The sequence below is a fragment of the Bryocella elongata genome, assembly GCF_900108185.1.
GTDB lineage: Bacteria > Acidobacteriota > Terriglobia > Terriglobales > Acidobacteriaceae > Granulicella > Granulicella elongata.
Genome location: NZ_FNVA01000003.1, coordinates 173015 through 230685, shown reverse-complemented (window position 1 = coordinate 230685; position 57671 = coordinate 173015). Strand labels below are relative to the sequence as shown.

The 57671-nt window shown below is 63.7% G+C and carries 40 protein-coding genes (2 of these 40 running past the window's edge); 15 read left to right on the top strand and 25 right to left on the bottom strand.

The window, feature by feature from the left end; translation table 11 throughout:
* The 4 genes from C4S68_RS10130 to C4S68_RS10115 form a co-directional block, all read left to right on the top strand.
* Positions 1-219: the final stretch of a lipopolysaccharide biosynthesis protein gene (locus C4S68_RS10130; RefSeq protein WP_103932950.1), read on the top strand. It extends 1317 nt beyond the left edge of the window; 219 of the gene's 1536 nt are visible here — the last part of the coding sequence; its start codon lies beyond the left edge, outside the window; it ends in the stop codon at positions 217-219.
* A 46-nt stretch (positions 220-265) separates the two neighbouring features.
* Positions 266-1795 (top strand): O-antigen ligase family protein, encoded by a 1530-nt coding sequence (locus C4S68_RS10125; RefSeq protein ID WP_103932949.1) that lies wholly within the window; start codon positions 266-268, stop codon positions 1793-1795.
* A 183-nt stretch (positions 1796-1978) separates the two neighbouring features.
* On the top strand, positions 1979-2329 hold the full coding sequence (locus C4S68_RS10120) for an L-rhamnose mutarotase (protein ID WP_103932948.1): 351 nt from the start codon (positions 1979-1981) through the stop codon (positions 2327-2329).
* A gap of 100 nt (positions 2330-2429) precedes the next feature.
* Complete coding sequence (locus tag C4S68_RS10115) at positions 2430-3491, top strand: LacI family DNA-binding transcriptional regulator (protein WP_103932947.1); 1062 nt, start codon at positions 2430-2432, stop codon at positions 3489-3491.
* 140 nt (positions 3492-3631) lie between these two features.
* Here the strand turns inward: C4S68_RS10115 and fucP are convergent, their stop codons facing one another.
* On the bottom strand, positions 3632-4996 hold the full coding sequence (gene fucP / locus C4S68_RS10110) for an L-fucose:H+ symporter permease (RefSeq protein WP_235011496.1): 1365 nt from the start codon (positions 4994-4996) through the stop codon (positions 3632-3634).
* Positions 4997-5132: 136 nt separating this feature from the next.
* Complete coding sequence (locus tag C4S68_RS10105; protein ID WP_235011495.1) at positions 5133-6137, bottom strand: zinc-binding alcohol dehydrogenase family protein; 1005 nt, start codon at positions 6135-6137, stop codon at positions 5133-5135.
* Between the two features lie 216 nt (positions 6138-6353).
* On the opposite strand from C4S68_RS10105, the gene C4S68_RS10100 reads away from it, so the two are divergent.
* Both C4S68_RS10100 and C4S68_RS10095 read left to right on the top strand, forming a co-directional pair.
* Entirely contained in the window at positions 6354-7670 is a 1317-nt protein-coding gene (locus C4S68_RS10100) for an aminotransferase family protein (protein ID WP_103932946.1), read from the top strand.
* Between the two features lie 60 nt (positions 7671-7730).
* The gene (locus C4S68_RS10095) at positions 7731-9002 is read left to right on the top strand and encodes an MFS transporter (protein ID WP_103932945.1); all 1272 of its coding nucleotides are present in this window, start codon (positions 7731-7733) and stop codon (positions 9000-9002) included.
* An 18-nt stretch (positions 9003-9020) separates the two neighbouring features.
* Here the strand turns inward: C4S68_RS10095 and C4S68_RS10090 are convergent, their stop codons facing one another.
* The 4 genes from C4S68_RS10090 to C4S68_RS10075 all read right to left on the bottom strand — a co-directional run bounded on the left by C4S68_RS10090 (position 9021) and on the right by C4S68_RS10075 (position 14014).
* Complete coding sequence (locus tag C4S68_RS10090; RefSeq protein ID WP_103932944.1) at positions 9021-11369, bottom strand: (Fe-S)-binding protein; 2349 nt, start codon at positions 11367-11369, stop codon at positions 9021-9023.
* Between the two features lie 33 nt (positions 11370-11402).
* A complete protein-coding gene (locus C4S68_RS10085; protein WP_103932943.1) occupies positions 11403-12350 on the bottom strand; it encodes an electron transfer flavoprotein subunit alpha/FixB family protein in 948 nt (315 codons plus the stop codon).
* Entirely contained in the window at positions 12347-13126 is a 780-nt protein-coding gene (locus tag C4S68_RS10080; protein ID WP_103932942.1) for an electron transfer flavoprotein subunit beta/FixA family protein, read from the bottom strand. Before C4S68_RS10080 ends, C4S68_RS10085 begins: the two co-directional genes overlap by 4 nt.
* A 117-nt stretch (positions 13127-13243) precedes the next feature.
* Entirely contained in the window at positions 13244-14014 is a 771-nt protein-coding gene (locus C4S68_RS10075; RefSeq protein ID WP_103932941.1) for an enoyl-CoA hydratase, read from the bottom strand.
* Between the two features lie 89 nt (positions 14015-14103).
* Here C4S68_RS10075 and C4S68_RS10070 point away from each other — a divergent pair, with 89 nt between their 5' ends.
* Positions 14104-14550 (top strand): cytochrome c, encoded by a 447-nt coding sequence (locus C4S68_RS10070; protein WP_103932940.1) that lies wholly within the window; start codon positions 14104-14106, stop codon positions 14548-14550.
* Between the two features lie 75 nt (positions 14551-14625).
* On the opposite strand, the gene C4S68_RS10065 is transcribed toward C4S68_RS10070, so the two are convergent.
* The 3 genes from C4S68_RS10065 to C4S68_RS10055 are packed head-to-tail and all read right to left on the bottom strand — an operon-like array spanning position 14626 to position 19501.
* Positions 14626-15903 carry an MFS transporter gene (locus tag C4S68_RS10065; RefSeq protein WP_103932939.1) on the bottom strand — a complete coding sequence of 426 codons (1278 nt, stop codon included), beginning with the start codon at positions 15901-15903 and terminating at the stop codon, positions 14626-14628.
* Positions 15900-17522 (bottom strand): hydantoinase B/oxoprolinase family protein, encoded by a 1623-nt coding sequence (locus tag C4S68_RS10060; protein WP_103932938.1) that lies wholly within the window; start codon positions 17520-17522, stop codon positions 15900-15902. The genes C4S68_RS10065 and C4S68_RS10060 overlap by 4 nt, the downstream gene beginning before the upstream one ends.
* Positions 17519-19501 carry a hydantoinase/oxoprolinase family protein gene (locus C4S68_RS10055; protein ID WP_103932937.1) on the bottom strand — a complete coding sequence of 661 codons (1983 nt, stop codon included), beginning with the start codon at positions 19499-19501 and terminating at the stop codon, positions 17519-17521. Before C4S68_RS10055 ends, C4S68_RS10060 begins: the two co-directional genes overlap by 4 nt.
* Positions 19502-19602: 101 nt before the next feature.
* Between C4S68_RS10055 and C4S68_RS10050 the strand changes: the two genes are divergently transcribed.
* Complete coding sequence (locus C4S68_RS10050) at positions 19603-20526, top strand: D-hexose-6-phosphate mutarotase (RefSeq protein WP_235011494.1); 924 nt, start codon at positions 19603-19605, stop codon at positions 20524-20526.
* A gap of 4 nt (positions 20527-20530) precedes the next feature.
* Here the strand turns inward: C4S68_RS10050 and C4S68_RS10045 are convergent, their stop codons facing one another.
* The 3 genes from C4S68_RS10045 to C4S68_RS10035 form a co-directional block, all read right to left on the bottom strand.
* Complete coding sequence (locus C4S68_RS10045; RefSeq protein ID WP_235011493.1) at positions 20531-20869, bottom strand: cupin domain-containing protein; 339 nt, start codon at positions 20867-20869, stop codon at positions 20531-20533.
* Positions 20870-21010: 141 nt separating this feature from the next.
* Positions 21011-24964, bottom strand: a complete 3954-nt coding sequence (locus tag C4S68_RS10040; RefSeq protein WP_103932935.1) for a LamG domain-containing protein — start codon at positions 24962-24964, stop codon at positions 21011-21013.
* A gap of 262 nt (positions 24965-25226) precedes the next feature.
* A complete protein-coding gene (locus tag C4S68_RS10035; RefSeq protein WP_103932934.1) occupies positions 25227-28910 on the bottom strand; it encodes a choice-of-anchor D domain-containing protein in 3684 nt (1227 codons plus the stop codon).
* 115 nt (positions 28911-29025) lie between these two features.
* On the opposite strand from C4S68_RS10035, the gene C4S68_RS10030 reads away from it, so the two are divergent.
* Positions 29026-29796 (top strand): porin family protein, encoded by a 771-nt coding sequence (locus C4S68_RS10030; RefSeq protein ID WP_103932933.1) that lies wholly within the window; start codon positions 29026-29028, stop codon positions 29794-29796.
* Between the two features lie 24 nt (positions 29797-29820).
* Here C4S68_RS10030 and C4S68_RS10025 read toward each other — a convergent pair whose 3' ends face one another.
* The 4 genes from C4S68_RS10025 to C4S68_RS10010 form a co-directional block, all read right to left on the bottom strand.
* Positions 29821-32001, bottom strand: a complete 2181-nt coding sequence (locus C4S68_RS10025; protein WP_103932932.1) for a VWA domain-containing protein — start codon at positions 31999-32001, stop codon at positions 29821-29823.
* Positions 32001-35069, bottom strand: coding sequence for a TonB-dependent receptor (locus tag C4S68_RS10020; protein ID WP_103932931.1), 3069 nt, complete (start codon positions 35067-35069; stop codon positions 32001-32003). The genes C4S68_RS10025 and C4S68_RS10020 overlap by 1 nt, the downstream gene beginning before the upstream one ends.
* A 65-nt stretch (positions 35070-35134) precedes the next feature.
* Positions 35135-35968 carry a TIGR03435 family protein gene (locus C4S68_RS10015; protein ID WP_160115090.1) on the bottom strand — a complete coding sequence of 278 codons (834 nt, stop codon included), beginning with the start codon at positions 35966-35968 and terminating at the stop codon, positions 35135-35137.
* Positions 35969-36100: 132 nt separating this feature from the next.
* Positions 36101-37303 (bottom strand): TIGR03435 family protein, encoded by a 1203-nt coding sequence (locus C4S68_RS10010; protein WP_160115089.1) that lies wholly within the window; start codon positions 37301-37303, stop codon positions 36101-36103.
* Between the two features lie 350 nt (positions 37304-37653).
* Between C4S68_RS10010 and C4S68_RS10005 the strand changes: the two genes are divergently transcribed.
* The 3 genes from C4S68_RS10005 (at position 37654) to C4S68_RS09995 (ending at position 42250) form a co-directional block, all read left to right on the top strand.
* Positions 37654-38580: an amidohydrolase family protein gene (locus tag C4S68_RS10005; RefSeq protein ID WP_103932928.1), complete on the top strand. Its 927-nt coding sequence runs from the start codon at positions 37654-37656 to the stop codon at positions 38578-38580.
* A gap of 199 nt (positions 38581-38779) precedes the next feature.
* Positions 38780-41176 (top strand): glycoside hydrolase family 2 protein, encoded by a 2397-nt coding sequence (locus C4S68_RS10000; RefSeq protein ID WP_103932927.1) that lies wholly within the window; start codon positions 38780-38782, stop codon positions 41174-41176.
* A 9-nt stretch (positions 41177-41185) separates the two neighbouring features.
* Positions 41186-42250: an alpha/beta fold hydrolase gene (locus tag C4S68_RS09995; RefSeq protein ID WP_103932926.1), complete on the top strand. Its 1065-nt coding sequence runs from the start codon at positions 41186-41188 to the stop codon at positions 42248-42250.
* A gap of 159 nt (positions 42251-42409) precedes the next feature.
* On the opposite strand, the gene C4S68_RS09990 is transcribed toward C4S68_RS09995, so the two are convergent.
* From C4S68_RS09990 to C4S68_RS09950, 9 genes are all read right to left on the bottom strand, one after another.
* Positions 42410-43324: an N-acetylglucosamine kinase gene (locus C4S68_RS09990; protein ID WP_103932925.1), complete on the bottom strand. Its 915-nt coding sequence runs from the start codon at positions 43322-43324 to the stop codon at positions 42410-42412.
* Between the two features lie 9 nt (positions 43325-43333).
* Entirely contained in the window at positions 43334-44113 is a 780-nt protein-coding gene (locus C4S68_RS09985) for a copper homeostasis protein CutC (protein ID WP_103932924.1), read from the bottom strand.
* 71 nt (positions 44114-44184) lie between these two features.
* On the bottom strand, positions 44185-45075 hold the full coding sequence (locus C4S68_RS09980; protein ID WP_200821525.1) for a glyoxalase: 891 nt from the start codon (positions 45073-45075) through the stop codon (positions 44185-44187).
* Between the two features lie 95 nt (positions 45076-45170).
* Positions 45171-45992: an alpha/beta fold hydrolase gene (locus C4S68_RS09975; protein ID WP_103932923.1), complete on the bottom strand. Its 822-nt coding sequence runs from the start codon at positions 45990-45992 to the stop codon at positions 45171-45173.
* Between the two features lie 265 nt (positions 45993-46257).
* Entirely contained in the window at positions 46258-47988 is a 1731-nt protein-coding gene (gene poxB / locus C4S68_RS09970; RefSeq protein WP_103932922.1) for a ubiquinone-dependent pyruvate dehydrogenase, read from the bottom strand.
* Positions 47989-48278: 290 nt separating this feature from the next.
* Entirely contained in the window at positions 48279-50600 is a 2322-nt protein-coding gene (locus tag C4S68_RS09965; RefSeq protein ID WP_103932921.1) for an Orn/Lys/Arg family decarboxylase, read from the bottom strand.
* Positions 50601-50726: 126 nt separating this feature from the next.
* Positions 50727-52481: an arylsulfatase gene (locus C4S68_RS09960; protein ID WP_160115088.1), complete on the bottom strand. Its 1755-nt coding sequence runs from the start codon at positions 52479-52481 to the stop codon at positions 50727-50729.
* A gap of 83 nt (positions 52482-52564) precedes the next feature.
* Positions 52565-53959 carry a sensor histidine kinase gene (locus C4S68_RS09955; protein ID WP_160115087.1) on the bottom strand — a complete coding sequence of 465 codons (1395 nt, stop codon included), beginning with the start codon at positions 53957-53959 and terminating at the stop codon, positions 52565-52567.
* Positions 53960-53988: 29 nt separating this feature from the next.
* Positions 53989-54675, bottom strand: a complete 687-nt coding sequence (locus C4S68_RS09950) for a response regulator transcription factor (protein WP_103932918.1) — start codon at positions 54673-54675, stop codon at positions 53989-53991.
* A gap of 113 nt (positions 54676-54788) precedes the next feature.
* On the opposite strand from C4S68_RS09950, the gene C4S68_RS09945 reads away from it, so the two are divergent.
* The 3 genes in view from C4S68_RS09945 to C4S68_RS09935 are tightly spaced (each overlapping or abutting the next) and all read left to right on the top strand, a layout consistent with a single transcriptional unit that may run on beyond the window.
* On the top strand, positions 54789-56183 hold the full coding sequence (locus tag C4S68_RS09945; protein ID WP_103933282.1) for a TolC family protein: 1395 nt from the start codon (positions 54789-54791) through the stop codon (positions 56181-56183).
* Positions 56180-57532, top strand: a complete 1353-nt coding sequence (locus C4S68_RS09940; RefSeq protein ID WP_103932917.1) for an efflux RND transporter periplasmic adaptor subunit — start codon at positions 56180-56182, stop codon at positions 57530-57532. Before C4S68_RS09945 ends, C4S68_RS09940 begins: the two co-directional genes overlap by 4 nt.
* Positions 57532-57671: the 5' portion of an efflux RND transporter permease subunit gene (locus tag C4S68_RS09935; RefSeq protein WP_103932916.1), read on the top strand. It continues 2986 nt past the right edge of the window; 140 of the gene's 3126 nt are visible here — the first part of the coding sequence; the start codon lies at positions 57532-57534; the stop codon falls past the right edge of the window. The genes C4S68_RS09940 and C4S68_RS09935 overlap by 1 nt, the downstream gene beginning before the upstream one ends.

The window sequence follows — 57671 nt, the reverse complement described above, 5'->3', positions numbered from 1 at the left end:
GCCCTCGCATACTTCATCAGCCATCACGTACCGGGCGCGCCTGGGTTCTTCCTCGCGGTCCTCAGTGGATGCGTCATCTACCCGGTCTTGCTGAGGCTGTTTCGCGCGCTCGAGCCTCACGATCGCGAGCGTCTTGCTCTCATCGGGAACCGGCTGCCACGTGCCATCACCCCTGCCTTTGAGGCCGTCATCGCCTTCATGACACCCGCTTCCGCCTAGTCAAACCCAGAAAAGGATCGCGAATCTCTCGCGCTAAACTCATCGCATGGGCTTCATCGTCACCCAGCTTTTCCTCGGAGCCGCGCTCCTGTCGCCCGCGGCCTTCGGCCTCACCGGCGATGAGCTGCGACTCCCTCTGATCCTTGCGCTGATCGCGCTTGCCGTCGGAGTGTTCTACCTGCCGGGGTCACAGGCCTTCCGCCATCAACAGGCCTACCTCATCATCATCTGGTCGATGATTGCCTGCGTCTCGCTGATCCCCGTCTACATCACGGGTGCCCTGGAAGCGTTTCGCGGCCTCCTGCCGTTCATCGTGGGCAGCATCCTGATCGTCGTCACCTGCCGCAAGCTTAGCTACCTCACGGGAATGGCCTACTTCCTTTGGGCGATCGCCGGCTTCATCGTTCTGCAGGGCATCCTGCAGGAGCACGCCGGAGTCATTGGCCAGTACGTCATGATGGAGAACGTCTCGGAGAATATTGGCGGCGGCACGCTCGTCGCACAGACCTTGCGCATTCGCGGACTCGGGGTCATCCAGGATCCCAACGACTTCGGGCAGCTCCTCGTCTGCACACTCCCCCTGCTCTGGCTCCGTTGGAAGCCCCGCTCGCACATCTTCAACTTCCTGTTTACCCTCCTGCCGGCGGCGTATCTGATCTACGGCATTTACCTCACGCGCTCACGCGGAACACTGGTCGCCCTGCTCGCGGTCGTCATCTTCGCCTTCAAGGATCGCCTGAGCATCTTTGGGTCGGCGATCCTTGGTGTCGGGGCGCTCGCTGGGTTGCTCGCGACGGGCGTCACGGGCGGCCGCGGTATCTCGGAAGACGACGGCTCCCGCGTAGCCCTCTGGGCCCAGAGCATCAGCGCCTTCCGGCGCAGCCCTTTCATCGGAATCGGTCTGTGGCAGACCACCGAGATCACCGACACCCACCAGACCGCACACAACTCCTACATCCTGTCGTTTACCGAGACCGGGGTTCTCGGCTACTTCTTCTTCGTCGCGCTTCTCCTCTCATGCTGGTTTGCGCTGACCAAGATGATGGAAGGCCGCGAGGCGCGAAAGAAGCTGGCGCGCGAGGAAGAGGTGACGACGAAGGCCCCCTGGGCCATGCTGCCCTCCGAGAAGCCGGCTCCGGGAATGCCTGTCCCCACACTCGCGGTTGCCGGGCCTGCGATTCCCGCGTCGCAGCGCTTTCTTCCCGGCTCTCGAAACGCGATGCGCGCGCCCGTGCTGACCTATGAAGAGCGCATGGCGGCGTTCGAAAGCAGTCAGGCAGCCGTCCCGGTGGGCCTCCGCTCCTCCCTCGACGTGCCTTCGTCGCCACAGCAGTTCGAACATGCGGCCTTCTGCATTCGACTCACCATGGTGGGCCTGCTGACTTCGTGCATGTTCCTCTCCCGCACCTACTCGCTCGTGCTTTACATCGTGGTCGGCATGGTGGCCGCTCTCGTGGCCGTGAATCCGGAGCCCGTGAGCATGCCGCTCAAGAAGCTCTTCCGTACGACTCCCGTGTGGGTCGTGGGCTCCATCGCCTTGCTCTACGTAGCGATCCGTGTGCGCGGAGTCCGCTGAGCGGGCCAGCCGCCCGAAGCTCTGCTCATCCGCCCGGAACTGCGCCACAGGGGCGTTGCTAAACGGAACCTTTAGCGGTTACTCTGGACGCTCTCCCGGGCGCTTCCATGCCCGGGACTGGCACTTCCCCGCCCGCGGGATCAGGTCGACCCGCGGACGAGGCTATCCCCGGAATCGGAACGCATGAATCGCTATTGCATGGCGCTTGACCTCAAGGACGACCCCGAACTCATCACCGAGTACCGTCGCTATCACGCGAACGTTTGGCCGGAGATCCGGCAGAGTATCCTCGCGGCCGGGATCCACTCGATGGAGATCTACCTCACGGGCAACCGGCTCTTCATGATCATGGAGACCGAGGACAACTTTAGCTTCGAGCGCAAAGCCGCGATGGATGCAGGAAGCCCCGCCGTGCAGCGCTGGGAGGAGCTGATGTGGCAGTTTCAGCAGGCGCTGCCCGGCAGTGAGCCCGGCGTGAAGTGGCGGCCGATGGATCTCATCTTCCACCTCGAACAGCAGCCGGTCCTCAGCTGAGCCACCTCCCCGCAGAAATATCAGAGGGTGCGAAATCGGCAGGCAAACCGCACTCCGGAACACCGCGCGGCCACGGCAATCGATTGTGTATAGTGGCCGCATGGCAGTGAAGATGAAGGACATCGCGGACGACCTGGGCATCTCCCTGGTCACCGTCTCCAAGGCCCTCCGCAATCATCCTGACATCAGCCTCAAGACCCGTGAACGCGTCGCCGCACGGGTTCAGGAGCTGGGGTACCGGCCGAATCTCGCAGCGCGTTCGCTGGTCACGGGCCGGTCCATGCTGGTCGGCTTCGTCGTGCCGGACCTGATGCACCCCTTCTTCGCGGACGTCGCAAAGGGCCTCTCCGCTGTGCTGCGCGAGAAGGGCTACTTCGTCATCATCTCTTCGTCGGAAGAGGACCCCGAACTGGAGTGCAAAGAGATCGAGCACATGATGGCGCACCGCCTCGACGCGCTCGTCGTGGCCAGCTCACAGAGCTCCGCCGAGGCTCTCGCGCCGATCCAGCAAAGCGGCACCCCACTCATCCTGCTCGATCGCTACTTCGACAACTTCGAGGCCCACTTTGTCGGTTCCGACGACTACAACGCCGGCAAGATCGCCACCGAGCACCTCATCGAGATCGGCTGCAAGCGCATCGCGCACATCCAGGGCCCCGATACCAGCCCCGGCAGCCGCCGGCTCAAGGGGTTTCTCGATACCATGCGCAAGCATGGGCTGGAAGTGCCTCCCGAATACATCATCAAGGCCGGCAGCGGCGACGTCGAAGGCGATGAGCACGGCATCCAGGCCCTGCGCACGCTCCAATCGCTCAAGCGTCCACCCGATGGCATCTTCTGCTTCAACGACGTCATCGCCTCCGGTGTAATCCTCGAGGCTGTAGCCCAGGGTATCGACGTGCCGAAGACGCTTGCCGTCATAGGCTGCGGCAATCTGCACTCGAACCGCCTGATCCGTGTGCCGCTCTCGAGTGTCGACCAGCGCAGCAACGAGATCGGTCGCCGCGCGGCGAAGCTGATCCTCGATATCGTGCAGGCGCCTGAAGGCACAAAGCCCGCCGGGACGAAGCGTGTGGTGCTGCAGGGCGGCCTCGTGGTGCGTGCTTCGACGGACCGTGGAGGGATCTCCAGCAGGCCCGGTAAGAAAATCGGGAAGGGCTAGAGCATTTTCCCTGCAGGTGTAGTCCAGTTCCTCGATCATCAGGGGCGTCTTCCCCAATGAAAACGCCACTGCACGCCGTGGTCGGTTACCCATCAACAGGGGAAATGCTCGAAAGAGCCTCAGAACAAGTCCCGCGCTCCCTACGGATAGAGCGGCGTGTTGGCCACGGTATCGGCTCCCACCGGTGGCGAGAGGCGCGGCGCCATCAACGCGTACACTGCCACCACAACATAGCCAATCCCCGGCAGCACATAGCCCAGCGCCAGGCTGCCGAGCTCCTTGCCAATCCAGCTCAGCAGCGGAGGGAAGACCGCGCCGCCAAGGATCGCCATCACCAGGAAGCTTCCGGCGATCTTCGTGTCTTCGCCGAGCCCCTTGACGCCCAGCGCGAAGATCGTCGGGAACATCACGGACATGAAGAAGCTGGTGGCCAGCAGCGCAATGCTCCCGGTCATCCCCGGATCAAACATACCCACAGCGATCAGCCCACAGTTGATCACCGCGTAAATCGCGATCAGCCGCGAGGGCGCGATCCATCGCATCAATGGCACGGAGACGATGCGGCCGACCATCAGCGCGATCAGCGTCCCCGTGAGGAAGTAGCCCGAGCCCTTATCGCTCAGCGTGGTGTATCGGCGCAGGTAGAAGATCAGGTTGCTCCACGTGCTGATCTGCGCACCCACGTAGAAGAACTGCGCGACCACGGCGAACATCAGCCCTTTGTTGCGGAGCAGCCTTCCATACGCGCCGGCGCTCGCCTTGTCCTGCGTCGTGTCGACGAGCAACTTCTCATCCAGGCTGGCGGGGAACTTCGCCCGAGCGATGAATACCGCCAGCAACAGCACAGCGCAGCCCATGGCCACGTACGTTGGCACCACGCGCATCGTCTCGCCGTGCAGGTAAGCCGTGTAGGTCCCCTGCGCCTTCATCGCCGCAACCTCCGCTGGCGTCTTGTCCACACCGGAGAAGATGAACCACGTGCCGATCAGCACGCCGGCCACGGTGCCGGGAGGGTTGAACGCCTGCGAGAAGTTCAGCCTGCGCTCGCTCGTCGCCGAGTCGCCAAACTGTGCGATGAGAGGATTCGCCGCTGTTTCCAGAAATGCCTGGCCGCATCCCGTAACGAACAACGCGATGAGGAACGGCGTGTAGCGTCCCACCGCCGCAGCCGGCAGGAAGGACAATGTCCCAACCCCGAAGGTGACGAGGCCTACGACGAGCCCCACCTTGTACCCAAAACGCCGCAGCAGTAACGCAGCGGGCGTGGCCATGACGAAGTACGCGGCAAAGATCGCCGTCTGCACCAGCTGCGCTTCCACGTTCGAAAGCTCGAACGATTTGCGGAACTGCTGCACCAGGATGTCCGTGAGGTTGTTCGACATCCCCCAGACGAAGAAGATCGACGTCGTCAGCAGGAACGCGGCCAGATGGCTGGCCGGAAACAGGGAACCCGAGGACGTACTCCGCGCCTTCGCGCCGGAGCCGTGAAAGGTTGGCATGCTCATGAAGGGTGCATCCTTTGGCCTAGCCGTTATACAACGTCTCGCGCAGGCTGCTCCATGAAGATGCCTGTATCGCAGGTCAAAATCTTATTTCACCGTTGAAAGATTTGTCATCAATCTTCGCGAGGCAGACGTCAACCTATGGGAACGCGACCATGATCTTGGTGTACTTGTGCGGATGCGCGCTCCAGTCGGCGAGGTACTCTGCTGCCTGCTCCAGCGGCACCACCGCGCTGATCGCATCCTCCACCGGAAAGTGCCCTGCCTCCAGAAGCCGGATCACCTCGCGGAAGTCCTCCGGCAGTGCATTCCGGCTGCCCAGGATGTCGAGCTCCTTCTGCACGAAGAGCCGCGTCTCGTAGCTCACGGGCTCCTTGGCATAGCCGATGTACACAACGCGCCCGGCAAACGCCACCTCCTCCACCGCAGCGCGGAAGGTCTGCGGCAGTCCGATGGCCTCAATCATCACGTCCGGGCCGTAACCACCGGTGATCTCCGTCAGCCGCTCGTGCAGGTCTTCGTCCTTGCTGTGGATCAGGTGCTTCGCTCCGGCCTTGCGGGCCACCTCCAGCTTCTTGTCGTCCATGTCGATGGCGATGGTCTCCGCCCCACGGAACGCCGAACCCGCAATAGCGCCGAGCCCCACGCCGCCACAGCCAAAGACGGCCACCTTGTCCTGTTCCGTCACGCGACCGCGAGCCACAGCATGCATGCCCACCGTCAGCGGCTCGACCAGTGCCAGCTCGCGTGGCGCAAGGTTTGCCGTATAGATCTTCTCCCGCGGCATGCGCAGGTACTCGCGCATCGCGCCTTCACGCTGCACGCCCAGCGTCTGGTTGCTCTTGCAGGCGTTCGGCCGGCCCTTCAGGCAGCTGGAACACAGCCCGCAACTCGTGTACGGCGACAAGGTCACCTTGGTGCCTGCCGGAAGATCATCGGCGCCTTCCACGACGACCGCTGCAATCTCGTGCCCCGGGACCCGTGGGAAGGTCAGCATCGCATTCGCCCCGCGGAAGCTCGAAAGGTCCGTCCCGCACATACCCACGAGCTCGATCTTCAGCAGCACATCGCCCTGCTCCGGCTCCTGGCCAGGAACCTCCACGACCGCGGCCTCACCCGGCCCCTGCAGTTGAAACGCCCTCAATTCGGCTCCCCTGGAGCGCCTGAGCTTTAGCGCTACCTGTACGCGTAACTGCGACTCACCATATTTCCCCTGCCCCGCCTCTGTCAAAGGTTCCGGGGCGCGCGCGGGATCGCCCGCCTTGTGGCGGCTTCCGCAGGCCCATAGACTTGAGCTGTCGAGCCACAAGAGGCCGTTCCTGCCGCGCCTCACTCCCAATCCACTCCAAAGGCTTCTCCCATGAGCACCGCGACCCTTCCCGAGCCCCTCGCTTCGCAAAACGATCCGTCGCATGCCGCCCACCCCAGTCCCCTGTGGCACGCCTTCGCAGACATGAGCAAGGTGCCGGAGACTCGCGTGGTGCTCGAACGCGGGCAGGGCGTCTGGATCTGGGATACGGAAGGCCGCCGATACCTGGACTCCACCGCGGGCCTCTGGTACTGCGCCCTGGGGTGGGGCCGCGAGGAGCTCGCCGAGGCCGCTGCCGCGCAGATGCGCAAGCTCGCCACATATTCCACCTTCGGCGACATGACCACCAACACCACGCTGGAGCTCGCCGAGCGCGTGGCCTCGCTGAGCCCCATGCCCAACACCGCCGTCTTCCTCACCAGCGGCGGCTCGGAGTCCATCGACACGGCGGCCAAGATCGTGCGCCGCTACTGGAACGTCCTTGGCAGGCCCGAGAAGCGCGTCATCGTGAGCCGGGGCATGGCGTACCACGGCATCGCAGGCTTCGGTACCTCGATCGCCGGCATCCCCGCCAACCGAGAGGGCTACGGCCCGCTGATCGAGGACGTGCACGTCGTCGCGGCCGACAGCACGCAGGAGCTCGAGAAGCTCTTCGCCGAGCGCGGTCACGAGATCGCCGCGTTCTTCGGTGAGCCCGTCCGTGGAGCCGGTGGCGTCTATCCCCCCGTCGCAGGCTACTGGCCCGAAGTCGAGCGCCTATGTCGTCAGTACGACGTGCTGCTGGTCTGCGATGAGGTCATCACCGGCTTCGGCCGTCTCGGCGCCTGGTTTGGCAGCGCGCACTACGGCATCCAGCCGGACATCATCACGGGCGCCAAGGCGGTCACCTCCGGCTATCAGCCGCTGGGTGTTGTCCTCTGCAACGAGCGCGTGCAGGAGCCCTTCTACAGCGGCAAGGCCGGCGTGCTGCGCCACGGCTATACCTACTCCGGCCACGCCACGGCCTGCGCCGTCGGCCTCAGGAACCTCGAGATCATGGAGACCGAGCGCGTCCTCGAGCGCGGAGCGGAAGCGGCAAAGGCCATGGTCGAACTCTTCGAGCCACTTCGCCGCCACTCCATGGTCAAGCAGGTTCGCACCGAAGGCCTGCTCGCCGGAATCGAGATCTGCGAGGACGCCCGCAAGCGCGTCCCCAACGTCGTCGACCAGGTGCTGTGGCAGGCCCGCAAGAACGAGGTGATGACCCGCAACATGCTCGGTCATTCCCTGCAGTTCTCGCCCGCGTTCATCATCACGCAGGAAGAGCTTCGCTTTTACGTCGAGCGTATGCTGACCAGCCTGGACGCAGTCGCCGCCCGCATCGCCTAACAGCTCCAAACCCGGGTTCCCGCACCAACCCACACGGCTGCCGTGCATACTGGTCGATGCATGGCCACAGTCACCAGCCCACGTTACAAGGTCGCGCCCCGCACGGCGCTGGCGTTGCTGCTGCTCGTCTTCGCCGGCTGCCTGAACTATGTCGACCGCGTCTCGCTCTCCATCGCTCACGGCCCTGTGAAGACCATGCTGGGCGTCAGCGAAACGCGCATGGGTGGGCTGATGTCCATCTTCTCCATCGCGTATGGGCTGGCGCAGCTCCCGGTCGGTCCACTCTCTGACCGCTTCGGCACGCGCCGCGTGCTGGGCGCCGGGCTCACGTTATGGTCCTTCGCGCAGCTGCTGGTCGCGCGTGTGCATTCGCTCTTCGGCTTTATGGGCCTGCGCGTCATCCTCGGTGTGGGTGAGGCTCCATACTACCCGGCGTCCATCCAGCTCATCCATTCCGAGTTGGCCGCTTCGCTGCGTGCTCGCGCTCTCGCGCTCGTCAACAGCTCTGCGATGGTCGGCCAGGCGATCGCACCGCCGTTGCTCACGGTCATCATGCTGCATTACGGCTGGCGGCCCATGTTCGCGATCACCGGCGCTGTGGGTCTCGTGCTCTCGCTCATCTGGTTCCTGCTGCTGCGCGATCGCAGCGGCAGCCCGCCGGTCGAGGATGGATACGTGGCTCCGCGCGCCACGCCTCTCTCGCTGGGGCAATGGGCGCGCTTCTTCTCCGACCCCGTCATCTGGCTGATGATGAGTGGCTTTGCCGGCGTCAACTACACAGCCTGGTTCTACATCGCGTGGCTGCCGAGCTACCTCGAGAATGGCCGTGGCATCAGCGTCGCCCACACCGGCTGGCTCGCCGCACTTCCCTACCTCGCGGCCACCGTCGGCATGCACACCGATGGCTGGCTCGCCGATCGCCTCGTGCGCGGCGGTGCTCCTGCGCCGCGGGTGCACGTTACCTTCGCCATGGGCGGCCTCTTTGCCTCAGCCGTCATGACGTTGCTCGTCCCGCACGTCCGCAGCCACGTCGACGCCATCGCACTCATCATGATTGCGATGTTCTTCCTGCAGTTCGCCGGAAACTCAGCCTGGGGATACGCGCAGTCCGTGAGCCCCCAGCCCATCGTCGCGACAGTCTCTTCGATCCAGAATTTCGGCAGCCAGGTCTTCGGCAGCCTCGCTCCGTTGCTTACCGGAGCCATCCTCGACTACACGCACAGCTTCAATGCCGCCTTCGGTCTGTGCGGCTGCATCACGGCGATGGGCGGCCTCTGCTACCTGTACCTGTGGCGCACACGTGTCGTCGCGGTCCACACGCCGAGAGCCTAGCAAGAAGAAGTCCCAGGGCTATTTCCTGGGCGTCCACTTCTTGCGTTCCGGTACCGTCGGCGTTGGAGCTTCTACCGTGGCTTCGGTCTCCACTCGCGTCGAATCGATAGAGGGCGTCGTTGCAGCGATTGGAGTCATCGGCGTAGTTTGCGATGCCGCTGCATTGAGCTTCGGTTGCCACTTGGCGCGTGCAACAGGAGCTGGCGGCGGCTCCTCACGCACGACAGCCGCTTCAATCGGGGCAACCGCAGAAATCTCCCCAGACGTCGGCACAGCGGCCTCTACGCTCTCAGAGGACAGCGCGGCCACGCTCTCATCGCCGCTCGACGAAGCCCGCATTTCGATTGCCGGCCCGACCGCCTCCCACAACAACTCGGCCACATCGCGAACCTGCATTACCTCGCCCGGCGCGCTCGTCAACATGCTCTTGCAGAAGGGGCAACCGACTGCCAGCGTGGCCTCTCCGCCATCGTCCCGAAGCACTTCAGCGGCCTCCCGCAGACGGTTTGCCGCGATGGGCTCATCGCCGGGCTCTTCCTCCTTCCAGAACTGTGCTCCGCCGGCACCGCAGCAGAAGGATTGTTCCCGCGACCGCGGCAACTCCCGCACATCGTCCGAAAGCACATGCAGCACGTTGCGCGGAGCTTCGTAAACCCCGTTATGCCGCCCCAGATAACAAGGATCATGAAACGCCACCGGAGCTCCTGTTGCACGTGGCCTCAGGCGACCCTCCGCCACCAGCGAAGCAAGCAGCTCCGTGTGATGCACCACCTCGTAGTCGCCGCCAAGCTGGCGATACTCCTGGCCCAGGGAGTTCAGGCAATGTGGGCACGTCACCACGATGCGCCGGGTCTTCACCGCATCGAGCGTCCGAACGTTCTCCGTGGCCAATTGCTGGTAGAGGTATTCGTTGCCCGCGCGCCGCGCCGGATCACCGGTGCAGCACTCGCGTTTACCCAGCACGGCAAACTCCACACCAGCCAATGTCAGCAGTTGTACAAACGCCCGCGCTGTCTTCTGCGCCTGCGGATCGTAGCTCGCGGCGCAGCCCACCCAGTACAGCAGCTCCGCTTCGGGCTTCTGCTCAAGCGTTGGCACATCAAGCCCGCGTGCCCAGTCCATGCGCTGCTCGCGAGCGATGCCCCACGGATTGCCTGCGCGCTCCATGCCACGAAACGCGCCTTGCAGCTGTTGAGGGAACTCGCCCGCCATCATCACCTGCTGCCTCCGCACATCGATGATGTCGAACAGCGGCTCATCGCCAACAGGACACGCTTTGATGCAGGCGCCGCAGGTGGTGCACGCCCACGCGGCCTCCGGCGACAACGCGAACCGCAGCAGCGGTCGCGGACTCATGCCGCCCTGCTCGAATCCAACGCCCGCGCGAGCCAGCGTGTTCAACTCCATGCGTTTGTTGATCTCAAGCGCCGCCGGACTCAGAGCCTTGCCTGTCGCCGTTGCGGGGCATGCATCCTGGCAGCGATTGCACTGGATGCACGCATACGCATCGAGAAGCCGCGGCCATGCGAGATCCTCAAGACGCTCCGCCCCGAACCGAAGCTCGCTCTCACTACCGGGTGCGAGGTCCATCGCCGGCAGCACACCGCTGCGCTCCTCACGTGCGACCGCATACTTCAACGGAGCCATCAGCAGATGCAGATGCTTGCTGTACGGAAAATACACCAGGAATGCCAGCACACTCCCCAGCGCCAGCCAGTATCCCGTCACCGCGAGATCCTGCGCACGCGCAGCAGGAATGAAGCGCGCGATCAGCGAAGCAAACGGCTGGCATACGTCACCTCCGTCGATGACAAGCTTCGCTCCCGCACTCAGCGCGCGGCCCCCAACGTGAACAAGGATGAACGCTGACACCATCAGCGAGTCGCGACTCACCGCGCCATCGCGCAGATCCTTGTGCAGCATCGTGCGCGGGTTGAAGCGAAAGTCTCTCCGCGAGGCAAGCGCAAACCGCCGGAACACGAGAGCACAGACACCGATCAGCACGAGCGCGCTGAGCAGGTCGGCGATCAGGTTGTACGCCGCTCCCCACGCACTCGCGGACGAGATGCGCCACGCGCTAAACCCTTCCACAGCGTCGACCGCATTCACCGCGAGATAAACAACGAAGCCGTAGAAGATCAGAGCGTGGAAGAACGAGACCCACGGCCTCCTCTTGAAGGTTCGTTGCTGCGTCAGCGTCAGCCACAGCGCCGCACCGATGCGCTGCGGCATGCCTGTCAACCTCGTATCGGTATCGCGTTGTCCTCGCCGGATGCGCCGATAGAGCCGCAGAAATCCTCGCGTCGCGGCCGCAAGGCACACGACCGCGAAGAGTAGAAACAGCGCGCTCTGAATCGGCGACAACATCGTTGCTCCTCTCGCAGGAACACCCTCGCGGGATCAGCCTATCGCACTCTTCAGCGCTTCGACGATCGCATCGCAGTCGCCCACAATGCCGTAGTCCGCGACGGTGAAGATCGGCGCGTCCGCATCCTTGTTGATCGCCACGATCGTCTGGCTCTTGTTCATGCCGCTCAGGTGCTGCACCGCGCCGGAGATCCCGATCGCGAGGTAGAGCCTGGGCTGCACCGTCACCCCGGTCTGCCCCACCTGCTCCGCATACGGCCGCCAGCCTGCGTCAACAACCGCGCGTGTCGCTCCAACCGCCGCACCCAGCTTATCCGCGAGGCCAACAACGATGCGCTCGAAGCCCTCCGCACTGCCGGTGCCGCGCCCGCCGGCAACGACGATCTCCGCCTCACCCAGCGGCAACCGCCCGGCATTCGCAGGCTGCGCCCCGGTCACAATCAGCCTCCGCTCCGGGAGCTCGAGATCCACATCGAACTGTTCCCCCGGTGCGCCCAGGGCTTCCGCAGGAGCAAAGGCGCCGGGAAGAACCGTAGCGACGACAACCGCTGCGTTGCTCTCCACCGTCTCCGTCACTCTGCTCAAAAAGCTGTAACGCTCTCCGCGAACCACGCCGCCCTCAAACGTCAGGCAAGCCGCGCCTTCGATCAACGGCGCCTCCAGCTTCACCGCGACGCGCGGCGAGTACTCGCGGCCACTGCGGCTTGCTGCAATCAGCACCAGCGCCACCTCGCCCTCGCGCGCGATCTGCGCGACAGCAGCGGCCCACAGCTCCGCGTCGTATGTCGCAAGCTCCGGGCGGTCCGCCACCAGCACCTGCCCCACGAGTGTCGCGGCCTCTGTCGCTATAGCCGCCACGTCGCTTCCCAGCACCAGCGCGGCGACAGGTCCTTCCACCCCGCACGAGCGTGCTGCCGTAACCAGCTCGCGAGCCGACTTACCGATCCTGCCGTTCCCATGCTCGACGACGACCAGGATCATGCGAGCACCTTCGCATCCTCGCGCAACGCGCGCAAAAGCTCGTCGGCAGCGGCCTTCGCATCACTGCCTGGGATCAATCGATGCAGTCGTTCGCGGTGCTGCAGCTCCTGTTTCACCAGCCGAACCTGCGGCGCTACGTCGAAGCCCGCAAGCACTTCCATTCGAAGCTCCTTCTTTCGCGCCTTCATGATGTTGGGCAGTGTGGGATAGCGCGGCTCGTTCAAGCCCTGCTGCGCCGTCACGACAGCGGGCAACGGGAGCCGGAAATCCTGCTGTCCATCGTCGACGTCATGCCTTCCAGCCAGCGTTCTTCCCTCGCATGTCAGGGCTGTCACCCACGTGGCTTGCGCCCAGCCCAGCCGTTCGGCCACCGCCGCGCCCAGCGCCTGGCTGTCGGAGTCGGCCTGCTGCGCCCCGCACAACACCAGGTCAGCCCGCTCTCTCTTCGCAACCTCGGCGATCACCTTGCTCGTCGCAACAACGTCTCGCGCAAGATCGATGGCGCCGCTATCGACCAGCACCGCGCGATCGGCGCCGAGCGCCAGCGCGTTGCGCAGCGCGGCCTCCACACGCGACGGACCCACACCCAGCACGATGACCTCAACCGCCGTGTCACCGCCCGCGCCCGCCTCGCGGAGTCGCAACGCCTCCTCCACGCCATACTCATCCATCGTGTCCAGGACGAGCTTGCTTGCCCCGAGGTCCACGCCGCCTTCGGCAACCTTCAGCCGCTCCTCCGCCCCAGGGACCTGCGCGACAATCGCGAGTATCCGCATCCTTCCGCTCCCCACCCCAACATCACGCAAACGCGTCCGATGGAACTCTACCGCGATGACCGTTCCACGCGCGAATCGCGCTTTGGGCCCTGGCGATTGTCGTACCGGCGGGTTGCGCTACCGATGCTTCCACACCGGAGCACGCTTCTCCACAAAGGCCGTCATGCCCTCGGTCCGGTCTTCCGTCGCGAAGGCCGACTGAAACAGCCTGCGCTCAAACAGGAGACCTTCATGCAGCGGCGTCTCGAAGCTCCGGTTCACCGCCTCCTTCATCATCAGCACAGCCTGCAACGGCATGGCGGCGATGGCCTCTGCGAGCTTCATCGTCTCGGCTTCAAGCTCTCCAGCGGGTACAACGCGCGTCGCAAGCCCCAGTCGCTCTGCCTCGGCCGCGTCCATCATGCGACCGGTCAGGAACAGCTCCATAGCTCGCGATTTGCCAATCAGCCGCGTCAGCCGCTGCGTCGCACCCATGCCGGGGATCACACCCAGCTTAATCTCCGGCTGCCCGAACTTCGCGGTGTCGGCGGCCAGCACGATGTCGCACATCATCGCGACTTCGCAACCGCCGCCCAGCGCATAACCGGCCACTGCGGCGATCACCGGCTTGCGCACGCGGGTCATCGCGTCCCAGCCCCCGATCCAATCCGTGCCGAACATCTCCGCGAAGCTCTGCGGCTGCATCTCGCGAATGTCCGCGCCTGCTGCAAAGGCCTTCGCGGAGCCGGTAAGTACGCTGCATCCAATTGCTTCATCGCGATCCAGCTCCAGCAGCGTCGCCGTCACCTCCAGCATCACCTGCTCGTTCAGCGCATTCAGCGCCTGGGGGCGGTTCAGCGTGATCCACGCCACACGCCCACGGCGTTCAAGGACAATCGTCTCTGCCATCGGAACCTCCTCGCGCCGCCTCGCGCGATCGCACGCACGATGGTAGCAACTGTGGGGCCGGCCGGGGACTCGGCTAAGATGGATGCATCATGAAGCCAGCCTCCGGTTCCCTCCCCGTGCTCGCCGTGCTGCTCGCGGTCGTCTCGTCCCTGCCCGCGGCTGCGTCTGCACCCGCCGCCGCGCCGACAACGGCTGCCAGCGCTCACCTCGTCGCCATGCTCCGCTCCGGAGCCCAAACGGCCCCCGCAGCTCCCGCCAAGGGAAAGACCTCCTACGTCCTGCCCGATGGCCCCGGCAAGGAGCCCGCCGAGCGCATCTGCGGCGCCTGCCACTCGCCCAGCGTCTTCACCAAGCAGCGGCACGACGAAGCCGGGTGGACCACCATCGTCAACCAGATGATCGCCAAGGGCGCAGATGGCAGCGACGACGACTTCGCGAAGATCCTCGCCTACCTGACCTCCAACTTCGGCCCCAACGTTCCGTTGCCCTCGAGCCCGGCGCCTGCTGCAGCTCCACCGCCGCCTGCATCGCGCTAAACGCACGAAGGGCCGTCGGCTCTCCGAATCCCACAACATGACCTCAAGGGCACAGCCTCTGCTGTGCCCTTGACGTCATTGCGCTGCGCCCACCTTGCGCGAAAGCCCTCGTGTCTCGGGAATCCAGATCCACAGCACCGCCGCCAGCGCAAAGACCGATGCGACAACGGTGAACGCGAGCCCAAAGCCCTTGCGTTGTGCCAGGTCGCTCACCGTCAGTGGCGCCAGTGCGCTGGCCACGCGCCCGCTGTTGTAAAGGAACCCCTGCGCTGTCGCGCGGATCCGCGTCTCGTACAACTCCGCCGTCACCGCAGCAAAGCCTGAGAAATAACCTGTCCCGAAGAACGCCAGCACCGGACCAATACACAGCAGCAGCACAACGCTATGCACTCGGCTGTACACCAGCAGTGAAGCGCAGGCCATCATCAGGTAGACCACGTAGCAGCCCTTGCGCCCGAAGCGATCGCACAGATAGCCGAAGCTCACATACCCCACCCACATGCCGATCTGTGCCGTCAGCACCACCATCGCCATTGTGTGCGTCGAAAGCCCCATTCCCCCCGCATTGCGCGGCAGCGAGAGATATCCCGGCACCCACAGGTTGTAACCCCACCAAGCGAACAGGGTGCACGCGTTCATCAGCGCCAGCATGATGGTCACCGTGCGACGTCCGGGTGCAAACACCGCGCTTAGCCCACGGCGCGGTTGCGGCACAATCTCTTCCCGCGAATCACGCCAGGCCTGAGGCTCCTCAACGCCGAAACGCAGCCACACCGTGAGCAGCGCAGGAAGCACGCCCACAAAGAACACCGCACGCCAGCCGAAACGCGGCAGCACAATCGCAACCACCGCTGCCGCCAGGGCATAGCCGATGGCCCACGAGCTTTGCACCAGCCCCAAAGCCTTGCCGCGGTGCTCTGCAGGCCATGTCTCCGCAACCAGCGATGCACCCGAGGCCCACTCTCCACCCATGCCGAACCCCAGCAGCACACGGCAGATCGCCAGCTCCAGCAGTGTATGCGTCAGCCCGCAGGCAGCGGTGAAGACCGCATACACCAGGATGCTCCCCATCAAAGCCCGTGTGCGGCCAAAGCGGTCTGCGATGTAGCCGAACACCACGCCGCCAAACGCCGCGGAGAGCAAAGTCATCGACCCCAGCCAACCGGCCTGGTGCTTCGTCAGCCCAAAGTCATGGATCAGCTGCGCCAGCACCAGCGAGTACAGCATCACGTCAAACGAGTCGAGCATCCACCCCAGCGATGCAGCAAGCAACGCACGCTTGGAAGCGGGCGGCGCAGTCAGTAGCCAGTCAAACGGTCCTGCGTGTGCCGCTTCTACCGCGCCAGCGCTCATTGACTCTCCTGTGTGTTCTCCCCTGCTGACCCAAAACCACCACCGCCCGGCGTCTCGATCCGCAGCCGCTCACCAGCCTTCAGCGCCACGCGCACCTTCGCGGGCATCACCTCGCGCGATCCATCAACGCGCACCAGTGTGTTGCGCCCGCAGCCTCCAGGCTCCCCGCCTTGTGCACCATAGGGGCGCGTAGCACGTCGCTCCGTCAGCAACGTCGCTTCGGTATCGGTCAGCATCTCGTACTCGCGAACGAGGCCTTCTCCACCGGGAAACGCTCCCGCACCGCTCGAATCCTTGCGCAGCGAATACTCCGTGATGCGCACCGGCATGTAGTGCTCCAGCGCTTCAATGGGAGTATTGCGCGTGTTGCTCATGTGCGTATGCACGCCGCTCAAACCGGGCTTGCCGTTGCGCCCGCCCATGCCACCGCCCAGCGTCTCGTAATACGCAAACGCCGAGCCATCGCCCACACCGTGAACCGACCGCTTGCCGCCCAGCGTCACGTTGTTCATCGTGCCTTGACTCGCCGCGGGGATCACGTTGGGCAAAGCCTTCGCCAGCGCACCCAGCACCACGTCCGTAATCCGCTGCGAGGTCTCCACATTGCCCGCCGCCACCGCTGCCGGATGCAGCGCATTCACCACGCTGCCCTGCGGGGCAAGAACACGAATAGACCGCGAGATCCCCGCGTTGTAGAGCACATCATCGGCAATCAGGCAGCGGAAGCAATACACACTCGCCGAGAGCGTCATCGCAAAGTTCGCGTTCACACCGCCCCGCGTCTGCGAGTCCGTGCCCGCAAAGTCAACCTCCGCATCATCGCCTAAGATGCGCACGGTCGCGCGAATCAAGATGCGCTCGCGGCCAAAGCCATCATCCTCCAGCGCGTCTTCGAAGCTGTACTCTCCATCGGGAATCTCCTCGATGGTCCGTCGCAGAATGCGCTCGGAGTAGTCCTGCACCTCGCGCGCATAGCGCTCAACCCGCTCTCGGCCATACGTTGCACACATGGCAAGCAGCCGCTGTTCTGCTACGCGATTGGCCGCAATTTGCGCGCTCAGGTCGCCCTGCCGCTCCAGCGGCGTGCGCACATTCGCCAGCAGGATGGCGAGCACATCCTCGTTCATCGCGCCGCCACGCACGATCTTCACCGGAGGCAGAATCAATCCCTCCTGAAAGATCTCCTGCGCCAGCGGCATCGACCCCGGACTCATGCCGCCCACATCCGAGTGATGCGCACGATTCGCCGCATAGAACGCAGGCGTTTCATCATCACCAACAAACACGCCCGAGACCAGCGTGATGTCCGGCAGGTGCGTTCCACCTCGAAACGGATCGTTGAGCATCACAATATCGCCACGCTCAAGCTTCGTGTGCTCAATCGCCGCGGCCACCGAGAGCGGCATTGCCCCCAGGTGTACCGGCATGTGATCGCCCTGAGCAATCGCTTGCCCCTGCGCGTCATAGATCGCGCACGAGTAGTCCAGCCGCTCCTTGATGTTGGGTGAAAAGCCCGTGCGGCACAACGTGATGCCCATCTCCTCCGCAATCGACTGGAAGAGGTTCTTGAAGATCTCGAACTCGATGGGGTCTTCGATCCTGTAAGTCAACGCGCTCATCGAAGACCTGCTTTCAGCGTCGTCGCAATCAGGTTCTCCGCGCCATCGACGTGGAACGCAAAGCCCGGAGGAATCACAATCGTTGCCTCACCCCCCGCAACGATCGCAGGTCCATCACCCGTGCATCCTGGCTTGAGAGCCTCCTGCGCGTAGATCGGAGTCGTGTGCCACGCTCCTGCGAACCGGGTCCGTGTCAGGCTCAGAGGATCAGGCAGTGCAGCGGAAGAAACCTCGAACCCGGCGAACGAATGCTTACGCGTGATTCCCGCCGCGTTCACGCGAAGGTTCACCACCTCCGTCGGCCGCGTGCGATTCGCATAGCCATACAGCACGTGGTGCTGCTCGTGGAAGGCGCTGATGAAGTTCTCCGTCAGCGGCACGCTGATCTCGTACGCCTGCCCGCGATAGCGCACATCCAGCACACGCTCGATCTCCACTCCGTCCGCGGCAAAGCCCTCCTGCGCAAGATCCGCAAGCGCCTGCGCCACCATCGGCGCGAAGTGCTGTTCCAGCACATTCGCCTCCAACTCCTCCGCAGGCCGCAGCACCGTGCGTGAGTAGTCCTTGCGCACATCCGCCAGCATCATGCCCATCGCCGAAAGCACACCGGCATAACGCGGCACAATCACCGTCTCCATCTCCATCGAAGCCGCGATCTCGCAAGCATGCATGCCGCCCGCGCCGCCAAAGGCCACCAGCGCAAAGCCGCGCGGATCGCGGCCTCGCTCCACACTCACCGCGCGAATCGCCCGCTCCATGTTCGCGTTGGCAATCGCGAGAATGCCCTCCGCCAGCCGCTCCACGGTCAGCCCAAGTTGCGCTGCAAATGCCTCCGCACGCTCCTCCGTCCGCGCCACATCGAGCTTCATGCGCCCGCCCAGAAAGTGCTCCGCCGGCAGCCGGCCCAGCAGCAGGTTCGCATCACTCACCGTCAGCTCTTCGCCCTTTCCGTAACAGACAGGACCGGGATCAGCGCCAGCGCTGCGCGGCCCCACTCGCAGCGAGCCGCCACGATCGACATAGGCGATCGACCCGCCTCCCGCTCCCACCGTGTGGATGTCGATCATCGGCAGCCGTACCGGAAAGTCACCGACGACGCTCTCGCTCGTCATGCCCAGCTTGCCATCCACCAGGCTCACGTCGGTAGAGGTGCCACCCATGTCGAAGAGCACCACGCGCTCAAAGCCCGAGGCCCGCGCGACAGCCTGTGCTCCCACGGCTCCGCCCGCGGGCCCACTCAACACCGTGCGCACCGGCAACGCACGCGCCTGTCGCGCGCTCAGGATGCCGCCGTTCGACTGCATCACATGCAGCCGCGTGCCCTCCAGCCCCCGCTCCAGTGTGGTGAGGTACCGCGCCATGATCGGCGTGACATAGGCATTCAGCGCCGTCGTGCTCCAGCGCTCAAACTCGCGATACTCCGGCAACACCCGATGCGACGCGCACACGCGCAGCCCATGTCGCTCCAGCACCCCCACCACAACATCCTCGTGCGCTCCGTTGGCATAGCAATGCAGCAGGCACACCGCAACACTCTCCACGCATGCTTCCTTGAGATTCAGCGCGATCGCTTCCACCTCAGTCTCATCCAGCGGCGTGAGCACCTGGCCCGTGGCATCCATGCGCTCGGTCACGCCAAACACCAGCTCCGGCTCGACGATGTTCCGCGGAGCTTCCACCTGGAAGTCGTACAGCTTCGCCCGTGTCTGCCGCCCGATGCGCAGCACATCTTCAAAGCCCCGCGTCGTGATCATCGCGACTCGCGCGCCTTTGCGCTCCAGCACCGCATTCGTCGCAACGGTAGAACCGTGAATCACTTCATCCACGCCGCTCGCGCAAGCCAGCTCGCGAATCCCCTGCAGGATCGCGCGCGCTGGGTCGTCGGGCGTCGAGCGCACCTTGTGCACACGCAGCCCCCGCTCCTCCAGCAGCACGAGGTCCGTGAAGGTGCCACCTGTATCAACGCCAATGCGGATCATTTCTCCTCATTCCACAGCAAGAACGCTCGCCGCGCAAACCTGGTGCCTGCGATGGCGTCGCGCGGATACAGTAGGAGCGCAGGGAAATGGGAGAATCGGCCGTGATTCAAGTAGAACCCTCAGCCATCGACACGCTTCGTCAACGCTTCGCATCAGCGCGCTTCCTCACCTTCGACAGCCTCAACGGCCTCACGCGACTCAACGTCTCTACGCCCGCCTGCACCGCGACGATCTTTCTGCAGGGAGCGCATCTTGTCGCGTTCAAGCCCACCGGCGAGCAGGACGTCATCTTCATGAGCCGCAAGTCCGACTACGAGCTCGGCAAAGCCTTTCGCGGCGGCGTGCCCGTGGTCTTCCCATGGTTCGCCACCGACAGCAAGAAGGACCGCGTCGACGGCCACCCCGGCCCCTCGCACGGCTTCGCGCGTGTGCAGGACTGGACCTTGGAGTCAGCCGCCATGCGCGGTGACGCAGCAGAGCTCGTCCTCAAGCTCGGCCCCACTGCCATGAGCCGCCACATGGGCTTCGACAGCTTCGCGCTCACCATGCGCTTCCGCTTCGCGCACACACTCACCGCCGAGTTGACCGTCGAGAACCCCGGCACCAGCCCGCTCGAATTCGAGGAGGCGATGCACACCTACTTCCACGTCACCGACATCCACGAGACCAGCATCCAAGGCCTCGAGGACACGGGCTACATCGACAAGGTGGACAACTTCACGCACAAGCCGGCAGCGCACGCACCCATCACGTTCACAGGCAAGGTCGATCGCGTGTACCTCGACACGGCAGGCCCGTATGTCATCCGCGACGGAGCGGGCAGCCGCGAGATCCACATGAGCAAGCAGGACTCGCGGTCCACCATCACATGGAACAACGGTGGCCCGCTACCCGATCTCGGCGAGTGGGACTGGCACGACTACGTCGCGCTCGAGACCGGCAACGTCGACGTCAATCGCATCACGCTCGCCCCCGGCGAGAAGCACACGATGTCCTTCACCGCCGAGGTCAAGCGCGTGAAATAGCGTCTTACACCTTCGGAGCGTAGTCCTCACGATACGGCGTAAAGATATCCAGCACTTCGGAGTCCTCCGGCGCCGACGCCTGATGCTCCACGCCCCCGGCGACCAGGAAGCAGTCCCCGGCCTTCGCGTCGAATTTGCCGTCGGGCGACTCGAAGACGATATGCCCGCTCACCACGTAGACCATCTGCTCGTGCGGATGGCTGTGCTTCGCGCCCACCCAGCCCTTCTCCATGCGATGCCGCACCAGCATCATGTCCGGGCTGAAGCTCATCACCTGCCGCCGCAGGCCGGGCTCAGGGTGCGTCATGTTCGGGTCGTCGGAGTGAATCACATCAATCGCCACAGTCTTGTCTCCTCGTTCTCAGGGGTCCGTTCCCAGTTGTCAGAGTACAGCGTCCGGCGAGCCGGGCTGTATCCGCCAACAGCCATGCACCGCCGACCATTTTTCTTTTACTCACTACTCACTACTCACTACTCACTGCCTCTAAGGAATCTTCGTCACACTCAACTGTGTCGGATCCAACGCCGTATAAACCACGCTGTTGTTTCGCATCGTCGTCTCCGGCGTCGAGGCTTTCGTCTCGATACTCACGGTCGCACCGATCACATCAGCGTGCGGCGGCAGCTTCAGCGTGACGGTCGCCGTCTTCGGCACCAGGTCCGTCGGAGCCTTCAGCGCAGGAGTCGCCGCGCGAGCCAGCACCTTGCCTGCCTGATCGCGCACCACCACCTCACCTGCCGGAGCATCCACGCCACCCAGACTGTGTAACGTTACCGTCATCACGCTGCCGGTCACCACCACATCGCTGCGATCCAGCCCAAGATCGAAGCGCGACCAGTAGGGCACGCCCGGAGTCTTCAGCTTCATCTCAATCACGGTAGTCGTGTGCGGCGCGAAGGTGAGCGCGACATCGCTGCTCCGATCGAAGCTGACCATCTTCGTATCGGCCCCCGTCAGCGCAGCGCCTTCGCTTGCCTGTGTCCCAACCGTCATCTCCCACTGCCCCGGCTGGACCTCGCCGCCGATCATCCTGGCCGCGAGTGGCGCATCGCTCAGATTGTAGGCGATCACCTTCACGTGATCCGGCGCCCCGATCGGCACCAGGATGCCGACCTTCTCCTCATCGCCCGCATGAGCAAAGCTCCAGCTCACCGCATTGCCCGGGAAGTCATAGTTGCGCATCAGCTCCACACCGCCCAGCCGGCCACGCTGCAGCTCGCCGTTGTTGAAGTACACGCGGTCGATCCACAGGCTGCCCTCGCGATTGATGAACTGCCGGTCGAACGCCGTCTCCAGCTGCGCGAGGTACACCCGCTCCAGGTACTTCGTATCGCCCGTCACCTGCCACGCCAGCTGATTCGTGGTCTCGCTTTGGTTCACCGAGTCGCTGCGCTTCTCGCCGGGCGTACTTCCCAGCAGCGCCTTGCCCCACGTATCGCGCACCTTCAACTCGTCGAGCACGTCCGCATTCACCGTGCGCAACGTCGCCGCAGGATCATCCTTGAATGGCACCAGATACTTCTCGTCGCCGGTCAGCTTGTACGCTCCCCAAAGCACGAACCACGGTGGCATACCGCTCGAAGGCGTGTCCTCGTTGGTGTGGAAGTTCACGTTGAAGTGCATGCGCACCTTGCCGTCGGCATCCGCATGACGATGCGCCAGGAAGCCATCGGCAACCTCGGTGATCATCTTCCGCGTCTCCGGCGTGCCGTTGTAGTTCGCCAGCAGCAACGCGGGATGCATCACAAAGTAGCTGCGGTCCTTGCCCCATCCCCACACGCCGCCGGTCGCCATCTTCGTGCCGCTGTAGTAGCTCGATTGAATCTGCCGCTGCCCCGCGCTGTTGTAGCCGGTCAGCCACTCCAGACGCTTCGCCGTGGCCATCGCCCGCTCGATCTGCTTCGGACTGCCGTAGTCGATCTGCATCGACTGCCCCAGCGTGTTGATGCCGTCCTCATAGCTGTGCAGCTCGTCATACTGCGCCCGCGCAAGGCCGTTCTCCCACATGCCGTTGGCGAACGTCGCATTGAGCAGACGCTCCAAGGACACACGCAGCTTCTCCGGGTCGACGCCCATTGCCGCCAGCCCCGGCCACCAGTTCATGAAGTCCGTGTCATCGCTCAGGCCGCCGCCCATCTCTCCATCGGAGATCTGCCGGTTGTCGATGTACCACTCAATCAGCGACTTCTCTTCGTGCAAGTCCTGCACCTGCAGCCACGCCCACGCAGGCACGCCCGCAGGAACAGGAGGCGGCGCATACGCCGGCCGAATCTGCTCGTGGTTGTTCTCGTTCCAGTACTTGCGTGCGAGATCGTTGGTCGGGTCCACGCGCAGCAGGTCGCTGATGTCCGCGTCATAGCGATTGAAGAGGTTCAGCTTGCGCGAGTTCACGCTCTCTTCCGTCATGTTCGCGTAGTTGTCCCGCACCATCGTCAGCCGGTCGGCGATGTGTTCCGGCAGCGCGTCCTCGTACTTCTTGAAGACCAGCCGCAGATGCGCGCCCTCAATCGAAGCTGCACTGAACTCCGGACTCGACGAAGCGATCGACACCCACAGGCTCTTGCCATTCGGCAGGATGCGGTCGCGCGTGTCCAGCCATAACGTGTAAGCCGTGTCGGGCTTCACGCTGAAGCTGAAGTCCAGCATGTCGCGCATCGGCCACACGGGGTCCTTGATCTGCACGTTCATCGCGATCAGGCCCCCATGCGTTGGCTTCAGATGCAGGGCAGGAAGGTCGATGGCGATGCCGTCGAGACCGGCATGCACGTTCTCCCAGCTATACGTCGCGCCGTGGCCTTCATCGAACTGCAGCGCGCGCAGGTCGGCAGGAATCAGCACCTGCACCACGGGCAGCGCTGCCTTGCTGCTAGCAGCAGCCTTTGTTCCACTGCTGCGCATAGCACTGCGAGCATCACCCGCCAGCGCCGCCGGCAGCGCCTGCGCATAGTTGCGCTCCTCCGCCGGGTAACGCCCGTTGATGTACGTCTCCAGCTCGCTAAGCGAAGGATTGGTCAGGTCCCCATGCGTCGTGATGTTGTAACGCAGCGTCAGCGCCGCCTCCGCAGGCTCCTTGCCCGGGTGCACGTAGTACGCAGCGAACTCCCCGATGGGCCATTCCTGCTTGGCATTCGTAAACCGCACGCGCTCGCCCGTGACCGCCTCCGCAACATCGTTCGTAGTGTGCTCCGTGCCTTCGGGCCGGTCGAAGAGGTGCTTCGCCAGCTGCGGCGTCGGGTCATGCTGGTCAGGATCGGCAATGGCCTTCGGATCGCCATTCCCCGGCGTCAGCAGGTCCAGCTTGCCCCACGCTCCGCCCTCGATCTCCAGGTGATTCCACGGCTCGTTGGGCAGGTAGAACTGCACACTCTTGCCGCTCATCGCGTACGTGTCCCAGTCGGGAAGCTGGAAGTAGTCGTAGCGATTCGGCAGCGTCGACCGGTTGTACACGCCCGGCCACGTCGTCTCGCGGATGCCATCCGCACCCTTCCACTGCCAGCGCTTCAGGTCGTAGACGTCATTGATCTGCACCTTGCGCACGGTGGTCTCGGTGGCGGGGAGCAACTTCGGCTCTGCCCCCTCGCGATCCCAACCGTACCGATGCAACCAGTCATGTTCCAACTCTGCCGCAGTGGGTGCGGGCATCGCCGGAATGCTCGTGGGAGCCTCATCCTTCGCCAGCTCCGCGATGTTCTCATCCGACAGCGCCCGATCGTAGATCCGCAACTCGTCCAGATCGCCGCCGCGGTCGTAGTTGTAACTGGACTCCACACCCTGCGGCGAGATGATGCGCGAGTGCGGCCCGAACTGGTCGAGTGCCGTGTCGAACAGCCCCGTCGGCTTCGCGCTCCCGGCCAGCTTGCCGTTCACATAGAACTTGATCCCCGTCGTCTCGTCCCAAGCCAACGCCAGGTGAATCCACTCATCCGGCCCGGGGAACGGCTTCAGCGGAATGCTCACGCGCGTGCGACCCAGATTTACATCCGTCACAAACGCATCGAAGCCATGCCCGTTGTAGTCGATGCGCAGCCACACCATGTCCCAGCTGGAGTGGTCGCCAAAACCCACGCGGAAGACCGGAAACTCCGTCTCGTCCACTGGCATCCGCGAACGCCACGCAAAGCTCAGCGTGCCCCGTTGGGCGTAGATGTTGCCTGGCGCCCAGTAGCTCAGCAGCTGGTCGTTGCCGCATTGCAGGTAGTTGCCCTTCGCCCCGCCAGGCAGCACCTTCACGTCCTTCACAAAATTCGGATCGGCCTTGCCGTTCGCCGCCACATCGGCCCGAAAGCCATGCTCCGCTGAGAGATAGAACAACAGCCCCGGCTGGGTTGCATCCTGCTTCGCGGACTGAAACTGCTGCGCGCCCGCAGGCAGCACAAGGGAGACGAGTGCGGCGGCCGCAGCCAGCGAGGCTGTAGCGAAGCGAAGAGACCCGGGCATAGAAATCCTTTACAGGGCTGTACGACCGGGAGCGATGTCTGTTTGACAGCGGCAGGCACACCTCGCCCGGAGGCGCGCGAATTATCTACGTCCCGCAGAACGATTGGCAAACCCGGGTTCCGCGCCTCGGCCCCAACCTCCTGAAGCCACACCCGCAAAAAAATAGGCCGGCGCCACGGCGAACTTCTTCGCGGTGGTACCGGCCAACCTTCACTCGTGTCGCTGAAGTGTTCGCGTTTCTTCGGACGCGTTAGCTCCAACCTTACTTGGCGGTCACCGTCAGCGCGTACGTGGCGCTATGCGTCACCGTCCCATCGGTAACGCTCAGGGTGTAGGTGTAGGTTCCCGCCGCAGTCGGCGAGGAGTTGGCGGCGGGCGCTGTGCCGCATCCCGCCGTGCCCATCGCCGCAGCTGCCAGCAGCAACACCACCGGAAGCAGGCGCCCCAGCCTGTATCGACGTCGCGTGAACAGCAGCACCAGCCCTGCAGCCCCGCTCAGCAGCGCGGTCCAGCCTCGCGCACCCACGCCCCCGTAGCCAATCACCGTGTACTGCGACGTCGTCGTGATCGTCACCGGCACCGTCGTCGCAGCCGACAGCGTCAACGTGGTGCTCGAGGGCGTGCACGTGGATCCACTCGCAAGCGACGCACAACTGATCGTCACTGGCGCGCTGAAGCCACCCTCCGGCGTGAGCGTCAGGTTGATCGTCTCGTAGAAGCCCGCAACGATGCTGCCCGAGGTCGGAGCCGCAGCCACCGCAAAGTCCACGCCATTGCCCGTCAGCGCAATGGTGATCACCGGGTACTTCGTGTCGTTCGTGTTTACGGTCAGCGTGCCGGTTCGAGTACCCAATGCCGTCGGCGTAAACGTAAAGTTGATCACGCAACTGCTCAGCCCCGCGATCGCCGAGCCGCACGTCGTCGTATACGCATAGTCACTGCCGCTCAGCACCAGCGAGGTCAGCGAAATCGCCGCATTCGTGTAGTTGGTGATGGTCACCGTCTGTGCTGCGCTGGTCGAGCCCAGGTCGACATTCCCAAAGTTCAGGCTCGTCGCGCTCGCCTCCACATCGGCCACGCCCACACCCGTCAGCGAGGAGGTCAGCGTGGTGTTCGCCGAGCTGGTGGAGACCACCGTCAGCGTCCCTGCACGCGTCCCCAGCGCCGTTGGGGTAAAGACCACGCTGATCGTGCAGCTGGAGTTCGCGGCGATTGAACCGGAGCATGTGGTCGCGCTGACGCTGTAGTCGCCACTCGCAGCCACGGACTTGATCGTCAGCGCAATCGAACTCGTGTTCGTCCACGTAAAGACCTGCGCCGCGGAAGTCGATGCCACAATCACATTGCCATAGCTCGCAGACGCTGGCGTCAGCGTCGCCGTCGTCGGCAGTCCCGTACCGCTGAGGCTCGCGGTCAGTGTCGGATCGGCCGTGGAGGAGTTCGTCACCGTCAGCGTACCCGTCAACGCACCGCTTGCCGTCGGCGTAAACTCCACGCTGATCGTGCAGCTCGCTCCGGCTGCAAGCGTTGTGCCGCAGGTCGTCGCGGTCTGCGTAAAGTTCGTGCTCGAAAGCGCAATGCTGTTTACCGCGATGCTGATCGTACTGGTGTTCGTCAGCGTAAACACCTGCGCTGTGGACGTGCCTCCGCCGGCATAGACGCTGCCAAAGGTCGCACTCGCCGGCGTCAACGTCGCTGTGGTGTTTACGCCAATTCCGCTCAGTGCCACCGTGAGCGTCGGGTCAGAGGTCGAATCGTTCGTGATGGTCAGCGTCGCCGTGCGCGAACCCGTCGCCGTCGGCGTAAAGGTCACGGTGATCGTGCAGCTCTGGCCCTCGGTCACCGCCGTGCAGCTTGACGTTTGCGTGAAGTCCCCCGCATTCGTGCCTGAGATCGCGATGCCCGTCACATTCACCGTAGAGGTGAACGTGGTGGTGTTGGTGAAGGTCACCGTCTGTGACGCACTGCCGCCAATCGACACGTCGCCGAAGTTGATCGAGGTCGGAGATACCGAAGCCGTCGTAGGCGCGGGCGGAATCAGGAACGAGACCACCATGCCGTCATGCGGCGTAAGGCCTGCAGGTGTGGTCGAATCGTTCGCGTCGATCGCCGCGAAGTCCGCCGTGAAGTGGGGTTGCGTCACCGCCGAGACATACGACGCCAGCGAAGCGGAGGCCGTCGAGTTATCCGGCACCGTCGCCGAGGCCAGGATGTGCTCATACACCACGGCATCGCCGCGCTCGATGTAGTTGTAGCGAGAAGTCGAGCTCACCGACGTGATGAAGTCTGTAAGCGCGGCCGTCGTGCTCGTCGGCTCATAAAGAGTCACCGCGCTGCTCGCGGCCGGCGAGCCATCGATGATGCCAGTCACATCGACATAGCCATCCGAATACTCGAACGCGTTCAGGTTTCCCGCGAGGATCACGTTGTCCCCCGCCGTCTGCAGGCTCTGCACCAGCGCCGACATGTCCGTCGCCTGCGCTGCACGATGCGCCCGGATGTTCGGCCCCAGAGTCGTGTCGCCGATGTTGTCCCGCGGTGTCAGGTGTGCATTCACCACCGTCACCGGATAGTTCTTGCCCGTACGCACGAACTCAGCCTGCAGCACCAGCGGTGGCCGCTCCCACAGCGTCGCGCTGCCGCCGCTCGTGGTCGTATAGGTGCTCGAAGCTTCATCCTGCGTCACCGAGTCCACAACCACCGTCGAGGAATTCACCAGGAACCCAAGGTTCAGCGAGTTCGGATCGTTGCCCTGCACCAGGTACGGCACGTAAGCCGCGCTCCCCAGCGTGTTCACTGCGGTCGCAAGATCGGTGAGCGTGGCGAGATCCTGCACCTCCTGCACCGAGAGAATGTCCGGCTTGCCCAGCGAGTTCACGATCGCCAGCGCCGCCTTGTTCAATCGCCGCGCATACGCTGACGCGCTGATCGCGACCGATCCCGTCGTTGCTCCGGTCGTCGAGTAGAAGCGGTCGAGATCCAGCGTCCCAACGTGGAAGTGCGTGGAGTCGGCAGCGGCCGAGGTCGTCGTCGCCACGCTGCCACTCACCGTGCACACCGAGGTCGGGAAGATCAGCAGCCGCGCATAGCCCAGCGTGTAGTCGATCAGGCCAATGCCCGAGGTCGCACCAACCGTAATCCCCGATCCCGTGGTGCATGTAATACTCTGCCCCACCGTGATGTTCACCGGCGTACCACCAAACGTGGTCGTGTCGATCAGCACCCGCTGCGGATTGCCTCCCCATGTCGCCACGGTCGAAGGCGCAGTCGATGGCACATACTCATCGCCTGCAATGCCTGCCGAACGGAATAGATGATTGTTGGTTGCCGTGTTCGATGAGAGAGTTCCCCAGAATTGTCCCGTCGAGGTCACAGTCTCCGTCGACTCCGTGAGAGAACCGCCGGCGGGAGCGACCGCATAGAACGTAGCGCTCGTGGTCATGCCCGTATACTTCAGCGCATCGCCAAACGTAGTAAGCACGCTGCTCACGGAGATCGACTGCGTCATCGTGTTCCCAGTCGAGTTGACGGTGCATGAAGTCGGATTTACGCCAGTTCCCGGAGTGTTCGCTGCGGTCACATCCGCTGCCACGATCGATGTCGACTCAACGACATCGCCCACGACCGTGACACTCGCACCGACAACAGCGCACGCTGCATTGACCGTCTTGAGGTTGAAGACCGGCATGCCTTCCGCAGTTGAAACGCAGTTGTCCCATGAGCTCGATGGCTCCGACAGATAGACCGTGCCCGTGTAGTCGCCCGTCGTCTCGACGCCAACAACAACACCCGTCACAGAGACAGCAGAGCCATAGTGCGAGTAAAGGTACGTCGAGTCCGGCAGGAAGTAAGTCGTACTCGCACTGCACGTATCTGTAGTGCCCGAGGCCTTCATGATGTCGTGGATGGACACCACGGTCTGCGCCTGTGCGTGTGGAGCAAACAAACAGGCTCCAAGGACGAGTGCCAGCAACGACAGCAGCCGTTGACGAAGAGAGATTGCGAGGCTCGGAGAATTCACTGGAGGACCTTCAGCGCCTTGGGCGGTCATACGTCGGCGCATGCAGTCGTTGCCCCGCGAGAATGGCGAGGTCGATGCGATGCATGCTGCCGGCTGTACTGTGAAGACGCGGCGTTGTCGGGCTGCGATTACGGCAAAGCGCAAATTTCAAAACGTCGATGTAATCGAGCTGCGCAACCTCTCCGTCGAAACTGACGTGAAACCGTTGCGAGAGTGTCTGCGCTTGGCCGCGTTTGCGCTGTCTGTTGTCCCCATCGCGGCCCGCGGCCAGGCCTCTCCCACTGCTGCTGCTCCCGGCACGCTGCAGTTAGGGGGCAGTGCGGTGCTCGTGCACTCCAACTATCTGCCGTGGGATACGGACGGTAATCCAGCACCGCTCTCGGACCTCACGCGCACGGTGCGTTCGTTGGGCTTTGGCGTTTATGGTAACTATGACTTCAATGGTCATCTCGGCATAGCGCTCGACTTCGCTCGAGTCGCCGCCAGCAATGACACCAGCACGCAGACCAGCTTCGAAGGCGGCCTGCGTTACAAGCTCTTCGAGCGTGGTCGTTTCACCCCATACGCGCGTGGCTCTTTCGGTCGCGGCGTCTATGGCTACTCGAACAACGTTGCCAGCGTCGGCTACAACCTCTACGGCTTGGCAGGTGGCGTGGACTATCGATTCACGCACTACCTCAACCTGCGCGCAGAGTACGAATATCAGGGCTGGATGAACGTCCCGCTCCGCAATCCCGAGCCGCAGATGTTCAAGCTGGGCGTAGCGTATCGCTTCGGCAGCGACATCCAGACGACGCATACGCACAAGTAGCGCGCGTCGTCCGGATGGGATTGCCTAAGGGATAATCTCCAGGGGCCCGCGCCAGAAGGCGACGCGATGCTGCGTGCCGTCGAGCACCGTCACCTGCGCCTCGTAGTTGCCTTGCTCCAGCGTGCCCAGCCCAAGGTGGAAGCTGATGGGCGTCACACCAAGCCTGCTGTTCGGCAACGGAGTCACTGAGACAGGCGTTGCAGTGAAGGCAAGCTTGCCTTCGCGATACAGGCTCACATAGGCCACAAGTGGAGACGCCGCGGGTGGTGGCCCTGCTGTGGCCGATCCGGTTGCTGCGGCAGCAGGCATCGTCGATCCCGCATACGCCTGAAGGAAGACATACAGCTCGCGATCCGCATGGAAGACGCGTGTCACGCTCGGGATCAGCTTGCGGCCATCCTGCACCAGCGGGTTTGCACTATCGTCCTTGGCTGCCTGCTTGCCATGCGCCGCGTTGTAAAGCGCATCGCGCGAATCGATGCGCTGGCTCGCAAGCACCACGCTGCTGATGGGAACGCGTGTCGTCTCCTTGTTCAGGTTGGGGATATAGAACGAGGTCTGGAAGGTACCGATGCGACCCGTCTCGTTGTCCCGCGCGAGGAACTTGATCGTGTAGTGCCCAGGCAGCAGAGTCACACCCGCGTCGTACTCGATGGGCTGGTGCGCAAGCTGCGCCGCGGTCGCATCGCTGAGCTTGATGTTGACGCTGTCGCGAATGTTGCTGACCGTGGAGCCGCCAACATCATCCTTGATCTCGCAGACAAAATCGATCAGGGTATGCTCCGCTCCAACCTTCTTCGCCAGCGCGAGCTCGCGCCCTGGAATCTTCACCACGAGGGGCACGTAGTATTCCGCGCGATTCAACTGGAAGTAGTTCACCTCCAGCGACACGGTCAGCTCCGTCATCGGATCGCCCATCATCAGCGCATCCTCGAGCTGCCGCTCCTTGTCCGCCTCGTTGAAGTGCGTGAAGTCCCTCTTCGCGTAGTAACCCTGCCGGTAATCGAGCTTCGCTTCGGCATCGCTGTTCAGCGTCAGCTTGATCTTGCGGAAGCGCCCATTCGGCGCATTGTTCGTCGTGTAGTAGCCCAGGATGTAGTAATCCGTCACGGCGTTCTGCGCCTGCGTGATGCCGCGCGTCAGGTCGTTGTTATCCAGCAACGCCTTGCCACCTGTATCCGCAGCCAGTGAGTAGAGCGTGTCCTGCGATTGCGCGAAGTTATCGCTCACCGCCTGTGCTGCTCCGCCGGTGTACATGCTCGATCCACCTGCAGATCCCTGCGTGGCATCGCCCAGCGGAGCGTTGGCGACAAGGCCGCGCGCGTCGACCGGCCAGAACGTCACGCCGGCGCGAATCGCCGCATCGACCGTCGCATGCAGCTGCGCCTGGTTGTCGATCCCATGCAGCCGCAGCCCACTCGCAAAATAGATCAGCGACTTCTTCTCATTCATGCCCGCAAGCATCTGCGCCGCGGTCTGCAGCGCAGAGAGCTGGCGATCGTTGTTGAAGACGTTGAACTCGCTGTCGTCCTGTCCGAAGGCCGCGCCGGTATCGGCGCTGCTCGCATCGTCGAGCGAGTCCTGCAACCCCTGGCCTTCGCCCACCAGCATCGTCTGCAGGATGCTCAGCAACCGCGTGCGGTCCGCGGAGAAATCCTGCAGCACATCCACGGAGCCGCCCTGGTAGCGCATGATCGAGATCATGTCCGCGGAGGTCATCTGCTTCCGGAGGAAGGTCTCGGCTGCCGTGATGGCGCGCTGCTGATCCTCGGGCCGCATCGTTGTCATGTCGAAGTAGAGGACGATCAGCCGTCGCCCCTGGTACTTGCTCTTACCGGTGTCGCGATCGCTCTCTTCACTCGCGATCGAGGTCCGCGTCAGCCGCTTGTACAGCGTAATGTGCTCATCCGCATCCTGCAGAGGAGGCAACGCATCGCTCTCCGTCGGCAGCGTCTCATGCTCGACGAAGCGGATCTTCTGCGGCACACCATCCTCGGTCAGCGTGAAGTCCTTCACGCTCAGGTTCGGGATGAACTTGCCCTGCTTGTCCTTCGCCACCACGGTCTCGACCACCAGCTGCGAGGTCACGCTGATCTTGTAGGTCCCGTTGTCGGAAGGCGTCGCGTTGCTGCCGATCTGCTGTGCGGCAGAAGACGCGGCTGCGAGAAACGCAAATGTCAGAAGGGAAGAAGACGAGTGTCTCATCAGAATCTCCACCGCCCACTGATCTGGAAGCTACGCATCGCATTCACCGAGGCCGGAAGTCCGAAGGTCGAGCTGTTGGTGATCGTGTTCCACGAGGTGAAGGTCGCGTGATTCAGCACGTTGTTCGCTTCGAAGCGCACATCCATGCTCGTGTTGGAAGGCATCCTCAGCGTGCGCTGCAGCGCTGCGTTCATCGTGAAGGTTCCGGGGCCGAGGATTGAGTTCCGTCCCGCTGTGCCCCATTGTCCGCTGGTTGGGGTGGTGTAAGCCGCGCTGTTGAGGAAGTATCCGCTCGATGCGTCATAGATGGGCGCACTCGTGCGATTGGGCCGGATCGTGCCTGTCACACCCGTGTTGGGCACTGCCGCGAGATACACCGGCGTCTCCGGCAGACCAGTGCCTCCGGTGTATTGCGTGAGGATCGTCCACTCCTTCAGCACGCGCCCACGCCATCCGCTCATCAGCGTGCCACCGCCTGCGCCCATGCCAGTCGTGTACTGCAGGATCACGTTCAGCTGATGGCGTTGATCGAAGCTTGAGAGGCTGCGCTCCGCGCGAAGGTGCAGCCAATCCTGCGCGAGGATCGCTGGACTGCTCGAGGTGGAGCTGGTTGAGGAAGCTGTGGCGGACGCAGCCACGGTATGCCCTGCGCCACCCACCTGCGCATCGTCATCGACGGCCTTCGCATACGTGTATTGCAGCGTCGCGGTAAAGCCGCCGCGCAAGCGGCGTCGCAGCTGGAGCTGCCCGGCGTTGCGCTCGAGGTTGCCACCGGACGTCCGATAGGTGAAGCCCACCGGACACTGCGGGCAGGGGTTCGTCGCCCCGATCGGATAGGTGTTGGGCAGAAACTCCTGCGTGCCATGCGTGCCCTTCGTACCGAGATACGTGGCCGTCATCACCAGCGCGAACGGCATATCGCGCTGCGCGGACACCTGCCACGACTGCACGTAGCCCACTCGCAGGTTGGGATCAACCGCATACGTATCCGCCGTCGTTCCTGTGCAGTTCAAGAAGCCGTTCGCAAGCGTCAGCGGGCAGGTGGAGCTGCGCTGCACGCTCAGGCTCGTCGAGAGCGGCGCCTGCTGCGACATGCTCTGGGCCGCGGCAAGGTACACCGAGGTGTCGTCGTAGATGCCATAGCCCGCCCGCACCACCAGCGTCGAAGCAGGGATGGGCCGCCAAGCCAGCGCGACGCGCGGCTCGAAGCCATGCTTGTCCGGCTGCACCAGCGAGCTCGGATAGGTTGTGCCCGTCACCGAGCCCTTCGGCGCATTCGCCAGCACGGGTGCTGAAGAAGAGAAGTCCTTCGCGAGATCGAGGTTCACGAGCCGCCCCTTCAGCTCGGTGATGGGCGAACCGTACTCCCACCGGAAGCCCACATTCAGCGTGAGCTCCGGCCGCACGCGCCAGTCATCGTTCACATAAAGGTCCGATACCGACTGGCGTAGATACTTGTCCGCGTTGCCGTAGGCCAGCGCACTGGTGTCAGGCGTGCCAACGAGGAAGTCCGCGAGGTCCGAGCCGCTCGTCGTCGATGTAGCCCCGGTCGCGGACGTCGCTGCGCCCGTGAAGGTGAAGGTGCCACGCGGGTTCGATTGCTGCAGCTCGTTGTACTCCTGCCGGCGGAAGTCTCCTCCAGCCTGCAGCGAGTGCCGTCCACGCGTGGTCGTGAGCTTGAACGATCCCTGGTCCGTGCGATTGCGATTGAACTGACTGTTCGCATCGCTCAGGCCTGTGATGCTCGAGAAGCCCAGCGCCGGTGGCCCCCACTCGCGCGGGTCCTGGTCATTTCCGGTGACGCCGGCGTTGCCCGAGATGTTCGTCTGACCCGCGAACTCCGGTGTCAATAATGTGCGCTGCCGTGTCAGGTGATAGCCCAGCGTAGCGAACACCTGCCGGGCAAAGCGATGCTGCCAGTTCACATTGGTGTCGATGCCCAGCGACTTCACCGAATCCACGAAGCCGAAGAGATTCTCCGTGCTGGTGCGCGAGTTCTGAAAGCCGAAGCCTCCGTAAAAAGAATCGCGATGCCCCACGCTCTTGTCGAGGCGGGACTGCAGCGAATCCTGGTGCGTCTCGCTCGCCAGCGAAGCTTCGTAGTTATACCGTGTGCTGCCGGAGACATTCGGTAGTGGATACAAAGCAAGCAGCGCCGCCGCCTGAGGACTGACCGGAAGCGCACCGGCATACGGCACACCCGTCGCCGGGTTATAGATGGGTACCGGCTGGCCCTGCGCGTTGGTGATCGAGCTCAGGTCGCCGTCACGCTCAGCCTGCGTGGGCACAAGCCCGGTGCCGGTGTTGGCCGTGCCATTTCGAGTCCACTGGTAGGCCACAAAGAAGTTCGGCCCATGATAGAAGATCGGCGGAATGCGAATGGGCCCGCCGAAGGTCGCGACCATGGTGATGCGGTTATAGCCATCCTTCGGAAGCTGCAGGCCGGTCAGCGAGTACGGCTTCGCATTGAAGATCGCATTCTGCGCAAAGGCTCCGAAGCTGCCGTTGTACAGCGCCTTCGTGCCGGGCCTGCGATTGCCGATCGCTGGCGACATCGAATACTGCGACGTCGCCGCGTTGCTTTCACTGCCGTTGATCAGCAGCCCATCGTTGGCTCGATCGGAGTCTTCGCTGGGTGCTGGAGGCTGTGGCGCCTGCGGACCTTCCGGCTTCGCCGTCTTGGCATCGGCGGCCTTCGGCCTCGCTTCGTCCTTCGTCTCAGCAGCACGCGGCTGCAGAGGCTTTGGCGCGGGCGCAGCTTCGGGCTGAGCCATCGCAAGCAGCTCAGGCATCGCGAGCATGTCCAGCGTGAAGTCGCCCTGCGGCGCATTCGCGGCTACAGTCACCGTGTTATCCATCGGAGCGAAGCCGCGCAATGAGATGGAGATCTTCCACGTCCCGTCCGGCACATCGGCGAACTGATAGATGCCGAGCGAGTCCGTGATCGTGGAGAACTGTTTGTCGCCCTGGGTCAGCGTGACGGTCGCGCCCGGCACCGGCACGCTGCCATAACGCACGTGGCCATGAAACTCCGAGGCCAATGCTGCGGCCGGCAGCACGACTGCCATCGTGCAGGCCAGCCATCGGGACCCACCAGGCCCGCGGCGAAATCTCATCGCGTCACCGCCATCAATTAGTTCTCCTCCGGCAGATCGATGTGATCCACCACGAGCACCTGGACAGGGCCCTTTGCTGACTCCAGCTTGAGACCGAGCTGCTCCGTGATCGCAGAGTAGATCGTCGGCAGCGAATCATCATGAAGACCGCTCTGCGCGCCTTCATCCTCGCGCTGCCACTTCAGGTGGAAGCTGTACTTCCCCTTCAGGCCGGTCTTGTCAGCAACAGGCATGTGGGTCTGGTTGGAGAGGAAGTTGATCAGCGGTGCCATCTCCACCCCCGTACCTGTCAGCTCGTTGTTGCTGCCGGTCATGCTGCCGCCACGCTTCGGATCGAACTTTTCCAGCTCAGGCTTGTCCGCGCCGCCCTCGACGGGTGGCGGCGCCTTGAACTCCTCGAGCTTCATCCCATCCTTCGCGATGACAAGGTCCAGCCGTGGCAGGATGCGGGTTTCAACATGAGTCTTCACCCCGAAGCGCTCGACCAGCAGCTTCTGCATCATCGCCATGCGTTCCGCTTTGTTCAGCCCCTTGCGCTGCTCCGGTGTCATGTCGACCACCTTCGCCGTGATGTCGTAGTGGTTGACCTCGGCCCAGTGAGGAAGCCCGAGGATCTGGTCCTGTCGAATGTCGAAGCCCTGCTCCAGCAACATCTTCACCACCACGTTGTCGGCGCGCAGCATATCGTCGTGGACGCTGATCCGGATCGAACCGCTTCCCGTGTTATTCGTCTTCACCGTGGAGACGTCGAAGTCCGGCGAAGCTACGGCCGCAGCGGGACCTCCCGCAGCCGTCTGTGCTGTCGCAGTCGCGGACCCCGCCGCGCCAAGGGCAAGCAGCAGAAACGTCATCCTCATCGTCTCAGGGTGCAGCCGGAATCTCATGGAACCTCGAAGTTGTGCGGCCAGCTTCCGATGGTTACAACGCGCGGCGGGGGCCGTCAGGATGCAAAACCTGCGTCACCCCATCCGCTGCTGCCAGTCTTAGTTGGCGGAAGGCTTCTCAACGTGGTCGATCACCAGCACCTTCACCGGAGCCTTGCCGGACTCCAGCTTCAGCCCGATCTGCTCGGTGATGGCCGTGTACAGCGGCGGCGGAGCGTCGGCCGCGTCGCTGGGCGGAGGCACCTTCATCCCCATGCCGCCGAACTGCGACTCGTCCGGCGTCCACTTCAGCAGGAAGTTGTACTTCGCGGTCAGTCCGGTCTGATCGACCACCGGCTTGTCCAGCACCGCGGACTGCATCAGCTGGCAGAAGTCCGGCATGGTGGCGTTGGACACCGTCAGCACGCCCAGTCCGCGGAAGAACAGCCCCGGCAGCGGGCCTGCATCCTTGGGAGCGAGCTCCATCTTCGGGCCGGTCTTGGCCACACTCAACACGTAGGCAGACATCTCCTTCGTGTCCTCGTGGAACTTCAGCCCATAGCGCTCGCCCAGCATCACCTGCATCATGTGGCGCGTCTGCTCAGGGTTGGGCATGCCCTCGATGTCGGCCTTGCCGTTGAAGTCCCACTTCTCGGTCGTCGCCCAGTCGGGCAGGCCCACGACCTGCTTATCCTGCAGGCCATAGGAAAACTTGATGATCGCCAGCAGCGTCGTGTTGATGGTCATGAAGTTGCCGTTGCGGAAGGTAAAGCCCATGCCCTTCTGGTCCGGATTGCTGGGCTTGATCGTAGCGACCTCGAAGACCGGCTTCGCGTCAGCGGGCATCGGCGGAAGTCGCTTCGGCGGTTCGGGAATCGCCCACGCCGTCTCGGGTGTCGCGCGCTCCAGCACCATCGGCGTCGAAGGACCATCACCCTGCTTGAAGGTGCCGCTGATCGACTTGCCATCGGCAGACAGCTTGCCCTCATACTTCAGCTCCAGCATCGCGACCGCAACGGTGAGGGTATTGTCCTGGAATGTGGTGGTGCTTGCCGCCATCGAACCGCCGCCCTGGTCGATGGAGTAGAGCGTCGCCTTGGGAGATCCATTCGCATCGGCAATCTTCAACACCAGCCGCAGATCCTTCTGCGGCGCGTGCAGGGTGCCCTGCCAGGTGTCCTCGATCGTCTTGGCCGCCGGGGACTGCGCCGTGGCGAAGCCGGTAAAGGCTGTGGCGACGAACAGAAGCATCACGCTGGCCACGCGGCGAAGCATGGCAGAACGCGGACGCGCGGTCTGGGGTGTGCAGCAGGGCACGATCATGACAGATCCAATCTCTCGAAGTCGTTGGTGAGGCGGGTTGCCGTTTAGACGATACGTATGCGGAAGGAAAGCGGTTCCATTAACAATATTCGTCAGTAACTGGCCCTCCCCGCAGAAAGAACGGGAAAGTCCATAAGGTGGCGGGGAAGCTGCTTCCATCAGGGTAGTTCACTTCGAATAGAAGCGTAAGCTGCCGCAGGAGCCTACGCCGGCAGCACCTATCTTCGCGCCTTCTTTCCATTGAGGGCAGGTCAGCCGGGAAGTCCCCGGCCGCTTCGGCCCGCCTATGTGCTTGTAACTCCAATGGCCCACGCAGTACCGTGGCTTGCAGCTCGCAATGGGAGGGCAGCATGAGTCTCAGTCGAAGGTCCTTCCTGGCAGGTGCGGCCAGCCTTATCGCCGCAGGAGCCTCGAACGCGGCAACCCCACGGCGTTCCCCAGCCATCGACTCGCACGTCCACGTCTGGGCCAGCCGTCCCGAAGGCCCCACTTCTGTCCAACGCTTCCCCTTCGCCGAAGGAGCCAGGGTCCCACCCGGGCTCGATGCCTCCGTCGAGACGCTGCTCCGCCGCATGCAGGCCAACGGCGTTGCCCGCACGGTCCTCATTCAGGTCATCCACTACAAGTGGGACAACCGCTACCTCGTCGATTGCCTGCACCGCTTCCCCGGGAAGTTCGCCGGGGTCTGCCGTGTCAATCCCGAGGATCCCAACGCGCCCGACGCCCTAAGCTCCTGGACCCGGCAGGGCTGCCGCGGCGTGCGCCTCAGTCCCGCAGCGGACGCCACCGGCGACTGGATCCGCGGACCGCTGATGGCCCCACTATGGCAACGCTGCGAGCAGCTTCGTGTGCCCATGACGCTGCTGCTTCCCGCCTCGCGACTTCCCGACATTGTCCCGCTCCTCGAGCGCCACCCGGACCTTACCGTGGTCATCGACCACATGGCCGATTGCCCGGTCGGCGACGAGGCCGCGCTGGCAAAGCTGCTGGCCCTCGCGCGCTATCCCCGCGTCTTCATCAAGGTCACGCACATGTGGTCGCTCTCGCAGCAGGTGTATCCGTATCGCGATACCGACGGCATGGTCGCCCGTGTCCGTGATGCCTTCGGCTCACGGCGCATCATGGGCGGCACCGACTGGCCCATCAAGCCGGAGCTCGTGAGCTATGAGCAGCGCCTCGCACTCTACCGCGAGCACCTTCCCTTCCTCAACGCAGAGGAACGCAAAGACGTCCTCTATCGCACCGTCCAACACGTCTGGCCTCTCGACGTTGCGTAGAAGGTTGCCGAAATTTTCAGTCTTGCTTAAGGGCACGGCTTCAGCCGTGCCGTAAGTGCGTCACTTGAAAGATGGCTTTAGCCGCTGAGGTACGCTTTCGCTCAGACAGGCTGCTAGCTCCCGGAGGGTGAAGACGCTAGACCATCGCCACCCGATCCCGCTATCCTCGCTGCGGACAACAACCCACGCAGGAGACAGCATGGAACGCAGGCAGTTCTTGAAGGCGACAGGTGCGGCCGCGGCCGTCAGCATCACCGAAGGGCTCAGTTTCGCGCTGCCGCCCGCACCGGAGCACGTTCGCTCCCTGCCCATGAATCGCGGCTGGCGCTACAAGGCTGAAGACGTCGCGGGCGCCGAGCGCGTCGCGTTCAACGATGCTGGCTTCACCGAGATCGTGATCCCGCACACCAACGTCTCCCTGCCCTGGCACAACTTCGACGACAAGAGCTACGAGTTCGTCTCGACCTACCGCCGCAGCTTCCGCCCTCCCACCTGGGCGAAGGGCAAACGCATCTTCGTCGACTTTGAAGGCGCGATGACCGCCTCCACTGTCTTCCTCAACGGCGAAAAGCTCGGCGAGTATCGCGGCGGCTTCACGCCCTTCTCCTTCGAACTCACGAAGCTCGTTCGCCACGACGGCCCCAACGTCCTCACCGTCAAGCTCGACAGCACCGAGCGCAAGGACATCCCGCCCTTCGGCTACGAGATCGACTACCTCACCTTCGGTGGTATCTACCGCGAGGTGGCGCTCCGCATCGTGCCGCAGCTCTTCCTGGACAACGTCCATGCCCGCACCCTCAACGTCCTCACCCAGCCGGCGCTCGAGGTCGACTGCTTCCTCAGTGCTCCCGCAAAGCCCGCGGACGGCAAGCTCGCTCTGCTCGTAGAGCTGCTGGACGGCGACCGCGTCATCGCCTCGCGCCCGCACGATGTGGAACCTTCACGCTCCTCCGAAAGCTTCACGCCGTGGATGGCAAGCATCGGACAAGGCTCGCAGACGATCAACGATCCCGCGAAGTACACCGTGCGCCTCGACGATCTCAAGGACATCGCCCTTTGGGACATCCACTTTCCGAAGCTCTACGAGGTTCGAGTCACCTTCGTCCATGAGGGCACACCCGCAGATCAGCAGACCCGCCGTGTCGGATTCCGGGAGGCCGCCTTCACGCCGCAAGGCTTCCAGATCAATGGCAAGGTCGTGAAGCTGCGCGGCCTCGATCGCCATCAGACCTTCCCCTTCGCGGGACAAGCCATGCCCGCACGCGTGCAGCGCAAGGACGCCGACATCCTGCGCCACGAGCTGCACTGCAACATCGTCCGCACCTCGCACTACCCGCAGTCGCGCCACTTCCTCGACCGCTGCGATGAGGTCGGCCTCCTCGTGCTCGAGGAGATCCCCGGGTGGCAGCACATCGGCGACGAAGCCTGGCAGGATGTTGCCGTCGATAACGTCCGCCGCATGATCACCCGGGACTGGAATCATCCCTCCATCGTGCTGTGGGGTGTTCGCATCAACGAGTCCCGCGACAACGATGCCTTCTACACCCGCACCAACGCCCTCGCGCATTCGCTCGACACCACGCGGCAGACCGGAGGCATTCGCAACTTCGCCGCCTCCCACCTCATCGAGGACGTCTTCACCATCAACGACTTCGGCTTCCCTCTGCGCGAGCCGAACCACCCGCTCTATCTCAACACCGAGTTCGTGGGCCACACCTTCCCCACCAAGACCACCGACGACGATGAGCGCCAGCGCGAGCACACCCTCCGCCACGCACGCATCCACAACCAGCTCGCCTCCGATGCGCGCTACGCCGGCGGCATCGGCTGGTGCGCCTTCGACTACAACACCCACGCCAACTTCGGCTCCGGCGACCGCATCTGCTACCACGGCGTGACGGACATCTTCCGCCTGCCCAAAGCCGCCGCAGGCTTCTACAAGAGCCAGTGCGATCCCACCGAAGAAGTCGTGCTGGAACCAGCCTTCCAATGGGCCAATGGCGATGAGTCCGTAGGCTTCACCACCGCACTCGTCTGCTCCAACTGCGAGAAGCTTCGCTTCTCCATCCGCCCCATGTTCGGGCCTGAGGATGGCTGGCATCAGATCGCCGAGATTGAACCGGACCACGAGAGCTTCCCGCACCTGAAGTACGCTCCCTTCCAGATCGACAAGCGCGGCATGCGGCTCGACCAGTTCGGCTTCCCCTGGGGTGACCTGCGCATCGAGGGCCTCATCGCCGGCAAGGTCGTCATCACGAAGACCCTCTCCGGCGCGGGCGTTGATCGCGACTTCCATCTCACTGCGGACGACACCACCCTCAACGCCGATGGCGCCGACTCCACACGTCTCGTGCTGCGCGCCACGGATGAGTTCGGCACCGTGCGCCGCTACGCGAACGATCCCATCCTGATCAGCATCGAGGGGCCGGCCACACTCATCGGCGATACCCCGTTCGCGCTTATCGGAGGCCAGGGAGCCGTGTGGATTCGCGCGACGCAACAGCCGGGCACAATCACCGTGCGAGCGAAGCACCCACGCCTCGGGACGAAGACCCTCACCCTGCGAGTGGAGGCATCCCCACGCGAGCTCGTATAGGGTGAAGGCATGAGAGGTGCATGGTTCCCTGGAAGTCTCGCTGCGGCGCTCCCGCTGCTCGCGGTCCTGCTTCAACCGCCCCTGCGCGCGCAGGAAGGCAGGCAGCAGATCGCGCGTCTCGGCGCCTGCAGGCTCGAAAGCGGCCAGCTCATCGAGGACTGCCGTATCGGCTACCGCACCTATGGCACGCTCAACGCCGCCGGCGACAACGCGGTCCTCATGCCCACCTGGCTCTACGGAACCTCGGGCGAGCTCGCAAACCTCTTCGCTGACCACCCATCCGCGACCCGCCTCGTCGACACCTCACGCTTCTTCGGCGTCGCGCTGGATGCCTTCGGCAATGGCGTGTCGTCCTCGCCCTCCAACAGCACCACGCAGCACGGCCCGTCGTTCCCCATCTTCACCACGGCGGACATGGTCGAGGCCGAGTACCGCGTCGCCACTGAGATCCTTCACCTCAAGCACGTCCACGCCATCGTCGGCCTCTCCATGGGCGGCGAGCAGACCTTCCAGTGGGCCGTCCTGCATCCTGATTTCTTCGATCTCGCCGTCCCTATCGTCTCCACGCCGCGACTCACCGTGTACGACCTGCAGTCGAAGCGCATCATGCTGGAGGCCATCCGCAGCGACCCCGGCTTCCTCGGCGGCAATTACACCAGGGAGCCAGCACTGAGGCTCGCCAACCTCATCAATGTGCAGGCCGTCACGACGCCCGAACTGCGCAACCAGTCCACACCCCGCGAGGGCTTCGAAGCCTTCGTCGCAAAGTCGGAAGCCCCTCTCTCCATCGATGCCAACGATCGTGTCTCGCAGCTGGAGGCGATCGTGCGGCATGACGCCTTGCACGGCCGCAGTATCGAGGACGTAGCTCGTTCGGTGCGGCCCAGGTTCCTCGTCATCGTCGCCGCGCAGGACCACATGGTCACACCGTCTGAGGCGATCCGCTGGGCACACGCTGTCAATGCCCCGCTCTACGTCTCCCAGGGAACTTGCGCCCACCTCATCATGACCTGCGACGCCCCCGCCGTTGAGCAGCGCACAGATCACTTCCTCAAAGGCGAACCTTTGCCCTAGTGGCGCGAGCCCCAAAAACTTTGCATGGCCTCGAGGGCCGAAGGCCCGCAAAATCCTAGCCTAGGCCGAAGGCCTAGGTAAGGTGCCAGCGTTAGACCAAGGGCTGAAAGCCCGACATACTCTCCGCGAACGTCCAACTCAGGACACGAACGAAGGCCTTTAGGCCGTGACCCCGGCGAGCCTAGCCCGCCACAACGCACCCTCAACCGGATCGACCACGCCCGGCAACTCCCCTACACCCGCAAACTCAGCACGAACAGCCTTCAGCAGCGCCTGCCGTACGGGAACATAGTGCTCCATTACGCTGCCCGCAAAGGCCAGCGACGGCAGATGTGCACCATCGCTCCATGAACGCCGGAGCAACAGCCGAACCAGATAGCCCAACTCCTCGCCCTCATGCGCCAGGACCTCAAGCGCCAGCGCGTCTCCAGCCTCGGCACAGCGCAGCACAATCGGCGCGAGCTTCGAGATGTCCGGCCGCGGATCCGCGTGGACAAATGCGATCAGCTCATTCAGCGATCCCAGCTGCCAGAACCGCAACACCTCTTCGCTCAGCAGCGTAGGCACCCGCTCATCCTTCGCAAGGAAGATGCGTCGCAGCGCCCGTTGGCCGATGCGATGTCCGGAGCCCTGGTCGGCGAGCACAGGCCCGTAGCCGCCCGCGCCCTGCAGCTTTCCATCCGCTCCGCGCGCGATCACATTCGATCCGGTACCCGCCAGCACCAGGATGCCCTCACCACCGCGAAAGCCCGCATCGAGGGCAATCTCGACATCGCCGCGAATCACCAGCTCTCCGGCGACACGGGCGCCGAAGGCTCCGCGAATCCAGTCGACCACCATTGGCACCGTCTCGCCTGCCGTACCTACGCAGGTGCGCACGACGTGCTGCAGCGAGAGGCCACTGGCCGAGGTCAGCTCGGTGAGCGCGGCGTCGAGGTTCGCTTCTGCCGTGGTGGCATCCACTCGCATGCGCTTGATGCTGCCGGCGCGCGTGCGGGCAAGGGTGGTCGTTTCATCGGCAAGGGCAAAGTCGGTCTTGGTGCCGCCGGCATCGACGGCAAGATAGAGAGGCATCGCCCACCATTATCGCGGGTCGGCGCTGTGAACAAGCTCGGTCATCGCGCAGACATTCTCCGCGAGGACACGATAGGCCTGCCCAAATTGCGTCGTGAGCGGATGGACTGCGCCCATATGTCCTTCCGGTGGCTCGATCGTACGCAGCGATCCGTGCAGATCCAGCCCGTGCACCGCAAGCAGGGAAGCAGCATTTTCCAGGCGCACGCCGCCCCCCGCTGCAATGCGGATTCTTCCCGCTGCCTGCGAGGTCAGGCCGCGGAGTGCCTGCAGCCCCGCCATCACGTCCGCCGCGCCGCCCGAGGTCAACACCCTCGCGCAACCCAGATCGATGACCTGCTCCAGAGACTGCGAGAGATCGGGGGTGAGGTCAAAGGCACGGTGGAAGGTCACCGGCCTGCCGTTTGCGGCGACCATGACCTTCCGGATGCGATCCAGGTCGATGCGTCCCTCCACATCCAGCACACCGGTGACAACCCCGGCGGCTCCGTGCCCAAGCGCGTCCTCAACCTGGGTGAGCAGCAGCGAAAACTCAGCTGGCGAATACCGGAACTCGCCGTTTCTTGGCCGAATGAGCACATGTACCGGCAGTGTTGTCAGCTCGAGGGCTGCGCGAAGCAGTGACGTCGGAGGCGTTACGCCTCCGACGCCAAGCGCGGTGCAGAGCTCGATGCGGTCGGCGCCGCCCTCGCTGGCGGCGATACAAGCCTGCAGCGACTCGCCGCAGAGCTCAAACTCTCGAGGCCGTTCTCGCGCAGGCAGAGATGTGGGAACTGGGACGGTGGACATGGAGGCTCTGGAAACAGCGTATGCCGCGCCGGCCGTACGGGCCAACCCTGTATTCGCGCGCGCCGCAGGTACTAACTCTTCGGAGCATGGATCTCGGCGACATACTCACCAGGAAAGAGCACCATGGAGCTCCGTCGTCCAGCCACTGCGAACGGTGCCACGAGCACCGTTCCCCCGGCTGCCGCAGCGCGCGTGAGCGCCGCATCCAGGTCGTCTACCTCGAACCCCGTAGTCTCGCGGCCATAGGGGTACACCAGGTGACCGTCGGTGGCGAAGACCACCATCTTCCCGAAGCCCGATTCAATCCGCACACGGTGAATCAGCTTTCCGGGAAGACCGATCTCTTCACCGGCTGCATCACGCCGGTCGTCCACGACCTTGCCATGGGAGAACGCGACAAATGCCTGGACGAACGCGGCCAGCCGCTCCGGCGAGACGTACACGCGGTTCTCCGGTACATGCACGAGAGCTGGGTAGGAGGGCGGGGTCGTATGCCAGTAGAGCTGGAGATCTACGCCGCCGGGCCACTGCACAATCGCGTCGCGCCCAATGGCATCCGGGAACGGTGCGACGATCACGTCCGCTCCGGCCTTGCGAGCTTCGGTCAAAGCAGTATCCAGGTCCCGCACCAGGTACCCGTTGCGCTCCTCACCAAAACCAAAAGGAATCGGCGTGGTGAAGCCAAACAGAGACACGATACCCACGGGCGTCTGGAGCAGCTGCGAGGTCGTCTTGCTCGGAGTCGGAGTCACCGTCACCAGCGTCTGCTTTGAGCTCTTGCCTCCGAAGGTCGCAAGGAAGCACCTCGCAAAGGCATCGACGTCGGCTGCCGCAACATAGACGTGCGTGGAGTCATACTGAGGGCCAACGGCGACGCCTTCCTGTGCCCCAGGAGTTTGTGCTCCGGTGGGCAAAGTTGCCGTGCCCGCCACCAACGCCAATGCAAGAAGTGTGCCTCTCAAGATCCCCGTCCTGTTTCCTGAAGATGATTCGATTGTCACAAACGAAGGCGCGGGAGGCCTGCGAGCCTCCCGCGTGTACGCCCTGAACCACAAGTCTACGACTGGATGAAGGCCAGCAGATCCGCGTTGATCACGTCGGCATGAATCTGCGCCATGCCGTGCGGATAGCCCTTATAGACCTTCAGCTGCGCGCCCTTCACGATCTTCGCCGTGAGAGCGCCCGCGTCCGCGAACGGCACGATCTGATCGTCGTCGCCGTGCATCACCAGCGTCGGGACATCGATCTTCTTCAGGTCTTCGTTGAAGTCTGTCTCGGAGAAGGCCTTGATGCAGTCATACAGCGGCTTGATGCCACCCTGCATGCCCTGGAACCAGAAGTTCTCAATCACACCCTTCGAGATGCTGGCTCCTTCGCGGTTGTATCCATAGAACGGCACCGCGAGGTCGTTGAAGTATTGCGAACGATCCGTGAGCGTGCCGGTGCGGATGCCGTCGAACACCTCGATGGGCAGACCGCCAGGATTGCTCTCGCTCTTCAGCATGACCGGAGGCACCGAGCTGATCAGCACGGCCTTTGCGACGCGGGCGCTTCCGTGACGCCCAATGTAATGCGCGACCTCGCCTCCACCCGTCGAGTGGCCCACCATGATCACGTCCTTCAGGTCCAGCGCTTCATGGAGAGCAGCAACGTCATCGGCATAGGTGTCCATCTCGTTGCCGTGCCACGTCTGCTCGGAACGCCCGTGGCCACGACGATCGTGTGCGATGACGCGATAGCCGCGTGCACCGAGGTACATCATCTGCGCGTCCCAGGCATCGGCGTTCAACGGCCAGCCATGAGAAAAGGCGACTGGCTGTCCAGTGCCCCAATCCTTGTAGTAGATCTTCGTTCCGTCTTTCGCTGTGATCGTAGGCATTGCTTTCTCCTGTAGGGCTCCGGTTCGCTGCAGTTCACATGACCGCAGCTCCTGGGCACATCTGCTATTGGACTTGCGGTTCGCTGCTTTCCCCACCCTCGTTGGAGGGCCACCCTCGTGCCTCTTTTGAGTAGTGGGGAGGCAATGCCGCGTGTGGTGCAGAAAACCTCTGCACATGTTGCGCTTTGTTACGGCCCACAATCACCGGGCTTTGGCCTCCGGGGCATCGGATCCGTGAACAGGCGGCTACAGTTGCAGAGCTTCCCTAGAGCAGGCGCGTCAGCAGATTCGTCTCTGCAAGATCCAGCACCTCGTCACCGCGTCCGGTCAGCACCGCACGCAGCAGATAAAGGCCAAAGCCCTTCGCCTGTTCGAGCGTGATCGTGGGGGGCATCGAAAGCTCCTGCCGCTGTACAGCTACATCCAGTAACGCCGGGCCATCATGCGCGAGCATCTCGCGCACAGCTTCGTGAAGGTCTTCCGCGCGCGTGACCTTGCGCGCCAGAAAGCCGCACGAAGTCGCGAGTTGCGTGAAGTTCGGATCATCAAGATCGGTGCCGAAGTTCACGTAGCCTGCGGCCTTCATCTCCAACTCCACGAACGCGAGGGCGCCGTTATTGAAGACCACGACCTTTACAGGAAGCTTGTTCTGCTTCGCTGTCAGCAACTCGCCCATCAGCATCGCCAGGCCACCATCGCCGGACATCGAGATGACCTGCCGCTTCCTGTCCAGACCCTGTGCGCCCAGCGCCTGCGGCAGAGCACAAGCCATCGAGCCGTGGTTGAAGGATCCAATGAGCCTGCGCTTGCCATTCATCGTGAGATAGCGTGCGGCCCAGACCGTGGGTGTCCCTACATCGCACGTGAAGACCGCATCGTCGCTCGCCAGGTCATCCAGTACCTGCGTCACAAACTCGGGCCGGAGCGGACCGTCGCCCGTGTCGGCCGTGGCAAGGTCGTTGAGCCCTTGGCGTGCCTTGACGTAGTGCTTCTGCGCCTTCTCGAGATACGCAGAGCTGCGGCCCTTGTTCAGCAACGGCAATAGAGCGTCGATCGTTCCCTTGACCGTTCCGATCAGCGCTACATCCACATGCGTGCGCCGGCCAATCTGCTCGCCGCGCGAATCCACCTGGATCACCTTGGCATGCTTGGGGAAGAATGCCGAATATGGAAAGTCGCTCCCGAGGATGACCAGCGCCTCGGAACCCTCCATCGCGGCGTAGCCCGAGCTGAATCCCAGCAGGCCCGTCATGCCCACGTCATAGGGATTGTCGTACTCGACGAATTCCTTGCCACGCAGCGCGTGCGTAATCGGAGACTGCAACGCTTCGGCAAAGGCCAGCAGCTCCGCATGAGCGCCAATGCAGCCAGCACCCGCGAGAATCGCGACCTTCTCTGTGCTGTTGAGAATCTCCGCAGCCCGCTGCAGCGCTGACTTTGAAGGCACAATCTCCGAGTCGTTCTCCAGCAGGCCAATCGACCGTGCCTCCCAGCTCGAGTGCATCGATGCGATATTGCCCGGGATCACGAGGACGGCCACTCCGCGCTGAGAGATCGCCGCACGCATCGCGATAGGCAGCACCCGCTCCAGCTGCCCAGGCTCGGTGACCACCGCGGTGTACACGCTGCAGTCCTTGAACAACTCTTCAGGCCGTGTCTCCTGAAAGTAGTTGGTGCCCATCTCCGAGCTCGGAATCTGAGCGGCAATCGCAAGCACAGGAACGCGGCTGCGCTGGCAATCGAACAGCCCGTTGATCAGGTGCAGATTGCCTGGCCCGCAGCTCCCCGCACATACCGCGAGCTTGCCGCTCACATGCGCTTCGGCGCCAGCCGCGAAGGCCGCAGCCTCTTCATTTCGCACATGTAGCCATGCAATCTCGGGACGAGTACGCATCGCATCGGTAACACCGTTCAGCGAGTCCCCGGGCAAGCCCCAGATGCGCTCCACTCCGTTTGCAATCAAAGTATCGATAAGAACGTCAGCAACGTTTGCCATGCAACCTCCTTGCGCCGCAGCGCCTCTCTAGCCTTTGGGAGAACAGCCTTAGTCTGCCTTCTCGATGGTTTCAATCCATCCCCATTTCGTGTGGTCGAGACACCTTACGATTGATGGGGCACACAAGACTATGGATGTCGTCCACGCGTCATCGTGGCGCTTGCGAGAGCCGTGCTGTGCGGTGATCGCCGAACCGTCCATATATCCGCCGTGAAGCTCAAACGAAAGCGCCGCCACTCGATCTCTCGAGTGGCGGCGCTTGTTGTTTATGCAGACAATCAGCTGCGGAGCTAGTCCTGATACTCCTCGAGCACAGCGCGCATCCAGTATTCGCCGTCCTCATCCACTTCGATGCCATGCGTCTCGCGCTCGAAGCCGGGGAAGCGTTTGCCGAACTCCTCCATCGCCAGGATCAGCTTCATCACCGGCGTGTTGCTTGCGCCCAGCCGCTCACCCGGCATGCTCATCGGGATGCCCGGAGGATACGGCACCAGCATCACCGAAGCGATGCGACCCGCCATCTCGCGGAAGGGAATGCGCTCGGTCTCGCCGCGGATCACCTTCTGGTACGTCTGCCACGGCGTCATCACCGGATCGAAGTCTTCGTCCTGGCTCTGGTTCACCAGGTCCGCGAGGTTCAGCTCCAGCATCGCCTGGTGCATCTCGTCGCAAAGCTCACGTAGCGTGGTGTTGCGATACCGCACCGGGTGCTTGGCCACCAGCTCCGGCAGAGCCTCTTCCAGCGCGGCCTCCGAGTCATACAGCCGCTTGAACTCGAACAGGTTCTCCAGCAGCGCGCCCCACTTGCCCTTGGACGTACCCACCGAGAACAGCACAAGGATCGTGTAGTCGCCCTCACGAGCGATCTCCACGCGGCGCGAGTCCAGGAACTCGGTCACGATCGCCGCCGGGATGCCCCACTCGGTGTCCACCTTGCCCTGCGCATTCACACCCGGCGTCAGGATCGTCACCTTCGTCGGGTCCAGCATGCAGTAGTCGCCTTCCAGGTCGGCGTCGGCAAAGCCATGCCAGTCCTGCCCGGGCTTCAACGTCCAGCAGCTCTGCTCGGTCTCCAGCAGATGATCGGAAGCATCCTCGAAGACCTTGGTCTCGCCCGTGAGTGGGTCGGTTACGGTCTCCGGCTGGAAAAGGCTGAAGAACCAGCCATCGCCATTCACCGCCGAAGCCCGCAGACGATGCGCCACCGATGCCATCGCCTTGCGGAACGCAATCGCGTCCTGCAGCGTCTCCGTCATCAGCGTCGGACCGGCCGGCGCGTCCATCATCGCCGCCGCCACATCCAGCGAGGCGATCAGCGGATAGAACGGCGAGGTCGTCCCATGCATCATGAACGCCTCGTTGAACTGGTGGAAGTCCAGCGGAGCGCGGTCGCTCAGCTTCACATGCACCATCGAGCCCATGGAAAACGCCGTCAGCATCTTGTGCGTGGACTGCACGCTGAAGATCGCTGGACGGTTGGGCATCTCGTCCGGCACACCCATCGCATAGCGGCCCTTGTACAGCGGATGGAACTTCGCGTACGCGTACCACGCCTCGTCGAAGTGGATGCGCGCCACGCTCGGCGCCAGCTCTTCCACCACGCGATCCACGTTGTAGCAAAGGCCGTCATAGGTGGAGTTCGTCACCACCGCGCAGCGCGGTTCCTGCGAAGAAGCGCCCTTGGTAAACGGGCTGCGCGCAATCAGCTCCTGCACGCTCTCCTTGCTGAACCGCTTCAGCGGAACGAGCCCAATCATGCCGTAGCCGTTGCGCGTCGGCTTGAAGTACACAGGCCGCGCTCCGGTCACCGTCAGCGAGTGGCAAAGCGACTTGTGGCAGTTGCCATCCGCCAGCACGATGTCGTCCTGCGCGATGATGCCGTGGCCCACAATCTGGTTCGAGGTCGACGAGCCCGACAGCACGTAGAACGTCCAGTCCGCACCAAAGATGCGCGCCGCATTGCGCTCGGAATCTCCCGGAGGCCCCAGGTGATCCAGCCACGAGCCCATCTGCGCCGTGGAGATGCCAAGATCGCTGCGAAACAGGTTCTCGCCGAAGAAGCGATGAAACTCCATGCCTACGGGATGCTTCAGGAACGCAACGCCGCCCATGTGTCCCGGCGCGTCCCAGCTATAAGCGCCCTGGTCGGTGTACTTCTTCAACTCACGGAAGTACGGCGGCAGCAGCAGCGCGTGATAACGCTCCACCGCGAAGTCCACGCGGTTCGCGATGAACGCCGGCGTATCGCCAAAGAGGTGGATGTACTCATGCACCTGCTTTACAACTTCAAGCGGCAACTCGGAGACCAGCGTGCGGTCCGCGATCAGGAAGACCGGGACCTTCGTATTGCGGCGACGCACCGCGCGCAGGATCTGCAGCGCCGCGTGTTCGCCAAGCTGGTTGTCGCCCTCAAGATCCCAATCCAGCAGGATCGCCGAGTACGAAGGATCGCTGGTCACCAGCGACAGTCCATCCTCCGGCGTGGAGGTGCGTACAACGTCATAACCTTCATCACGGATCGCTCCGACCAGACGCTCCATAGCGCGGTCCGAGACGGAGTCCGTCTGACCAATCTCTCCTGCGATCAGCAGGACCCAGCGGGCTTCATTCATACCGTTCTCTATGCTACTGCCCCGGAGCCCGCAGAGGGGCCATCCGGGCCCTCAGAGCGCCCCGGTAGTTTGAAGAATTCGTGAACGCGGGAATTCGCCGTGCCACCCGCCTCAGGCACCCGCAGCCTACGCTTTGTACCTTCGCAGATACGGCGGAGTGCCCATCTCGCCCGTGCGCTCGCCCGGAGGCGTCTGCGGCATGGGCCAGGGCTGCGCTCCGACGAGCTTCGCCCACTCGTCCCACATCGCTGCCATCGCCTTCGTCCTTGCTGGCTGTGCCGCCGCAAGATCATGCAGCTCCGTGCGGTCGGCCTCCATGTCATACAGCTCCCATGCGTCCGGGAAGCGCGAGACGAGCTTCCACTGTCCGTCACGCACGGCCCTGTTGCCCTCGTGCTCCCAGAAGATCGGCTGCCGCGTCCGCTTCTTCCCTTCGAACAGCGGCATCAGGCTCTGGCCCACAAATGCGGGAATCGGCCCCGCAGCTACATGCGTCGGATAGGTCACACCCGCGGCCTCCAGGAACGTAGGCATCAGGTCGGTCTCGTGCCCCACCGCCGCCATCGGGCGTCCCATCGGCTTGATCACCTTTGGCCAGCACGCCACGAACGGCGAGCTGATGCCGCCCTCCTGCGCGTAGTGCTTATACAGCCGGAATGGCGTATTCGCGCAGTTGCCCCACGGGATTCCGATGCTCTGAAACGTCTCTTCCCCGCCCGGCATCACTCCCGGAATGTTCCCCGCACAGGTCATCCCGTTCTCGCAGGGAATGCTGCCCTTGGGATCGAACCCATGCAGCGGGCCTTCGGGCGAATCCGTAACCGGCAGCGTGCGCTGTCCGCGCCCCAGCTCCTCAGCATTGCCGCCGTTGTCGCTCATAAAGACGATCAGCGTGTTCTCCATCACGCCCGCCTTCTCCACCGCATCCACAATGCGCCCGATGCCCTGGTCCAGCTTGTCGATCATCGCTGCATAGACAGCCATGCGCCGGATCTCCCACTCCTTGTCCTCGGCCTTCTCCCACGCAGGCACGCGCGGATCCCGCGGGGAGAGCGGCCACTTCGGATCCACAATGCCTTCCGCGATCTGCCTGGCATGCCGCTCCTCGCGCAGCTTGTCCCAACCCTCGCGATAGCGGTCGGCGTACTTCTTCACATCCTCTTCCGGAGCCTGGATGGGCCAGTGCGGAGCATTGAACGCCGCATAAAGGAAGAACGGCATCTTTCCTTCGGCTGCAAGCTCGGTCACATAACCCGCAGCCTTCTCTGCCCAGATGTCTGTCAGGTACTTATCCTTCGGCGGAGGAGGCAGCGTCGTGTTGCCGTCGAACAGATGCGGAGATTCGTAGTACACCGACGCGCCCGAGATCATGCCGCTGAACCTGTCGAAGCCCCGCTGCAGCGGCCACTGCGGCTTGCTCTCTTCGGTCTCCGGCGCAAGGTGCCACTTGCCCACCATCGCCGTGTTGTAGCCTGCGGTCTTCAGGGCCTCCGGTATGGTGATCGTCTGCGCGCTCAGGATGCCTGCATACGCCGGGAACGGGTAGCGATTGTGGTCCACCACCATATTGCCCATGCCCGCCTGGTGCGAGTACAGCCCCGTCATGATGGACGCCCGCGAAGGGCAGCAGCGCGGATTGTTGTAGTACTCCGTCAGCCGCATCCCGCGCTGGGCCAGCTTGTCCAGGTGGGGCGTCGCAATCTCCGAGCCAAAGCAGCCAATGTCGGAGAAGCCCATATCATCCGCGAGGATCAGGATGATGTTCGGCCGAGGTGCATTCGTGCGTGCGGCAGGCTCACCCGTCGCCGCCTCAACCCCTGTCGCTGCACCCGCGGCGGCCATCCCGGCGCCCATCCTGAGAAAGTCACGCCTGTTGGTCAAGGGAACGCCTCCCGAAGCTTCGGTCGGCCAAAATGTAAAGGTTTGCATAGGGCGCTGTCAAAGCCGCCCGCAACCCTGCGGCCTTACGCGCGCAGCCGCACAGTCACCGTCGTCCCTCGGCCCGCTTCGCTCGCAATCTCGATCGTTCCCCCAGCCTGCGTCACGATCCCCTTGCAGATCGCCAGCCCCAACCCCGAACCGCCTGTCCGCCGTGACCGCGACTTGTCCGTGCGATAGAACCGCTCGAACAGGTGCGGCAGCGCTTCCGCAGGAATGCCCTCGCCATGATCGATCACCCGCAGCACAGGCATCCCTTGCTCGCGCACCGCTTCCACAACGATCTGCCCGTCGCGTGCGCTGTGCTCGATCGCGTTAGACAGCAGGTTCGTGCACAGGATCACCGCGTCGTCCTCGGCAACCCGCGCGCCGATTGCGTCGGCGTCTCCGCCACACCGAGCCTCCACACGCACGCCATGAAGCTCCGCAAGCGGCAGCAGCGCCTCGATTGAGCTCTTCGCGATACCGCAAAGATCGCACACCTCCATCGCCCCCGGAGCTTGTTCGTCGACACGGCCCAACGTCAGCATCCGCATCACCAGTGCCTCCATGCGGTCGTTGTCGCTCAACGGGCGTGCAATCGCCGACGTCAGCTCCTCTGCCGTGCGTGGCCGCAAGGTCAGCAGCTGCAGCGAGGACTTGGTCACGGCCACAGCCGTCTTCAGCTCATGCGCGGCATCGCTCACGAAACGACGCCGCGCAGCGAACTCCGCCTCCAGATCGCCGAGCAACGTTGCAATCGACGAGGCCAGAGGCGCCAGCTCACTCGTCTGCATCACCTCGGCTGCCGGCGTGAACTCCCAGCGATCCGCTGTCACGCGAGAGGCCTCTTCCGCCAGGCCGCGCAGCGGCTCCAGCGATCGCCTCACAAACCATGCCAGCGCCAGCGCCGTCAGCGTCAGCACCACCAGCGACGCCAGCAGGAAATACCGCACACCCTCGAGCACCTCGTGCCATACGTGGCCCGTCGCAGCCACATACAGCACCTCGACAGGCCGCGAGATCCCGCCCCCTTTGCCCGCAACCCCGGCATCGATCAGCTTTACGCTATCGATGCGCAGCTCCCGATAGCGATGGTGATTCCACTTGAAGTTGCTCCACCCAGGCGTGGCTGGCATGGGGAAGCCTGCCTGCCAGTTCCGCGCTCCCACCTGCCTGCCCTCGGGCGTAACAACGAGGAAAGCGTCCTCACGCGGAAGGCTCAGCTCGCTGGGCGTCAACATCAGGTTGTCACCCGGATCTTCCGCATCCTGTAGCGCTCCGATGACGGTATCGGCGTGCCCCTGCAGCATCACATCAAACGCCTTGTAACTCTCGTGCCGCTGATGCAGCAGCGTGATCGCCCCCAGCACCAGCGCACAGGCAAGCTCCGCCAGCACGACCGTGAGAACCAGCCGCACCGTCAGGGATCGCTTCTTCATCGTGGCCCCGCTCATACTCCGGGCTCCGCTCATGCTCCAGGCTCCGGCTGCGCCAGCCTGTACCCGCGCCCACGAATCGTCTCCACGACCGACGACCCGCTCTGCTCCTTCAGCTTGCGGCGCAGGTTCGATACATGCGCTTCAATCACATTGGAGTGATGCTCCCACGTGAAGTCGTAAAGGTGCTCCAGCAGCTCCTGCTTGGAGACAATCACCCGCGGCCGGAACATCAGGTACTCGAGGATGCGGTACTCCGTCGGCGAAAGGTCCACATATCGCTCACCCGCCCGCACCGTCTGCTCAATCGTGTTCACCGCCAACCCATGCACCGCGAGCGTCGGCTGCGGAGCTCCCCGGCTGCGCCGAATCAGAGCCTTGGTGCGCGCCAGCAACTCGCCCAGGTCAAACGGCTTCGTCAGGTAGTCATCCGCGCCCGCGTTGATCAGCTCGATCTTCGTCGCCACGCTACCCACCGCAGTCAGCACCAGGATCGGCGTCGAACACGCCTTGCGGCGCAGATACTCGACCACTCCCATCCCATCCAGCCCCGGCAGCATCAGGTCCAGCAGAATCAGGTCATAGTGCTGAAACTCGGCGAGCATGGCGCCGTCCTTGCCATTGTCGGCACAGTCCACCGCAAAGCCCGCGCTCTCGCGAAGCGCTTCGGCGATGTTCTCCGCCAGCCGGGTCTCGTCTTCAATCACTAGTACGCGCATACGTCACAACTCGCCCGCCGGCAGCAGCCGTGCGAAGCTCAGTCAGTATCCCACGCGTCCGGATGGCATCTTCACCTTGCCTTAAGGAAGGTCACGCTACGTTAGTGATGGCGATGAAGACTCAATTTCTATGGGCGCTCCCACGCGCTTTTGTGCTCCCGGCTGCCTTCGTGCTTTCTGTCGCGAGCGCACTGCCGCAAGCCAACGCGCAGACGGCGGCCGCAACCGCAACATCCCAGCAGGCAGCAACACCCGCCATCACGCTCGACGAAGCCCTCCACCGCGCCCAGGCCGTGGATCATAGCTACGTCTCTGCCCTGGCGGATAAAGGCACGGCCGACGCGCAGAAGACCATCGCTCGCGCGGACCTGCTGCCCAACGTGGACTATCACAACCAGGCCCTCTATACCTCGCCGCAGAAGCCCTACGCCGCCGCCAACACCAAGGCCGGCACCACCAGCGCGAACCCCGTCTTCATCGCGAACAACACCGTGCGCGAGTACGTCAGCCAGGGCATCGTCACCGAGACCGTGGGCCTGGGCCGCGTCACCGAACTGCGCCGCGCCAGCGCCGAAGCCTCCGCCGCCAAGGCCCGCCTGGAGATCGCCCGCCGTGGCCTCGTGGCCACCGTAGTCGGCGACTTCTACACCCTGCTCGCCGCGGAGCAAAAGGCTCGCGTGTCCAACGAAGCGCTCGCCGAAGCCAACCGCTTCTCCAGGCTCACCGGCCAGCTGGAAGCAGGTGGTGAGGTCGCCCACGCCGACACCATCAAGGCCCGCCTGCAACAGCAGCAGCGCGAGCGCGAGCAGCAGGATGCGCAACTTGCCGCTGAGAGCGCCCGGCTCGATCTCGGCGTGCTCCTCTTCGCCGATCCCACCACGCCCTACACGGTCGCAGCAGACCTCGAACATCCCTCCGCACTCCCAGCGCGTGCCGAGATCGAAGCCAATGCGAAGTCCTCCAGCCCCGATGTCCGTGCCGCCTTCGCTTCTCTGCGAGCCGCCGACCTCGGCGTCACCTCCAGCCGCGCCGCCTACCTTCCCGACCTCGCGCTCGCCTACAACTACGGCATCGACTCCGACCACTTCACCATCACCGACTCCGAAGGCATCCGCAACCTCGGCTACTCCGCCCAGGCCACGCTCGATATCCCGGTCTGGGACTGGTTCGCGACGCACGCCAAGGTGAAGGAGAGCGAGTTGCAGCGTGACCTCGCCAAGGCCGACCTCACCATCGCGCAACGCCGCGTCATCGCACAGTTTCAGCAGTTCTATAACGAGGCCGACGTCGCTTCGCGCCAGATCACCTCACTCCAGCGCAGCGTCGACGATGCGAAGGAAGCCCTGCGCCTGACCACGTTGCGTTACAGCAACGGCGAGGGCGCCATCCTCGAAGTCGTCGACGCGCAGAACACGCTCGTCGGCGCGCAGACCGCACAGGCCGACGGCGTCGTCCGCTACTACACCGCGCTTGCCAACCTGCAAACGCTGACAGGAACCCTGCCATGACCTTCCCTGCAAGTCGACGCGGCGCAACGGCCGCTGCCGTCCTGTTCACATCACTGCTTGCCTGCACCCTCGTGCAAGGCTGCAAGAAAGCCGCCGACGATGCCGACACCGCTCCGGTCGTCAGCGTTGCGGCTGAGAAGGCCGCCAGTGGCAGCCTCACCGAGACTGTGAAGTCCGACACGGTGCTCGTGCCCGTGGCCCAGGCCGCGCTTGTGCCCAAGATCTCTTCGCCCATCCGCAAGTTCCTGGTCCAGCGCGGCGACCGCGTCCGCCAGGGCCAGGCACTCGCTGAGCTTGAAGGCGCCGACCTCGCCGCTGCGGTGGTCGATACGCGCGGCTCGCTCGAACAGGCTCAGGCCAGCTTCAACACCACCTCCAAGGCCCAGGTCGTCGAAGACCTGCAACTCGCGAAGCTCAACGTCGATCAGACGAAAGCCGCGCTAGCGGTGCAGAAGGCGCAGACCGACTCGCGCGCCAACCTCCTGCAACAAGGCGCCATCCCACGCCGCGACTACGAGACATCGAAGTCCGCTCTCGTGCAGGCCCAGGCCGCGTATGACATCGCCGTGCAGCACCTCAGCTCCGTCGAGCACGTAAGCCAGCAGGCCACCGTGCAGGGCGCACAGGGCGGCCTCACCTCCGCTCGCGGCAAGTATGAAGAAGCCCAGTCCGCCCTCGGCTACGCGACCGTCCGCTCGCCCATCAACGGCGTCATCACGGACCGCCCGCTCTACGCCGGCGAGATGGCGCAGGCCGGTCAGCCCCTGCTCACTGTGATGGACACCTCCGTGCTGCTCGCGAAGGTGCATCTGCCGCAGGCCACAGTCGCGACACTCAAGGTCGGCGACAAAGGCAGCGTCAGCGTTCAGGGCACGGACCAGACCGCCGACGGCGTCATCAGCCTCATCAGCCCTGCACTCGACGCTGGCTCGACTACCGTTGAGGTCTGGCTCAAGATCCCTAACGCCCAGGCCAAACTCAAGCCCGGCACACCCGTCCACGTCAGCATCGAGGTCCGCACACTCGACAACGTAACCACCGTACCCAACGAAGGCATCATCACCACCAAGACCGGCGCCACTGCCGTCATGATCATCGGTGCCGACGGCAAAGCCCACCAGACCGTCGTCAAGCTCGGCATCACCGATGGCAAAGACACCCAGGTGCTCGACGGCGTGAAGCCCGGCGACATGATCGTCACCACCGGTTCGCAGAGCCTCGAAAACGGCACCAAGGTCAAGGTCGGTCTTGCCGACGATGACGACGATGCGAAGCCCGCAGCAGGCGATACCAAGCCCGCAGCGGGCGACCCGAAGGCAGGCGACACGAAAGACAAGGACGACAAGTAATGAGCGCTCCTGACTCACGTCCTCAAGGCAACGACGAGCGTTCGCACACTGAGCCAGCAGGCCTGCTCTGGATCCTGCGCCGCCGCTCCACGCTCATCTTTCTCCTCATCGTCGCGGCCATGCTTGGCGTCTACTTCGC

What these genes read in the sequence shown, in the direction of transcription:
- C4S68_RS10100 (WP_103932946.1), top strand. Translation starts at nt 6,354, where the DNA reads ATGAGCACCGCGACCCTTCCCGAGCCCCTCGCTTCGCAAAACGATCCG.
- C4S68_RS10090 (WP_103932944.1), bottom strand. Translation starts at nt 11,369, where the DNA reads ATGTTGTCGCCGATTCAGAGCGCGCTGTTTCTACTCTTCGCGGTCGTG.
- C4S68_RS10030 (WP_103932933.1), top strand. Translation starts at nt 29,026, where the DNA reads ATGCAGTCGTTGCCCCGCGAGAATGGCGAGGTCGATGCGATGCATGCT.
- C4S68_RS10010 (WP_160115089.1), bottom strand. Translation starts at nt 37,303, where the DNA reads ATGATCGTGCCCTGCTGCACACCCCAGACCGCGCGTCCGCGTTCTGCC.
- C4S68_RS09950 (WP_103932918.1), bottom strand. Translation starts at nt 54,675, where the DNA reads ATGCGCGTACTAGTGATTGAAGACGAGACCCGGCTGGCGGAGAACATC.
- C4S68_RS10060 (WP_103932938.1), bottom strand. Translation starts at nt 17,522, where the DNA reads ATGAGCGCGTTGACTTACAGGATCGAAGACCCCATCGAGTTCGAGATC.
- C4S68_RS09965 (WP_103932921.1), bottom strand. Translation starts at nt 50,600, where the DNA reads ATGAATGAAGCCCGCTGGGTCCTGCTGATCGCAGGAGAGATTGGTCAG.
- C4S68_RS10075 (WP_103932941.1), bottom strand. Translation starts at nt 14,014, where the DNA reads ATGGCAGAGACGATTGTCCTTGAACGCCGTGGGCGTGTGGCGTGGATC.
- C4S68_RS09955 (WP_160115087.1), bottom strand. Translation starts at nt 53,959, where the DNA reads ATGAAGAAGCGATCCCTGACGGTGCGGCTGGTTCTCACGGTCGTGCTG.
- C4S68_RS10025 (WP_103932932.1), bottom strand. Translation starts at nt 32,001, where the DNA reads ATGAGACACTCGTCTTCTTCCCTTCTGACATTTGCGTTTCTCGCAGCC.
- C4S68_RS09945 (WP_103933282.1), top strand. Translation starts at nt 54,789, where the DNA reads ATGAAGACTCAATTTCTATGGGCGCTCCCACGCGCTTTTGTGCTCCCG.
- C4S68_RS09975 (WP_103932923.1), bottom strand. Translation starts at nt 45,992, where the DNA reads ATGCCTACGATCACAGCGAAAGACGGAACGAAGATCTACTACAAGGAT.
- C4S68_RS10120 (WP_103932948.1), top strand. Translation starts at nt 1,979, where the DNA reads ATGAATCGCTATTGCATGGCGCTTGACCTCAAGGACGACCCCGAACTC.
- C4S68_RS10115 (WP_103932947.1), top strand. Translation starts at nt 2,430, where the DNA reads ATGGCAGTGAAGATGAAGGACATCGCGGACGACCTGGGCATCTCCCTG.
- fucP (WP_235011496.1), bottom strand. Translation starts at nt 4,996, where the DNA reads ATGAGCATGCCAACCTTTCACGGCTCCGGCGCGAAGGCGCGGAGTACG.
- C4S68_RS10125 (WP_103932949.1), top strand. Translation starts at nt 266, where the DNA reads ATGGGCTTCATCGTCACCCAGCTTTTCCTCGGAGCCGCGCTCCTGTCG.
- C4S68_RS10015 (WP_160115090.1), bottom strand. Translation starts at nt 35,968, where the DNA reads ATGACGTTTCTGCTGCTTGCCCTTGGCGCGGCGGGGTCCGCGACTGCG.
- C4S68_RS10065 (WP_103932939.1), bottom strand. Translation starts at nt 15,903, where the DNA reads ATGAGCGCTGGCGCGGTAGAAGCGGCACACGCAGGACCGTTTGACTGG.
- C4S68_RS10080 (WP_103932942.1), bottom strand. Translation starts at nt 13,126, where the DNA reads ATGCGGATACTCGCGATTGTCGCGCAGGTCCCTGGGGCGGAGGAGCGG.
- C4S68_RS10070 (WP_103932940.1), top strand. Translation starts at nt 14,104, where the DNA reads ATGAAGCCAGCCTCCGGTTCCCTCCCCGTGCTCGCCGTGCTGCTCGCG.
- C4S68_RS10000 (WP_103932927.1), top strand. Translation starts at nt 38,780, where the DNA reads ATGGAACGCAGGCAGTTCTTGAAGGCGACAGGTGCGGCCGCGGCCGTC.
- C4S68_RS10085 (WP_103932943.1), bottom strand. Translation starts at nt 12,350, where the DNA reads ATGATCCTGGTCGTCGTCGAGCATGGGAACGGCAGGATCGGTAAGTCG.
- C4S68_RS10040 (WP_103932935.1), bottom strand. Translation starts at nt 24,964, where the DNA reads ATGCCCGGGTCTCTTCGCTTCGCTACAGCCTCGCTGGCTGCGGCCGCC.
- C4S68_RS10020 (WP_103932931.1), bottom strand. Translation starts at nt 35,069, where the DNA reads ATGGCAGTCGTGCTGCCGGCCGCAGCATTGGCCTCGGAGTTTCATGGC.
- C4S68_RS10005 (WP_103932928.1), top strand. Translation starts at nt 37,654, where the DNA reads ATGAGTCTCAGTCGAAGGTCCTTCCTGGCAGGTGCGGCCAGCCTTATC.
- C4S68_RS10095 (WP_103932945.1), top strand. Translation starts at nt 7,731, where the DNA reads ATGGCCACAGTCACCAGCCCACGTTACAAGGTCGCGCCCCGCACGGCG.
- poxB (WP_103932922.1), bottom strand. Translation starts at nt 47,988, where the DNA reads ATGGCAAACGTTGCTGACGTTCTTATCGATACTTTGATTGCAAACGGA.
- C4S68_RS09995 (WP_103932926.1), top strand. Translation starts at nt 41,186, where the DNA reads ATGAGAGGTGCATGGTTCCCTGGAAGTCTCGCTGCGGCGCTCCCGCTG.
- C4S68_RS09985 (WP_103932924.1), bottom strand. Translation starts at nt 44,113, where the DNA reads ATGTCCACCGTCCCAGTTCCCACATCTCTGCCTGCGCGAGAACGGCCT.
- C4S68_RS10055 (WP_103932937.1), bottom strand. Translation starts at nt 19,501, where the DNA reads ATGATCCGCATTGGCGTTGATACAGGTGGCACCTTCACGGACCTCGTG.
- C4S68_RS09990 (WP_103932925.1), bottom strand. Translation starts at nt 43,324, where the DNA reads ATGCCTCTCTATCTTGCCGTCGATGCCGGCGGCACCAAGACCGACTTT.
- C4S68_RS09940 (WP_103932917.1), top strand. Translation starts at nt 56,180, where the DNA reads ATGACCTTCCCTGCAAGTCGACGCGGCGCAACGGCCGCTGCCGTCCTG.